Source organism: Saccharopolyspora hattusasensis (assembly GCF_050972075.1).
Taxonomy (GTDB): domain Bacteria; phylum Actinomycetota; class Actinomycetes; order Mycobacteriales; family Pseudonocardiaceae; genus Saccharopolyspora; species Saccharopolyspora hattusasensis.
In genome coordinates, this window is record NZ_JBPCDC010000001.1 from 5,988,776 (window position 1) to 6,045,063 (window position 56,288).

A 56,288-nucleotide genomic window follows, 5' to 3' on the forward strand; every position below is an offset into this window, starting at 1 on the left:
AACGCGTTGGACACGTCGGTCGTGTCCACGGAACAGCTCACCGCACTGACCGGACTTCCGAATCTCGGCGCCGTCATGTATGACGCGAAAGCTCCGTCCAAGCCTCTCATCGTCCACGATCATACGCACGCGCCCCGTGCGGAGGCGATTCGGCAGATCAGGACGAACCTGCAGTACCTCGATCCCGACAATCCTGCTTCCCTGATCGCCCTCACTAGTTCGTTGCCGGCGGAAGGCAAAACCACCACATTGTGCAATCTCGCGATCGCGAGCGCGCAGGCAGGCGCGAACGTCGCCGTGGTCGAAGCCGACCTGCGTCGGCCGCGCTGCTCGAACTATCTCGGTATTGAGCGTTCGGTGGGACTTACCAGCGTCCTGGTTGGTCGCGTCCCGCTGACCGAGGCGTTGCAGTCATGGGGCGGACTTTTGAGCGTGCTGTCGAGCGGCCCCACTCCACCTAACCCCAGTGAAATGCTGGCATCGCGGCATATGAAGGAACTCCTCGCGTCGTTGCGGGAGAAGTTCGACCTCGTGCTGATCGACACGCCACCGCTATTGCCGGTGGCCGATGCCGCCGTCGTGGCCGCGCACTGCGATGGTGCCCTCGTAGTCGTCCAGCATGGACGGACGAAGCAGGCGCAGGTGAAATCCGCCCTCGATTCATTGTCGGGCGTCGGCGTGCGCGTCTTCGGAACGGTTGTCAATATGGCTCCGGCGACACGGGCGAGCTACTACTATCGATACGCTGAGGACAGCCCGACACGCTCCGCCCATCGATTCTGGATTGGGAAGAATAAACAAAATCGCAAAGCTTCTGTGCCGTCTTCATGAGCCTCCAAACCCAGCGAATCGATGCAGGGTGCCGTTGACGTGAAGTAGTGTCACCAGGTTTGACGTGTGGACTCGGGACTTCGGAGGGCTGGCCAGATCTGAAAGGGGAAACGGTGGCAGCGAACCGAAGGCGCCGAGTGGCCATGGTGATTTCACTGCCGCCTGTGTGCCTCCACTTTTGTGTTGTCGGTCTCGGTTCTGTACGGAGGCGTCGGCTTGATACCGAACCTGTTCGGCGACCGTTCCCGGGGAAATTGGTCGCAATGTTCTTCTGGTCGGCACTTACGGTCGATGCCCGGTATTCGAGCTTTCGTTTATTCAGCTTCGGCCCAGGCGGGTTTGAGAAATCAAAGATACGATCACGCGGCATGGTTTGCAGAGCGAAACGCTAACCCGGTCGATGAAACAACGGGGGCGATAGTGGACAAACGGGGGAAGTTGCGAACACGGCGTCCGTGGGAGTTGACGAACGGAAACTCGAAGCACCAGCAGCCGCGATGCGGCGTGACTATAGCGAGGGTCGTGACGCTGCGGGACGGCCTCGTGGCCAGCGGCGGTCGCCGAGTGATGCGCGAATACGCTCAGTTCGGCGCAATGGTGAAAGCGGGATAGAAATGGAGATCACCGTCGTCCAGCCTCGGCAAAAATAGGATTGCAATTGGGTGCGTAGGTCGCCTGCAGTGGTCACGTTTATTTATGGCGGATTGCATAGGTTGCAGTTCTCGGATGGATGGAGCGAAATGCTCAGGTTAGGGCGAAGCAGATTCGGTACGGGAGTCGTCAAAATACTCGGTGGCAGTGTGGTAGGGCAGGGCCTCGTAGTGCTGTGCTCGCCCCTGCTGACGCGGATGTATGCTCCGGCCGACTTCGGTGTCCTTGTTGTTTTCACCAGCATCGCCGCGATCCTTGGTGCGGTGTGCACGCTTCGCCTCGAAGCGGCGATTCCGCTGCCGCGTAGGGACGTGCATGCGGGCTGGATAGCATGGACTGCAATTGACATCGCAATCGTCAGTACGACGATGCTCCTGGCGATCGGTGCACTCGCGGCTAGACCGATTTCAATCGCCCTCGGAGCGCCTGAGCTGTCGCGGTTCTGGTGGTTGGTGTCGCTGACGGTGCTGGCCATCGGTGTCGGCCAGGTGTTTGCGGCCTGGATGGTTCGTGGTCAGCACTATATGTCATTGGGGCGGCGCAACGTCGCTACCGGTGTCGGCCAGGTGTTCGTCCAACTCTCGCTAGGAGCGTTGGGCTGGACCCCGATCGGATTGTTGTTGGGCTTTCTAGCCGGCCGCGTTAGTTCGATAGGTGTGGGCATGGCGACCACTAACCTGATCCGGCAGCGCCGACCTAGGCGTAGAGAAGCCGTGAGCGTATTGGGGCGGTACCGGTGTTTCCCACTCATCGCGTCGTGGTCGGCACTTCTGAATACTGTCGGTTCGCAGGCGCCACTACTGCTGATCAGCGCCTGCTACGGCCAGGTTGCCGCTGGTCTCATCGGGCTGACCGCGCGTGTTCTGGCGGCGCCCGTCGCGATCGTTGGCCAGTCCGTTGCGCACGTCTATCTCGGAGAAGCCAGTGTCGTCAACCGGATGGGCACGCCCGAACTTCGCCCATTGGTGCAACGCATAGTATTCCGGTTGGGGCTTATGGGTCTGTTTCCGGCTCTAGTACTTGCTGGATTCGGTCCGCAACTGTTCGAGCTCGTCTTTGGCGGTGAATGGTCGGCTTCGGGTTACTACGCCCAGTGGCTGAGTATCGGGTACCTCGCCGAGTTCGCTGTCGCACCGATCTCGCATACCCTACCTTTGCTGGAACGACAGGGGGTTCAATTCGCATGGGATCTCCTACGCTTGTGTCTTACCCTGGGTTCTCCAATGGCGTGCTTCGCACTGCGTCTTCCCATCGATGCCGCGGTCGCCGCCCTGTCCGCGAGCTACGTCATCAGTTACGGAATCCTCTTCTTTTATTGCTCATTCGCGGCAGCCAAAGCTGATGGACGAACACTTGCGCAAAAAGAGGAAAAGTTCTGAATAAGAATTCTTGTCAACGGCACGCGAATTTGGCTCTGGCACGGTTTCCGGTGCGCCCTCACAGCGCACAGACGCCCGGTGGCGTACAACGGCAAGAGCCGATGACCGCCGCACAGATCATCCGTGGCAAAAGCGGTTCCTGCCTAAAAGGGCATTTTGATCTCGTTTGATGTTGATCTGTCCGTTTCAGATAGCACCTGATATCTTGATCGACTTGTGAGTGTCCGGCGTGCGTACCCCAGCGACCTGTCCGATGCCCGATGGGCGTTGATCGAGCCGACGTTGACGGCATGGCGTGCCGCACGGCGCGGGCCGGGCGTGCCGGCGAGGGTGCATGACCTTCGTGAGATCGTCAACGCGATCCTGTACGTATGCCGGACCGGGATCGCGTGGGCGTACCTGCCGCACGACTTCCCGCCGTACTAGACGGTCTATGACTACTATGCGAAGTGGGATGTCGACGGCACGACCGAGACCCTGCATAACCTGCTACGCCAACAAGTTCGTGTCGCGAAAGGCCGGGCGGCGACCCCGACTGCGGCGATCATTGACTCCCAGAGTGTCAAAACGTCGTGCAATGTCGGTGAGTCCAGTCAGGGAATTGATGCAGGAAATTATCTGGGGGTTGTCGGTTATGCCGGGCGGGCTGGATCGTGGCTGGTTGATGGTGGTGCAACTGGGTGATTTGTCGCCATAAGATCGGGTGAACCGTTGCCGTGACAGCGGACGTGTGCGGTCTCCTGCGTTTTGAAGGAGGCGAGCACATGGTCATGGATGGTCGGTATCCGGTGCGGATTTCGGGGCCGTTGGCTCCGCTGGTGCATGCGTTCCGGTTAGAGATTCCATGTCACTGACGTGACGCCCGCGGATGCGTGAAACTGGGCGGGTGCGCCGGGTCCGCGCGTTGCGTGACCGCACGAGGTACCGCAAGAAGCTGATCGAGCAACGCACCCGCGAGCAACAGCGGCTGGCGAAGGTCTTGGAGACCGCCGGGATCAAGATTGATTCGGTGGCGTCCACGCTGATGTCCAAGTCCGGTCGCCTCATGGTAGAGGCGCTCATCGCTGGGGAACGCGATCCCGAGCGGCTGGCGGACCTGGCGAAGGGGGTGATGCGCCGCAAGCTGGACGAGCTGGCGATGGCCTGTGACGGGCAGTTCACCAGCGAGCATGCCGAGATGTGCCGGCTACACCTGGCCGCCTACGATCACCTCACCACCTCGATCGCGGAGCTGGATGTGCTGGTCGAGCGGCACGCCGCCCCGTTGGCACCGTTGATCGCGCGGCTGATAACCATCCCTGGGATCGGCAAGCGCACCGCCGAAGTGATCATCGCCGAAACGGGTGGGGACATGTCCCGGTTCCCGACCCCAGCGCACCTGGCTGCCTGGTGCGGGCTGGCACCGGCCAACCGCGAATCCGCCGGAAAGCGAATGCGGGCGGGCAGCCGCAAGGGCAATGTGCATCTCTCGTCGGTCCTGGTCGAGGCGGCCTGGAGTACAGCTCGCACCAAGACCCGGCCCGGCGCCCGGCTACGCCGACTGATCCGCCGCTTCGGCGAAGACGGCAAGAAGAAAGCCGCCGTCGCGGTCGCCCACACCCTACTGCGCATCATCTGGGCCGTGCTCAAACACGACACCGACTACCGCGAAGACGGCGCCGACTACTACGACCGACCCGTCGACCCGGCACGGCAGACCAACAGCCACCTCACCGCCCTGCGCCGCCTGGGTTACGACGTCACCCTCACACCGATCAAACCGCCACCACAACAACCCGCGGCCTGACCAGCTACCTCAGCACCCCGACCGACGCGCTCATCGGCCGGGGCAACATCCATGCCGTGGCTAGGTCCAGTTTCGTTACAGCTGGTTCGGCGGGGTTTCACACCGGGGTCCGCGCAGGACAACTCCTACGTGCTGGCGCATTTGAGTCGTTGGCTGGAGCGCGAGGGCTTGGCCCCGTCGGAGTTCACTGCGGCCCAGCTGGATGATTTCGTTGCCGCGCGGCAGACCGCTGGTTATCGGCGCTGGGTGACCGGCCGGTCATTGCGGATGATGTTGGGCTATCTGCGGGAGGTCTGCGCGATCCCGCCCGAGGAACCTGGCGAGGTCGAGTGCCCGGTCGAGAAGTTGCTGGAGCGCTACCGCGTTTATCTGCGGCGCGAGCGGCGGTTGGCGGAGTGCACGGTTCGACTGCGTATTGACTTCGCCCGCGAGTTTCTCTCGGCGCAGCTCGTTGACGGACGTCTGCGGTTCGACCGACTGGACCCGGCGTCGGTGATCGGGTTCGTCATGAGAGTGTCGAGGCGGTATGCGACCGGGTCGATGAAAACGGTGACTTCGGCACTGCGATCGCTGCTGCGCTTCCTGTTCGCAACCGCGGCCGTTGACCGGGACTTGACGGAGGTGGTGCCGTCAGTGGCTGGGTGGCGGTTGAGTGGTCTTCCATCCGCAGTGAGTGCCGACGTGCTGCCGGCGTTGTTGGCCGATCCCGACACCCGCTCGATAACCAGGGCGGTGCGAGGAGAACCACCTCGAACGACGCAACCGCCGCGGTGTGGCCCCCGCCTGGCGAGATGGGCCACACCGTTGAGCAGCGTCAGGGCAGCAGTAGCGCTCCGACGAGCTGTTCGCCGCCATCGAGGACGCCGACGACGCCGCCATTCACGGTGCGGATAAAGTCCGCGCGATTCGGGCCCATGTTGGGCTTGTTCGTCGGCGAGGTGGCGCCGTGATGGGCATGGTGACCGAGTCGTCGGCGTGGTGGGGTTCGGCAGCATGTTCTGCGCAGACCGCGGCTGCGACGACCGTGCGGGTGGGCATGATAGGCCCCGAAACGGCCGGACTGGTTACGGTGACGGTGCCAGGAGCCGACCACGGGTGAGCGCGTTGAGACTCGCCCACAGGTTCTGGTTGGACAGAGCGAATCGGTCGGCGGCGGCCGCCATGGCGGCCGCGAGCGCCTCCAGCGCGTCGCCGAGCAGCGTGGGACGCGGTGTCCTCGGAAGCCGGTCCTGGTCAATCGCGACCACGGTGTCCACACCCAGCCGATACAACGCCGCAGCGTTATCGCGGGCGCGGCGCAGCCAGGACCGCACGGTCCCGGCGGGCACGCGAAGCCGGGCAGCGATCCTGCGGTGGCCGACACCGAGCCCGCCGGCTGCCAGCGCCGGGCCGATCACCCCGAGCGTGTAGGAGCGGCCCGCCAGCAGCTCGGCGGGCAGCACGGTATGGGTCCGGCCACATGTCTGACAGCGTGCGCGATCGGGGCGAACGGTGCGGGTGCCGTGATGGTCGACGACCGTGCGTTCCCGGGTGCGGCCCCAGGGCCGCAGCGTCCCCGCGCACTCGGGGCAGCGCAGCCTTCCAGCGGCCAGCGCGCGTCGGGCGGCCTCGGTGTCGACGACCTCGATCACGACTCATCCCTTGAGCATCCAAGAGCTGCCAGCTCTTGGGGAGGGGCAGTTGGTGTTGTGACTGGCCGCACCCTACAGCCACTGTCACGATCACCGCACGGCCCGACTGGTTCACCGGTGCCAACGTCACGTCGACGACGAGATGGTCCCCTCCCGGCTGCCTACGCCCTGCTCGCCCGATCAACGACCGTCTCATCAGCACGGTGACGGCGCCGAACAACTCGCACCCGCCCGAAATCCCATCCGCACCGTCGACGGCGACAACCGCTGATTACGTCGTCATCCACATCGGCGGCGGACAACGAGCACTCCAAGGACGAAGGGCGAGCACGATCGGCGGAGAGGCCAGGACGATGCGTCTGGCTTCTAGGATGTGGTGTGTGAGGGCGCGGGCGCGGCGTGAGCCCACACCGAGTCTCCTGCGCAGCGTGTCGGCTGAGATCGGACGCCGGTGGATGTTCCAGTACTCGGGGTCGAGCTGATCCGCCTTCGCATAGCGGATCATCGTTCTCGACAGGCAACTGCTCCGGGATCGGCGCGCCGCTGTCTGCCCTGTGAGCAGCCACGTTGTTCGCACCCGTGCGCGGCGCGTCTTGGACGCTCCTCGGCATCGGAGGCCGCTCCATATCGCCGGGCACGGGTGGGGGACTGCCTAGCTGTTTCGGCCGCGGCTGAGTTGTCCGTATCCCACCTAGCTGCTTCCGCGCCCCGACGTTTGAGCGCTCGGTTGACGGCCAGGACGCACTGACGCTGCCGTTGAGGGTGATGGTCTCGATTAGGCCAGAAGTGCTTCAGCTTGTGAGCGTAGGAGGTCGGCCCACGCGGTGGATGGCCGCTCGGGTGCCGGATCAAGATCTTCTTGCTTGAAGTGCTCGGGTGCAGAGGCCACGCGGTCATCCTCCTCCACGATCGCCACGATCAAATGGCGATTTCTTGGGGACGGGAAAGCGCGGCAACGCGCTAGAACCCGTCGGAACGAGGAGGAACAAGAGCCGCTGACCTGCGCGGATGTGCTGGCTGGCTGGTTGCTGGGAAGCGAACGCTACCTTGACACGGTAGCGCTCGCGAGGATTCCTACGCTTACATCACTGGCCGGTGCTGTCGAGACAGGCAGGCGCTGGCCAGCGTTGTCGCTCTGGCGGTGATCAAGCTTGTGCAGGCTCTTGGCGAACTGCACAAGATCTTGGGTTTCGCGTCAACAAGCAAGATCACGAACGAGGGTGCATTTATGGTGCAGAATCGTGGTCGAATGACGTCGAATCGTGCCGATTCAAGGCGTGAGCGATTGCAAACTTTCCAGCTAGATCGACCGACGGCGACTGACGGACAGACCGGCCAGTTAACCGAAGGGTTACTGGTTCGAGTCCAGTCGGGGGAGCAGAAGCCCAGACCACAGGTCTGGGCTTCTTCTTTTGGGGTCGGCTTCGACGTCGACGAAGGTCCCTAAATTGGTCCGTTTTCAACCCACGCTGTCGGTGCCGCGGAACGCCTGCCTAATGGTCGGTGTTCGTCCTAGTCGTTGTTGTGAACTGCGTGGCGGTGGACAGTGACCGCACCTCGGCCTGTTGATGCGTTTCGGGCGGCCGGCCGACTGCGAGTAACTCGTGGCACTGGTATTCGCTCACCGCCGATCCCTTGGATCGGCTCTGGCGAACGGTGCCGCGCGGAAACCCGAGTCGTCTCCCATGTGGATGAACAGGTGCCCTTCGAGCACGTCGTCATCGGCCAGGGTGGCCCAGCCGCGTCCGCTGACCTGATCGCCTTCGTCGTCGCCTTCCCAGCTGAACTCGACGTAGCGCCGGCCGTCGCGCTTGGTCGAGCGGCAGTCCATCCAGCCGTGGACTGCGATGAACCCGAACTGCCCGGTCCCGTCCTCGGCGAACTCGATGAAGCCAGGTCCTTCGAGGTCGATTGCATCTTGGTCCCACGCGTCCATGTCCACGATCCGCCATCGTCCAGTCAGACTCATCGCTGGGCCCCTCCCGTGTGCGCTGTCGCGGCCTCAGGGTAGTCACCGTGCGAGCCGTCGGGTCTGTCGGTGTTGAATGGTGGCGTGGTCAGCGCAGAAGTGGAGCGGGTTCGTCGGTTGATCGACGGACTGCGACGCAATCGTCGGACGCACCCACTGCACGGGCGACGGGAGTATTCGCAGCGGGTTCGGGAGGTCGCTGCCGCGTGTGAAGCGTTGATCGAAACCGAGCCGGCCCCCGTACCTTCCCTCGCCCGTCGTGCGGTCGACCTGATCACAACGACGCTGATGTATCTGGACGACTCGTCCGGCATCGTCGGTGACGATCTCCACGCGCTGATGGCGGTGCACGCGCGCGCCTGCGCGGCGGCACCGCCCGACCCGGTGCGGCTGGCGGCGTGGCTGGCCACGCTTCGTCTGGATGGGCCGGGCTGGCCGGACTTCGAGCTGCGCGATTACGCTGCCGCGCTCGGCCAGAAGGGCCGTGGCGAACTGGCCCGGATCGTCAACGAACGCGCCAAGACAGCACAGCCCGAATTCGGCAGGACACCGTTCGGGATCCGCATCTTGCGCGAGCAACTGGCCGAGCTGACCGGAGATATCGACCGTTACGTCGCTGTGCTGGCCGAAGATCTCTATGCCGCCTCCCAGTACCTCAAGATCGCCACCGTATTCCGAGACGCCGGGCGTGCATCCGACGCCGAGCAGTGGGCGCAGCGTGGGCTCGGGATCGGTAACCCGATCGACCAGGACAAGCTTCGCGATCTCTACGTGGACTTGCTGTTTGAGCGCGGCGCGGCCGATGAAGCACTCGCCCTGCGGTGGCAGCTGTTCGACCAGCACCCGACCGCATCCCACTACCGAGACCTACGCTGCACCGCAGAACGCACCGGTGACTGGAGCGGCCTGCGAGACGAAGCGCTCAAGCGCCTGCACCACGCCGCTGCGAAACAGCCCGCGTTCGCCGACCACCTCGTTGGAGTGCTGCTCGACGAAGACGAACAGGACGAGGCGTGGCGGGTGACGGTCGATCACCCCGACGACCTGCCCGAATCTCGCTGGCAGCAACTCATCGATCTGCGCCAACCCACGCACCCCAACGACGTGATCGAGCCGTGGCAGCGGCTGATCCAGCACCGACTGGAAGCCAGCACCGACAAGTATCGCTACAGCAAGGCAATCACGATGCTCCGACGGCTCCGCGACGCCTACCGAGCCATCGACTACGCGACCGGCTTCGACACATACCTCGATGACCTGCGGGAGCGCCACAAACGCAAAACGTCATTCATCGCCAAGCTCGACCGCTTCGCCGCGCCCTAGCTAGGAGGTTCACGCAGTCGATGATCCCGCTGAATTGGCGGGTCCGACTGGATGGTGCAGATCGCTCACCACACATCAGCCATGGTGGAGTTCGTGCCCTCCCCCACAGCGCTCCAGGGTGTTGGACGCCTCGCAAACCGTCGGGCGCTTCCGCAGCGAACCAAGCGGCGGGTAGCTGGTACTGCTCTGGGCGTTCGAACCGTGCCTCGGCTGCGATGGCGACAATCGCTTGGTTCGTGAGTTGCAGGAAGATGGCGAGGACGGTGCGTGCCCAGCCCGCTTGGATGGTGGGGCTGTCCGCATCGGAGTCGAAATACGGGTCGGTGATCTGCGGCATGCACCGATGGGCGACCTTGTTGCCGCCGTCGCGAGGGGAGCATCGCGGCCCGTCGGAGCGGGCGCCATAGCCGTAGTAGTGATGCTGTTCGGAGACCGGCCGCGCGGTGATCTTGTGACCTTGCCTGGTCGCCTCCGCCGCGAGTTCCCACAAAACGAGTCGTTCCAGAGCCGGTTTGCTGTCTTCTTCGCCGACGTAGGACCAGAGGTTGGTGTCCAAGATCAATCGCCTCTTGCGGGGGTGATCCCCTCGCTTCGGCACTTGCGTGACGTGTTCGGCTGAGCTTGTGCCTGGATCTTGCGGCCGCGTCGCTTCCGGCGGCACCCCGGCCTGGCGTGCATACGCAGGTGGGCGTAGGTGGAGATGCGTTCGCGGGCAGATGAGCGGGTGTGCGCGTTGGTAGAGCATTGAAGGGCGATCTGACTAGCGTTTTCAGGGAGGCCCGGCGATGTCCACGACGATCCGCAGGCTCAGCGGCCGCAGTCGCAAGACCCTGCTGGCCGCGCACATCCTCTCCAGCGCAGCTTGGTTCGGGATCGACCTCGCGCTCGGGATCCTCGTGGTCACCGCGATGTTGACCGACGTGCCGCAGACCGCGGGGATTGCGTTGCAGGCGGTCGAGATCTTCGCGATCTGGCCGATGTTCTTCGCCAGCATCGTGTGCCTGGCTACCGGCGCATTGCTCGGGTTGGGCAGCAAGTACGGATTGGTCCGGTACTGGTGGGTCGCGGTAAAGCTCGGCGTGAACGTGCTCATGTCGACGTTGATCGTCTTCGCTTTGCGGCCCGGCGTTGGTGCGGCGGCGGATGTCGGTGCGCGGCTGCTGGCCGGTGACCGCACCGCCGTGGTGCCCAGCGATCTGCTTTACCCGGTCGTGGTGGCTCCCACCCTGCTGCTGGTCGCCTACCTGCTGTCGGTTTTCAAGCCGTGGGGCCGGATTCGTCGGCAGGTGCGGCAGCGGCAGCCGCTCTCCGTGTCCGAGGAGCTGCCCGTCGCCTAATGGGAGCCGTCCACACCGGGCGCTCGGTTTACCCGGCCGCGCGGCGGGCGGCCGGGGAGGCCATCCCGGGCCACGTGTGCGGGTTGTCTGCCCAGCACCAGCCGAGTTTTGGCGCGTTCTGGCTGATCCAGATCGCCGCGACGCGGCGGTCGCCGCAGCGCGAGCCGCCGACCGAGAAGCACTTCCCGACTGCCGCAGCGCGGTCGCGCAGCGGGGCGACGACGGCGTCGAACTGCTCCGGCGGCAAGCCAGCCATCGCCGGCTAGCCGAGGTCGATCAGGTTCTGGACCTGCCGGTCGAACTCGACACCCGCGCCGATGGTCATCTGATCCGTCATGAAGTCCTTTCGCGGCTGGTTTCGCGGTGGGGCTTGCTCGTCTAGCGGTCGTTCTCGGGCGTGGGAACGGTGATCCGGGCGAAGGCGCCGAACTCCAGCGCCGTCCACAGCGCTCCGTCCGGGCCGAGGGCGATGCCGTGCGGTTCGGAGCCGGGGGTTGGCAGGTCGTGGACCTCGATGGCGCCTTCGGCGGTGATTGAGCCGACGCGGTTGGCGCCCCACTCGGTGAACCACATCGCGCCGTCCGGGCCGGTGGTGATGGCGTGCGGTCGGGCGGCGCGGTCGGGCAGGGGAATTCCTCGATCTTGCCGTCGGCGCTGATCCGGCCGATCTGGCCCGCGCCGATCTCGACGAAGCAGATCGCGCCGTCAGGGCCCGCCGCGATCCCCACCGGCCCGGGGTTGTGGACTTCCGACGCCTCCCGGCCCGCAGGGCACCAACACCTAGACGTCCGGCACGGGTTTGATCTTCCTTGTGCTCACGGCGGAAGTTGAGCGGGTTTTCGTGATCGAGCCACCTCGACAAAAGTGTCCACAATGGATTTTGAAAGTGCGAGTTCACCCGCTCGACAGGTTGCCGGAATACGTCCGATGTGCATCCCATGTGCCGATCGTTCGAGACGCGACGGGGCGTCACGACTTGTTCGCCCCGGGTCACCGTGACGGTCGAATGTGGGGCGTGCAGGGTCTCGAAGCCCGGTGGCGGTGGTAGCGAATCCGTTGGGTAAGATCGATGGTGGGTATTTCGGTGGAGAGTTGTCGGTAGCGACACCGTGGTCGCGGCGGTGCGTGTCACCTGCCTGAGTGGCCCGGTGTCGGGCTGGATAACGATCCAGGATCGTTGCGCGATTACATCCTTGCTCGGCTCGCGGTCGACGGTGTCGGCACGGATGATTTATGCAAGCCACGCGACCTGCGGGCTGGAATGGCTTGGCTGTGCTGTTTGATCCGCTCGATTGCTGACCGAAACGAACTCGTGATGCGTTGCGCGCAACGGAAACCCGTTGCGCTTCGCCTCTTTAGCAGTGGTGTTTCGTCCAAGGGGACTGACAGAGGACGGGGGAAGTCAGGATGTCCGCACCAGGGATCGGCAAGGAATCGCACATCTCGCTGCCCGACTTCGGCTCGGTGGCCAAGCTGCCGAAGCCGATCAAGGCGATCGTCTACTTGATCATGCTGTCGGTGATCACGGTGGCGGCGATCAGCGCGCTGCTGGCCACCATCGTGGTCATCGGCCAGCTCAGCGGAGCCTTCAACGTCTTCAGCTTCATCGGCTGAGTCGACGGTCTGGGGCCGGCGCACTGCACGGGTGCGCCGGCCCTCGTTTTCGTGCGGCAGGCACCCGAGTAGTCCACTCGGCGTAACGCCGTGCGCCGGCGGATTCGACCGGTCCGACCAACCGCCTTGTAGGCCAGTCGGCCGATCCACCCGCCAGTTCCGACCCCCCGCGACCTCGCTACGATCGTTGGTGTTGCGAAAGCCGCCGGGGGCAGTAGCTCAGCAGGTCAGAGCAGCGGACTCATAATCCGTCAGGTCGTGGGTTCAAGTCCCACCTGCCCCACCAACCCCAGGTGAAACGCGTGTGGGGAAAGCGCAGAGAGATCATCTCCACGCTTTCCCCACACTTTACTCAGCGAACCACTCAACCTTGCTCAGCGCCTCGGCCGCCTTGCGGCTCTTGACCCGGCGACCATGTAGACGTCTTGAGTCGTCGACACAGCCGAGAACATCGAGTACTCCCGGAGACTGTTGGCCGCAAAAGATATTGCAGTCGGCTCATCTTGCTGGTGTCACGGGCCCTACCAGCAACGTCGAGCGTTCGCCAGGCCAAGAAGATTTGGCCAGCGGTCGAGATCGTCTGTAGCTCGCAGCGTCTACCGCTGGACGAATACGTGCGCGCGCCATTGGAGACGCCGACCGCGTGATCAACATGCTCGTGGGGACATCCAGCGCATCACGGTCTATGCCGAACGCGGTTTCGCGTATTTCATCAAGGGCGGCCCCTGCCGGGCCCGCCTGCCTGCTGTATGCGAACCAGGACGAGGCCGCCGGCCTTCCTGTATGCGAGCCCGGTCAAGCCGCCGATGGCTGGCCGGGCGTGCGGCTCGCGCGCTCGCCGGTCCCGGTCGGCCATCGGCGGCGACCGGGACGCCAATTGCGCGTCATGAAATGGGAATGTGGGCGGGATACTCTTTCCGTCTATCCCATGTTTCCGGAGCCTTTCCTTCAATTCGCTGCGCGTCATGTATCGTCGGCATTCTTCAAAATGAAAAAGAAGCCAAATTTCAAAGCAAGGATTGCTTACTGCGACCTTGACGTTCATTTTTTTGGGCTAGTACTCCAGCCGTAGTTTGTGATCTTGGCTGGTGAGGGGCTTGGAGACTGGTGCGGCCACCAGTTGATCATGGTGGTTTGTGAGGACCAATCAAGATCGCGTGGTGGCCGCGGGTGCCATCGTAGACCTCGCTGGGGTGGATCCTGTGGGCTGGCGGGAGACCTTCGACGCTGTGATGGCTCGGGTGGCGAAGCGGTTCAAGCGGGTCGAGCCGCGGAGGCGGGTGCGGTTGTTCGTGGAGGGGTTGCTGTCGGACCTGCCGCGCAAGAACTGCTGGACGCTCTCCGAGCACGCCGGGGAGGCCAGGCCGGACGGGATGCAGCATCTGCTGACGCGAGCGGTATGGGATGCCGATGCGGTGCGCGACGATGTACGGGACGCCGCGGTGGAACATTTCGGTGACACCGACGCGATGCTGGTGGTCGACGAGACCGGCGACGTCAAAAAAGGAACGGAAACCGTTGGTGTGCAACGGCAATACACCGGAACCGCAGGGCGGGTTGAGAACGCCCAGCTCGGGGTGTTTCTGACCTATACCACCAAGATCGGGCACACGCTGATCGACCGGGAACTGTACCTGCCGCGTTCCTGGACCGCTGATCAGGACCGGTGCACGACGGCTGGGGTGCCCGAGGACACGACGTTTTCCACCAAGCCCCAGTTGGCCTCGCGCATGATCCTGCGTGCCCTCGATGGCGGTGCGCCGGCACGGTGGATCGCCGCCGACGAGGTCTATGGCGGAAACCCGGCTCTGCGTAGCGATCTGGAGAAGCGGCAGGTCGGATACGTACTTGCGGTGGCCTGCGACCACCGCGTCACCACGGCCACCGGCACGCACCGAGCCGACGAGTTGGTCGCGAGGCTGCCCAAACGTGCCTGGCAGCGCCTGTCAGCCGGTGAAGGCGCGAAAGGACACCGGTTCTACGACTGGGCCTGGATCGACCTGACCAGCGACACCGACGCCCCCGCCGGACACCGGTGGATGCTGGCACGGCGCAACCGCCGCACCGGCGAACTGGCCTACTACCGCTGCTACGCACCCGGACGGGTGCCTCTGGCCACGCTGGTGCGGGGCGCCGGACGCCGGTGGACGATCGAGGAGTCGTTTCAGACTTCGAAAGGCCAGACCGGGCTCGACGAACACCAGGTCCGCACCTGGACCTCCTGGTACCGCTGGACCACGCTGGTGCTGCTGGCGCATCTCTTCCTGGCCATCACCACCGCCACCGCCCGCGCCAGACCCACACCGACAGGACTGATTCCTTTGACTCAACGAAATCCGCCATCTCTACAACGTGCTCGTGCTCACCCCCCTCGCCGACATCCGGCACGTCCTACGCCGCTCCTACTGGCGACGACAACACCAATACCGCGCCCAACAAGCCCACTACCAGCGACAATCACTCCAAGAACCATGAACATCACGATCTACAGCTGGAGTACTAGGTCAAGGGCGTCAGGCAGGGTTGCGTCGTCATCAACATCGAACACGCACCACGCAGCGTCGAAACCGTCTCGCGAGCCCTATAATTTTCCGTTCTTGGTTTCTCGGCTGAAACCACAGCGAGCTCGTGCTCTGTCTTGCCCAGTCTGACGTCGCGCCGGGGTGTTCACAGCTTCGGCGGGTGACGGTGCGCCTCTGGCAGCCGTCCTGTCCGCCCGTAAGCGATCGCTGATGATCGCCCACGCCAGGCCGTCTCTGGGACGCCCGAGACTCGCAGTTCGGCGCCAGGCGTGGGCTGCTGTACGCCCCACCGGCTTCCGTTCCGCAGGTGCGGGCACCCTCGATGAACGGTGCTGGGCACTCTTGCCTGGTTGTGGTCCGGCTGCAAAGGCCCGGAGATGCCTCTCCAGTCCGGATGAATCTTCAGGACGTCGTCTCTAACCACGGGCGAATGTCCGCTCATGCCGAAGACATTGACAGTGATAGGTCACTCTCTGCCCGGGACTGCGCCGGATGTTTACCGTGCGGCTATGCCACCGTTAGTTCGACCGGTGGTACACAACGCCATCGGGCTCGCCGTCCGCGTACGCGGACGAATTGGTCAGGTGGCCGTCGTACGGCGGCGTAGGTTGAACGCACTCTCATGCCGCTGACCGCCCTATCCAGCCCGGCCGTACCTTCAAGATCAAGACGCGCCATTCTCTTGACTCAAGAGTGGCTTCGCGCGTTTGCGCCGGCAGGCTCCTCCGGGGACCGTACGTTCCGGGGTCGGATCCGATTGGCGGCTTATGCGACAGCCGTCCTCGGTGCGAGACAACGCGGGCTGGGCGGCCGAGGGGGAATGGTGGAGTTCCAGCAAGTCGTGGATCTGGTGGGTAAGGGCGTCGACGCCGCCGGTGTGGCCACGATTGTTGTGGGAGCGCTCGTCGCGATCTCCGTCGAGGGCGTCCGGCTCGCGCGTCGGCAGAAAGGCGTGTACCGCTCCTTCCGCCGCCGGCCAGTCGATCCTGCTCGGGCTTGAGTTTCTCGTCGCCGGCGACATCATCCGAACCGTCGCGGCCTCACCGACGTACGAGAGCCTCGGCATACTTGCCGTCATCGTGGCAATCCGCACGTTCCTCAGCTTCTCCCTCGAACTGGAGATCACCGGGCGGTGGCCCTGGCAGAAGACGGCCGAGGCGGCGACCGGACCTCGCGAATGACACAGCGACTGTCCCTGGCCGAACTGGCCCACCTGACCGGCTACAGCCAACGCACGGTGACCTGACTCTTCGGCCGGGCCACTGGGATGGGCCCCCTGCGGTACCGGCAAACGCCGCGCCTCGCCAAGCAGCTCATCGGACAGGGCGCGACAGCCCAGTCAGCCGCCCGAGCGGTTGGCTTAGCGCGGGGGTGAACGTGTCAGTGGGCGGACCCAAACGCACTCTTCTGCTGCATGGTGCGTGTTCGGTCCAATGCGCTGACATGGCGCCGAGCGTGCGAGGTGGGAGCAGGGGAGAGGATGCCAACTTATTGCCAACGATCATTTCAGAGGTCGGCAACCTGCGGCTCGACGAATGCACCGTCGGCCGGCTCGAAGACCTCATGGACACGTTGCAGGCCGAGGACATGTCCGCCGACGCGCGCCCGTCTGTCCGGACGCGGTGCTCTCCGGGATCTTCGGGCTAGCAGTCAGGCGCGAAACCTGATGCCGGCGAACCGGTCAGGCAGATGTCGCCGATCAAGGGCGGTGCATGGCGGAAGGCGCGCGCCATGACCGCCGATGAAATGCACGGCTCCTCGCCAAGCTCGGTGCACTGGTCATGTTTGGCTCTGCGCGGAGCTTCGACTGCGGGAGCCTTAGAGGCAGGGTGGCCCCCGCCATTTCGGGCTATACCGGATGGGGTGCACGAGGCGTTGACGGCGCCGGGATCAAGGATCTGCTCGTCCGGGCACTCGAATGCTGACCCAAAGGGCACCCTGATGGGTTCAACGAGTGACGAGCCGAGCTGGTGTCGTACTGTGACCGCCGTGAACTCACCTAGGGATTTGCAGCTCTCCGATGACGGCAAGTGGGAGCCATACGACGTGTCCGGCGGTGCCTCTGACGTGACTGATGTCGGGGACTATCTGGAGTCGCAAGGGTGGAGTCCATACCTCAGGCTCGGCGCTGGGGAGTGGGCGAGCCTGAATCTGCTCACCTGGCAACGCGACCAGGATGGCCGCAGCGAGTACCTCATTGCGGTCAGCAATCAGGACCAGACGTCGGAGTACTTGAGGGTCGGCAGCTTGCCGGCGCTGATGGATCTGCTTGCGCGTTGGGCTCCAGCGGTTCAGGCCGCCAGCATCGCCGACGTGGTTCAGGACCTCCATGAACCTCTGATCGAGCATGAGGGCATCGTGGAGACCATTGCCGCGCGCGCCGTGTGGGGTGTGCAAGATCGGTTGCCGAGGCTGCGTCGCTACCGGCAGACTTGGGACGCCGCCGAGGCTGAAGCCAGGGCAACGCGTCAGGAACCTCTTGCGTCTGATTGAGTTTCGGTCTTTGCGTAGCCGCTTCGCTGTAGCGTCATCTAGATCCATCTAGATCGCGCCGATCTCGTGTCAGACAATGGCCAAGCTCTTTGAATGTATGAAAAGAGCCGTCCCGGAAATACCGGCGGGGCGGCTCTTTGTGTCCCACTCAGCTGCGATCGACAGCGCGAGCGAACGAGCTCCACCACTAACCCCCTCGTGGGCCTTTCGGCAGCGCGCCGGTAGACCCTTGCAGGCTGTTGCCCGAGGGGCTGCGGGCTCAGCGCTTTTTCTCAGTAGGCGACGGTGAAGTGTTGCTCGTTGCGGGGTTCTCCAGAGCGTCGAGGACCGCTGCCGCGAGGTCTTCTGCCGAGATTCGGGACGCGCCCTCCTCATCGGTCAGGAGCGTGGTTTCGCCGCGTCGGTAGGTGCCGATGCGACGTCCGGGTTCGAGGACCGCGGGCGGGGACAGGTAGATCCAGTCGGCCGGGTATGAACGGCATGCTTCGAGTTGCGCGACGCTGGCCGCGGCGATGGTCCGCCATTCCTGGGGCACGTAGTCGGGGTTGTCGAATACGAGTTGGTCGGGGCGCCCCGGTGGCCGCAGTGGACCGGCCCCGCCGACGACGAGGATGCGTGTTCGGGTTCTTCGGCCGCGTCGAGCAGCGTCGTGATCGCCGTGGCGACCGTGTGTTCCTGGCCGGGGTGGGGTCGGGGTCGGGGTCGCCGCGACGATCGCGTCGGCGTCGGTGAACAGCTTGCTCATGCGGGCGCGGTCGGTGGCGTCGCCCTGGACAGCGCTCACACCTGCGGGCAGGAATGTGGGCTTCTCGCGACGGAAGACGGCGGTGACGTCATGCCCTTGGACAGCGGCTTCTCCGGTGACGCGCGAGCCGACCATGCCGGTGGCTCCGACTATGCGATCTTCATCGAGCAGTCCTTTGCGCGGTGAGGTTCGGAAGTGGGGAGCGGGTTCGCGGGGAGAACTGGCCTGCGGCGATTGCGGCGAGCGAGAGCGCGAAGCCGAGCAGTTGGATCGGGCCGAGCATCTGGCCGAGCAGGACGACTCCGAGTAGCGCCGCAGCCATCGGCGACAACAGGCCGAGGAGGGCGACCGAGGTGACCGGCAACGTGGTGATGCCGCGGAACCACAAGACGTAGGCGGCCAAACCGCCGACCAGGCCCAGCCAGAGGTAGCCGAGCGCGGCCGTCCCGTCGATCGCGGGCGGTGGCCCCTCGAACAGCAACGTGACGGGCAGGAGGAAAAGACCGCCGGCGGTGAGTTGCCAGCCGGCGAACGCGGTGGGGCTGGCTTCCGCAGGACGACCCCACCGCTTGGTTAGCGTTACCCCCAGCGCCATCGATGCCGCGCCCGCCAGGCCCGCCAGGATCCCGGGGACGCCGAACGCCGCATCCGGACCGATCACCACCAGGCCGACGCCCAGTACACCGACCACCCCCCAGGCGAAGCGCCAAGCCGAAGGATGCTCGCCGAGGACGGTCACTGCCAGGACTGCCACGATGAGCGGCTGGGCCGCAGCCAGCGTGGCGGCAACGCCTCCCGGCAGGCTTTCGGCCGCCACGAACAGCAGCGGGAAGAACATCCCTATGTTCAGCACGCCGAGCACCGCCGCCTTCGCCCACCACGTCCCGTTCGGCAGGGTCCGCGTGATCACCAACGCGATCAGCCCTGCGGGCAACGCGCGCAGAAGCCCCGCGGACATGGGATGTCCTGGGGGTAGGAGCTCGGTGGTGACCACGTAGGTCGTGCCCCACACCATGGGCGCGAGCGCCGTCAGCGCTGTGCGGGCTGCAGCGCTCCCGCTGCCGGAGGTCGTCTGATTCATCACGACCTAAGTCTCATTCGACCTGCATCAATGAGTCCAATGCATGTTTGTCAACTGATCCATCTCAATGCACGATGGATGGATGGAGCTCCAGCAGATGCGCTACGTCGTCGCGGTCGCGGAGACGAGCAGCTTCACCCGCGCCGCCGAGCGGTGTCTGGTCGTCCAGTCCGCGCTCAGCCACCAGATCGCGCGCCTGGAACGGGAACTCGGCGGCAAGCTCTTCGAGCGCAACAGTCGTCGGGTGCGGCTCACCCCTGCCGGTGCAGCATTTCTCCCCGCCGCCCGCCAATGCCTAGACGCTGCGGAGCGCGCGGCCGCCGAGGTCGCAGCGGCCCTCGGCGAGGTGCGCGGGCGGCTCACCGTTGGCGTGATCCCCACCGTCGCCGCAGTGGACATCCCGGCCGCGCTGCGCGAGTTCCGCAGCCGGTACCCGCACGTGCGCATCGGCCTGCGCGTTGGCGGCAGCGAGAAGCTCGTCGAGCAGGTCAGGCAAGGAGCTATCGATGTCGCCTGCCTCGGGCTGCCGACCACGGCCCGGCCCCGCGGTGTCCGCGGCCGGGAACTCGCCCGAGACCGGCTCGTCGCCGTGGTCGCGCCCGGGCATCCCCTCTCGGAGGAACCGGAGGTCGACCTCCGCCGGCTTTCATCCGAGGTGTTCGTGGACTTCACGGCCGGAACCGCCGGCCGTGCCCAATCCGACCAGGCATTCTCGGCGGCGGGCCTCGACCGCGATGTCGCCTTCGAAGTGCAGGCCCCCGATCTCATGGCGAAGCTCATCCGGCAGGGCCTGGGTATCTCCATGCTCCCGTCCACCTACGTGCCGCAGCTCGCCGGCGTGCGCGCCATCCCGGTGTCCGACGCACCGGCCCGCGTCGAGCACCTGGTCTGGAACGACGTCGGCTTGACACCCGCGGCGAAGGCCTTCCTGGCCGTCCTCGACACCTCGGCCGAGCACCTGGCGGAGCGAACCGAGGCGCGCCCGCATTGAAAACTCGGATTGTTCCCGGCATCGACGTGCCCAACCTCGACGCCGCGCTGGACTGGGCCGCGCGTTGCCCCGGCGCGCGGGGTGACGGGTCGGTCGTGGTGCGGCCGGTCGCCGACTTCGGGGCCTGACGTGCGGGACGAACGGGCCGCCAGCGCCGCAATGCCGGTGGTGGAGGCGGTGTTCCGCGAGGAACGCGGTCTGCTGCTGGCGGCCCTCGTCCGTCGCTTCGGCGATCTCGACCTGGCCGAGGAGGTCACGTCCGAGGCCATCGAGGCGGCGCTGGCCAACTGGCCGGTGCACGGCGTTCCGCCCAAGCCCGGTGCCTGGCTGATGACCACCGCGCGGCGCAAAGCGGTCGATCGGCTGCGGCGCGACCAGGCGTTCGCCGCGCGGTTGGCCATCCTGCAGGTGGAGGCGGAGCGGGCGGAACCCGTCGCCGCGGCGGACGTGCATGGTGATCTGCCGGACGAGCGGCTGCAGCTGTTCTTCACCTGTGCCCACCCCGCGCTTGCGGCCGAGGACTGCGGGGCGTTGACCCTGCGGTGCCTCGCGGGGTTGACGACGGCAGAGGTCGCGCGCGCCTTCCTTGTTCCCGCGGAGACGATGGCCAAGCGGATCGTGCGGGCGAAGAAGAAGATCCGCGAGGCGAGGATCCCGTTCCGGGTGCCCGGTGCCGACGAGTTGCCGGAGCGGCTGCCGGGCGTCCTCCAGGTGCTGTACTCGATCTTCACCGAGGGGTACGCGGCCAGCTCGGGCCCGCAGTGCTCGTCCTCGCCGCCGGATCGCCAGGCCGCGATTCCCAGCCACACCAGGTAAACCGCTCCCGCGATCTTCACCGTCGTGAACGCGGCCGCAGAAGTCGCCAGCACCGCGGACAATCCCGCCGCCGCGGCTGCCGCGTGCAGCAGTGTCCCGGTGTTCAGACCCAACGTGGTGACCACGCCTGCTCGCCGACCGCCGCCGGCGACCCTGGCCAGCACCAGCGCCTGACCAGGTCCGGGCAGCAGCACGATTGCCGCTGCTGCGGCGAGGAATCCGGTCAACGTCGCTACGTCGAACATGCCGCCAAGCTAGGGCGCACCACCGACAACTCGCGGTTCGCGCCACATGGGTTGCAGGTGGGGACCGTCCCCCGGGAGCGCGACCGGATCGCCCAGTGGCTTGAAGCCGTGGCGTTCGTAGAGGGCTTGGTTTCGCGGCGTGCTCGCTTCCAGGTACGCCGGTTGGCGCATCGGCGTCGGCGCGTGCGAGGCGGTGCCGACGCCGGTTGCGCATCGGCGTCGGCGCGTGCGAGGCGGTGCCGCAGGAGCGCGCTTCCCACGCCACGACCCCGGCTCTGGGCGACCACGCCCATGGATATGACAGGAAGACATGCGGGTCGTCCGGGTGTCGCTGCGCGACCAGCGTCATCACCGCGGCCATGCGCCGCAGCACCGGATCAGTAATGGTCGATTCGGTGAGTGACGCGGCTTCCCGCCGGACGCGCTCGGCCGACTGCAAGGTCAGCCACAACGACAGTCCTTCGATGGTTCCGTCTCGGCGTTGCGCGACGAGGACTTCGTCCTCGCGGAGCGCATCGCGGGGGAAGTCCGCTTGCGTCCCGGGTTGAGTCCTGAAGTCAGCGGAGCGCTTCGGCGAGTGCGCGGTAGGACGGCAGCGGGTCGTCGCCGAGGGCTTGGATGCTCACGTGGTTCGCGCCCGCATCCAGGTGCGCGTTGATGCCTTCGGCGATCTCGGCCGCGGTGCCGTGCAGGGCCACTGCGTCGATCAGGCGGTCGCTGCCGGGTGGCGCGAGGTCGTCGTCGGTGAAGTCGAAGCGGCGCAGGTTACGGGTGTAGTTGTTTAGGTTCAGGTACATGCCCACCGAGGCGCGACCGGTGGCGCGGGCCCGGTTCTGGTCGGTGTCGACCACGACCTTCTGCTCCGGGGCGAGCAGCGGTGCGGCGCCCAGGATCTCCCTGGCCCGCCTCGTGTGCGCGGGAACCGTCAGGTACGGGTGCGCTCCCGCGGCCCGGTCGCCGGCGAGCTCGAGCACCTTCGGGCCGAGCGCGGCGAGCACCCGGTCGGTCTTCGGCACCCCGGCGGCGTCCAGCTGGTCGAGGTAGTCGACCAGCGCCTGGTACGGCCTGGTGTAGGTGTCCGTAATCTCGCGGTGCCCGGCGCCGATGCCGAGGACAAACCTGTCCGGGTGCTTCGCGACGATCCGCTGGTACGACGCGGCGACGGCCTGCGGGGCGGAGTTCCAGATGTTCACGATCCCGGTGGCGACCGTGATCGAGTCGGTGGCGTCCAGCAGCCGTTCCGCCAGCGCCAGGTCCGCGGGCGGCGAGCCGCCGATCCAGATCGTGCCGTATCCGAGCTTCTCGACCTCGATCGCCAGTTCGGGGTCGAGTGCCGTGGAAATCCGCCAGATGCCGAGCTTGCCGAGGGTTGCGGTCATGTCACTGGCCAACGGAGGTGGTCGGCCAGGCATTCCCGGTGTCGCCCGACCGGGTCACTGCCGGCGGCGGGCCTTTATGACTGCGGCCAGACCGCCGTCGACGACCGTGAGGACGGCCATTCCGATCACGCCCGCCCGGGCAGCGCTGGTCCGGCCGCGGGGCGGGGCCCAGGGCCGGTGAGTGTTTTTCGGTGTCCTAGCGCCCAAAAGCACTCACAGGCCACGGAAGGATCAGCCGTCCTTGCGCCAGACGTAGGCGGCGGAGATCGGGTGGTTGCGGAAGCGTTCCCACTTCGGCTTCACCGCGACCCACGCGTCGTCGATCACGCCCTCGCGCAGCTCCGCCAGTCGCCAGCCCGCCGCCAGCGCCGCCGCGACGTGGTCGCTGACGAGGTGCACGTTGGTGGTGATGGCCACCGATTCGCTGGCGCTGTTGGTGTAGTGGGTGGGCATGCCCGAGGTCATGATGAAGTGCGGGTGGAACGTCACCAGGACGAACGCGGCCTTCGGCGCGGCCAGCCGCCACGCCTCCCGGTACAGCGGGTGCAGGTCGTCGAGGTGCTCGTCGATCAGCGAGGAGATCACCAGGTCGTAGGCCGAGTCCGCCAGGCCGGTGGCCGCGACGTCGGCCTCCACCAGCCGGTCGTGGGCGCCGCGGCGCTGCGCTACGGCGAGCATCTCGGGGGTGAGATCTACCCCGTCGATCGCCGGAACTCCCTTGCCCCGCAGCCACTGCCCGGTCCGGCCGGTCCCGCAGCCGAGGTCGGCGGCCCGGGTGACGGCCGCCCACGACGGCTCCTGGAGCTGTTCCAGCAGCGCGAGGTCCATGACGTCCTCGACGGTCTGCTCGTAGTTGGTGACCCACTCGCCGTACCCGGTGCGCACGTCAACGGTGCGATAACCCCGCGCGTCGAAGCCCCTGAACTCCATTGCACCGATTATTCCGCCGGTGCTCCCGCCGCGAAACACATTTCCACCGGCCGGTTCAGCGCAGGGGGAAGCCGGCGTAGTTCTCGGCGAAGGTGGTGGCTGCCGCGGTGAAGGTGCGGAGGTAGTCGGACTGGGAGCGTTGCAAGCGGCGGTCGAAGGCCGCGGCCGGGCCACCGAAGCGGTGTGCCATCGACGTCGTCCACCAGGAGAAGTGCTGGACCCGGGGCGCTGCCGGTCCGGTAGTGGTCGGCGACGGCGGTCATCCTGTCCACATCGGACACTGCGAGGTTTAGGCCCTTGGCGCCGGTCGGTGCGCTCGTAGGTGGTGCGCGCGTCAGTCGGGAGGCATTGCTGCAGACGCGCGAACAGCATCTGGCCGCTGTCGCGCTGGTGGCGCTCGCCGAGGTCCTTCACCACTTCTTTCCGACGGTACCCGGTGATCGCCCGGCCGGTGAGCTCCAGGAACGGGATGTGCAGGCGCTCCTCGTCGAACTGCAGGTGCACGCCGCCGTGCACGTCGCCCTTGCGCAGCATCCGGTCACCGCCGCCGGTCTCCCGGAGCAGGTCCACGGTGCCCTGGTCCAGCACCCCGGCGGGCACGCGGTGCTGGACATGCTCCTGGCTGCGCCGTTCCAGCACGACGGAGTCGATCCTCTGCAGGTGCATCGCAGACAGCCTGTTCACGGAAGTCCGCTTCGCCGCCGCAGCGAGCTTCGACAACGCCGACCTCGAAGACGCGGTTGGGGGCCTCGATGAACGAGACGACGCACGCCTTTCGGCGCTTGTGCGAGAACCTAAAGTACGCCCGGGGCCTGGTGGACGGTGGGCGTCGCTTGGAAGCGCAGGACGTCCACGACTTCGACGTGACGGACCTGTATCGCTCGGCCTGGGTGATGGCCGTTGCTGCCCTCGACCACTGGGTGTTCGAGGAGATCCGCCACCGGGCTTTGGCGCTGCTGCTGAAGCCGGATGGGCAGAAGCCCTCTGGGCTGCGCAAGCTGAGCGTTCCCGTCGACCTCTTCGACCGGATCCACTACGGTGGGGAATCGCGCGAAGCGGTCTTCGGGGAAATGCTGGACCGGGAGTTCGGGCACGAGTCGTACCAGAACCCGCGCTACATCCAGGAGGCCTTTAAGCACGTTTCCGACGTCAAGCTCTGGGCCGAGGTGGCCAAGCGGGCTCATGCGCATGGCGATCAGGTGGATGCCAAAGAAGTGCAGGCTCGGCTCAAACGGATCATGGAGCGACGGAACCAGATCGTGCATCAGGCGGATTTGGACCAGGCAGATCCAAATCGGCGGCAACCGGTATCCGCGGAGGAGGCCGCTGCGGTCATCTCCCGCCTGGAAGAGACCGCCGCGTACATCGTCATGGCGTTGGACGGTGGTTCACGCTGACTTCTTCTGCTGCCGTCGGTGCTCGATGAGTGCCCAGCGCAGAGTGACCATCCCGCTGTCGGTCTCCAGCTGCCAGAAGTCCTGCCCGTCCAGGGAGGACCCGGCGAAGACGGTCAGCGTGGCCAGGCTGGAGTAGACCTCGCCGTCGAACTCGAATGAGCCATCAGATCGGACGGTAACCACCTTGTACACCGACATCAGGGTGAGGATGAAGTCGGACTGGTTGAGCGGGGTGCCCTTGCTGTTGATCCGCACGAAGATGTCCGAAACCTCTTCCGGATCGGCCGAGCTGGACAGTTCGACAGCGTGGAAGGTGTAGTTCCGGATGGCGTGCAGCTGTCCGATGGCGTTGGCCAGCTTGTCCCGGTCGATGTTGTCGAGTTCGCGGTGTTCCTGGAGCCGGGTGAGGAAGTCGTCGATAACCCGATAGGTGCCGTCAGCCCAACCCGCCGCGATGTCGGGGATGAACTCGGGATTCTTCTCCACCGTCGCGTCGTGCACCCTGAAGGCCCCGTCGGCGGGCCGGAAGGCGATCCGGATGTGCACATCCTCGAAGTCGTCGGACAGCACGGGTACGCCGGTCAGGGCCGCGAACAGGGATGTGATGCGCTGTTGGCCGTCGACCACGAACAAGCGTGGTCCGGACTGCTTCGCATCCGTGCCGATCTGACGGGATTCCTGCTCGGCTCGGGCTTCCCACAGGTGCAGGCTGCCGACCGGGAAGCCTCGGTACAGCGAGTCGAAGAGGTCGCGAACCTTACTGGTATCCCAGACGAACGGGCGTTGCAGGTCTGGCAGCGCGATCTCGCCCTTACCGACCCGCCCGACAAGGTCGTCGTCCGAGTACGTGGTGTTCTTGAACAGCGTCATGCCGTGGTGCCCCCAAGCGCTTCGACGAACGACGCCGGATAGTACCGATCCCATGACGTACAGCGACAGGAGCCCGTCGATCCGCCATGCGGAACTCAACCCGGATGCCCGATTTTCCCTAACATTGCGAACTTCCGCGGTCGGGGAGGAGGTCGGGGAGGCGTCGGTCTTGGGGTGGGGCTGGAGCGCACGTCCGGAGTGCGTGGCAACCGTAGGTTTCGACGTGGTGGTGGCGTTGTCGCTCGAAGTCGATTCGCGCGCAAAGCTTGGAGACGCTCAGCGCAACGTTGCATGCCGCGGAGTGCTGGTCGCGGGCACGGCCGACCCGAAGGAGGACGGCAGCGAATGCGAGCGCGAAAGCGGAGCGCAGGTGGCCATGATCCCCACGGTCACTCATCATCACATTCGCGGTCTGGATAGCTCCCCGCTTATTGGCTGCGAGTGGGCATCAGAACTGGCCGCCGACACTCCCAGTGCACAGTCAGCTGGCCTGACCGAACTTGTTGTTCTTGAGGCCTTGAGGATTATTCAGGCGCATCAAAATTCAGTCGCCGACCGGCGTGTTGACATAAGCGGCGGTCCGTTTAATGCGAGAATTGGGTTACCACACTCAAAATCGCAAGAAAACGGACCACCTGTATGTATCATACCACCGGCCTCACCGTGCCACAGATCGCCGACTTGTGCGAGCTGATCAGGATGGAAACCGGGCAAGAGAATCAGCCGTGGCCACCGATTCTAGGATTGTGGAACTCTGTGGTCGTTGCGCTGACCTATATGAGGCGCAATCGGGTCCAAGCGGAAATCGCAGAAACCTACGGAGTTTCCCAGCCGTCCATCAGTCGTGCGGTTACCACAGTGACGCCACTGATCAACCAGGTGCTCGCGAGGTTCGTGCCCACCGCCGACGAGTTGGACGACCGGCAGCAGTACATCGTCGACGGCACGCTGCTGCCCTGCTGGTCCTGGTCCTCGCACCCGGAGTTGTACTCGGGCAAGCACAAGACCACCGGTATGAACGTGCAGATCGCCTGTACGGTCGACGGCCAGCTCAGGTGGATCTCCGATCCGATTGATGGCAGCCGGCACGACTCGTACTGCCTCGGTGAATCTGGCGTGCTGTTGACACTGACGCCCGCCAACTGGATAGGCGACAAAGGATACGTTGGCAACGACATGCTCACGCCGATCAAGAAACCTGAATGCCGCGAATTGCTGGACTGGGAGAAAGAATTCAACACGCAGATCAACAGGATTCGCTACGTCATCGAGCAGGTGATCGCTAACTTCAAGACCTGGCGCATCCTGCACACCGACTACCGGCGCCCCATCGAGACCTTCCGTAAAACCATCTCCACCGTTGTCGCCCTGCATTTCTTCGCCTCAGCGTGAATAACCCTCCTTGCATCAAGGAGTCGGCCTGGGTGCGAGTGAAGAGCAGAACACCGACTTTGGGGGCCTTGCTGTCGCGGATAGCGAGCCGGCCGTCCGTTGTCCACGCAACCTCGACGCAGTTGCCGCCGCCGACGCCGCCACCACCGGAGTAGCTGCTCTTGCGCCAGTTTCCAGGACGTAACGCACCCTGCTCGATCATCTTCGTCCTGGGCAAGACCTGAACCGTGATGTTGGGTTCTTCTGCCGCCTCGGCGAGGAAGCGAAGTTGATTGCGCATCACCCGTGGCACGCCGACGGGCCGATGTAGCAGCGCTTCGTCGAGAATCACGTGCAGCTTCGGCGGTTCGGCTCTGCGAAGGATCTGTTGCCGGGCGAGGCGAGCCGCGACTCGTCGTTCGACGTCGTCCTCGGAGATGTCCTGGTTGACTCCACGGATCAAGGCGTGCGCGTAGTCGGCGGTTTGGAGAAGCCCCGGCACGAGGAGGGTTTCGAAGCTCCGCGATGCGACAAGGGCGACTTCCAGGTTGAGGAAGGCGTGGAAGTCCGCGGGCAGGTTTTCCGGAGATCGACTATCCAGCCCCGCTCGTGCCCGGTGCTGGCCAGATCGGCGAGCCACGCTCGCAGATCGCGGTCGGCCACTTGGTAAACGTCCAACAACTGCTCTACCTCGGCGATCTTGACGCCCTGTTCGCGGTTCTCGATGCGCGACAGTTTGGGGCGGGACCATTTCCCTTGTCCCTTGCGAAGTTCGGCGATGACTTGATCATGTGTCAGTCCCGCTTCCTCGCGAAGCCGACGAAGCGTTTCTGTGAGCTGCCACCTTCGCACGGTCGCGTTAGCGAGGCCGTTGTCCTGGGCCACCGTCAACCTCCACAGTCCCGGGCACGCTGTTCGAGGTCATCAGCACCGACCGCAGTCTCTGCATGAGCCTGACATCTGCGAAGGAAGCCCAGCGTGCCTTCAGCTGGGGTAGCCATATCTCAGGCCATTTGGTGTGGGCTCGGTCATCAGCGCCCGCGAAATGAGTGAGGGGCACCTGTGACCGGATGACCAGGTCACGGGTGCCCCTCACCGTGGTTGCCGCTGGTTCAGCAGCAGCGGGAGCCTGGGGTGGCGTCTTGGCGGTCCACATGGCGGCGCCAGAACTCCCGCTCCGTCAGCGGTTCTTCGTCCGAGTGGTTTCGGCGGTGGTGGTCGAGGTAGCGCTCGTAGGCGTTCTCACCCACCACGCCGCGCACGATCTGCCAGGCCGTGCGGGCGGACCCGCGCAGCCTGGCCAGGATCGGCGTGCCGGTCATGTGCTGGCCTCGGCCTTCCCGGCCGCCGCCAGCTCCTTCTGGGTCTGCTTCTCCTCAACCGTCGGGATCAGCCCGGATGGGGCCCAGATCTTCGACTCCACGTGCGGCGCCTCGGTGCTCGGCAGCGGCGCGCTCGTGCGCAGCACCTTGATCCAGATCCGAACCGCGTCCACCAGCACGATCACGATCAGCAGCGCGAACAGGATGCTGAGCACACCGTCCACGGTGGAGTTGACTACGACCTTCTGCATCTCCTCGACGGTGTGCGCCGAGCCCTTGCTGGTCTGCCCGGCGTCCAGCGCCGCCTGGTAGGCCGTGCGCTGCGCGAAGAAGCCGATCTTCGGGTCGGCGGAGAAGATCTTCTGCCAGCTCGCGACCAGCGTCACCGCCGCATCCCAGGCCAGCGGCACCAGCGTCACCCACGCGTACTTCGCGCGGCCAGACTTGATCAGGATCGTCGTGGCCACCGCCAGGGCCACCGCCGCCAGCAACTGGTTGGCGATGCCGAACAGCGGGAACAGCTGGTTGATGCCGCCCAGCGGGTCGTTGACCCCGGCCCACAGGAAGTAGCCCCAGGCGCCGACGATCACCGCGCTGGCGATCCAGTTGCCCGGCTTCCAGCTGACGTCGCCGAAGCGCTTCCAGACGTTGCCCACGGTGTCCTGCAGCATGAACCGGCCCACCCGGGTACCGGCGTCCACAGTGGTCAGGATGAACAGCGCCTCGAACATCACCGCGAAGTGGTACCAGAACGCCTTCATCTCGTCCCCGCCGATGACCTGCGAGAACACCTCGGAAAGCCCGACGGCCAGGGTCGGTGCGCCGCCGCTGCGGCCGACCAGCGTGTGCTCGTCCACGGCTGCGGCGGCCGCCGCCAGCTGGTCCGGTGTGATCTGGAAGCCGATCCCGGCGACCGCTTGCGACGCCGACTGCAGCGTGTCGCCGAGCACCGCGGATGGCATGTTCATCGCGAAGTACAGGCCGGGATCGATGATGCACGCCGCGGCCAGCGCCATGATCGCCACGAATGACTCGGTCAGCATCGCGCCGTAGCCGACGACCCGGACCTGCGATTCCTTCTCCAGCATCTTCGGCGTGGTGCCCGAAGACACCAGCGCGTGGAAGCCGGACAGCGCACCGCAGGCGATGGTGATGAACACGAACGGGAACAGCGAGCCGGGGAACACCGGGCCCTGACCGTTGAGCGCGAAGTCGGTGATCGCCTCGGTCTTCATCATCGGCATCGCGATCAGGATCGAAACCGCGAGCAGCACGATGACGCCGACCTTCATGAAGGTGCTCAGGTAGTCGCGTGGCGCCAGCAGCATCCACACCGGCAGCACCGAGGCGATGAAGCCGTAGGCGACCAGCGCGAAGGTCAGCTCGTTGCCGGAGAGCGTGAACAACCCGGCCAGCGACGAGTCCGCGACCCAGCTGCCGGCGACGATGCTCAGCAGCAGCAGCGCCACGCCGATCACCGAGGTCTCGACGATCTTGCCTGGACGCAGGTAGCGCAGGTAGAAGCCCATGAACAGGGCGATCGGGATCGTCATGCCGATGGAGAAGGTGCCCCACGGGGAGCCCTTCAGCGCGCCGACCACGACCAGCGCCAGCACCGCCAGCAGGATGATCATGATCGCTAGCACCGCGATCAGCGCCGCGATGCCGCCCACCGGGCCAATCTCCTCGCGGGCCATCTGTCCGAGGCTGCGGCCGTTGCGGCGGGTGGAGAGGAACAGCACCACCATGTCCTGCACCGCGCCGGCGAAGATGACGCCGATGATGATCCAGATGGTGCCCGGCAGATAACCCATCTGCGCGGCCAGCACCGGGCCCACCAGCGGGCCGGCCCCGGCGATCGCCGCGAAGTGGTGGCCGAAGAGGACCCGGCGGTCGGTCGGCTGGAAGTCGGTGCCGTTGTTCAGCCGCTCCGCCGGCGTCGCGCGCGTGTCGTCGACCTTCAGGACCTTGTAGGTGATGAACCGCGCGTAGAAGCGGTAGGCGATGGCGTACGAGGCGAGCGCCGCGAACACCAGCCAGGCCGCGGAGATCTCCTCGCCGCGGACCAGTGCGATGACGCCCCACGAAATTGCGCCGACGACCGCCACCAGCACCCAGATGGCGATTTCCTTGGGACTCATCTTGCGCTTCCGAGCCGCCCCTGTGCTCGGTGCCGTTATCTCAGCCACCGTCCCAAGACCCCATTTCTCCGTTGTGCTGTGTGGATACGACTGGCAAAGCAGACACGAGGATCGACTTGCATGTCCCCGCATGTCCAGCCCGTTGCCCGGAAGTAACCAGGATGTAAGACACGGCTGACTTCCGGTCACCGGCGTCCGGCGAGGTTCGCGACCGCCCGTTCAGCCGAGGCTTTCGGCGAGTTCGGCCAGTTCGTCCAGCCTGCGCGAGGATTCATCGCGCGGGCGGGTCGGCAGGTAGAACAGCGTGCGGTCCACCCCGGCCGCCGCGTAGGACTCCAGGACCGCCGGATCGCGCGGCGCCGCGTAGACCGCGACCGGCACCCGCCAGCCCGCCCGGTCGCGCACCTTCGCCACCAGTTCTCCGAGGTTTTCGGTGCCGCCGCGCGGAAGCCAGCCGCCGCCGTACTCGGCGACCCGTGCGAACGACCGCTCGCTCTCCCCGCCGACGTAGATCGGCGGGTGCGGCCGCTGCACCGGCTTCGGCCAGGAGTAGATCGGGTCGAAGTCGACGTGCTCGCCGTGGAACTCGGCCGCGTCCTTGGTCCAGATCTCCCGCATCGCCCGGATCCGCTCGTCCATCAGCGCGCCGCGGGCCGCCGGGTCGGTGCCGTGGTTGCGCATCTCCTCGCGGTTCCAGCCAGCCCCGACGCCGAAGATCATCCGGCCGCCGGAGATCAGGTCCAGGCTGGCGACCTCCTTGGCAGTGGTAATCGGATCGCGCTCGACGACCAGCGCGATCCCGGTGGCCACCAACAGCCCCTCCGTGACCGCGGCGACCGCCGCTAGCGCGACGAACGGGTCCAGCGTGCGGTAGTAGATCCGGGGCAGCTCGCCGCCGGCCGGGTAGGGCGACTCCCGGCTGGCCGGGATGTGCGTGTGCTCGGCGATGAACAGCGAGTCGAACCCGCGTTCCTCGACGGCCCGGCCCAGATCCGCCGCGCCGATCCCCTCGTCGGTGATGAACGTGGAAATCCCGAACTTCATCGCATCCTCCTGAAGGCTGTCGCCGAACTCGTTTGCGTGGCGGTGCGGGTGGCGGGACCTTGGGCTCCGGAATCCCCGCGTTGTGCGTGTCCGATGCGCGGCGCTGGGGACTGGCCTCGCCAAGAGCCCCGATAGGTTGGGCCGAGCCCCTTCGGCGCTTCGAAGGCGAGGTTCGAAGCTATTTCCAATGCAGTCTCCCGCCGCGTCAGCACCACAGACCTACCGCCGCGGACGGCCGGCGGCAAGATTTCCCACCGGAGGCGGTCCCATATACCAGTCGCGCGGGGCGGAAGTGCATGGGGCTGACCGGGCCTGATCCATCTGGGTCGGGGTACGCAGAAGCCGCCAGGAGATCATCATCGATCGGTGCGCCGGTAAACTTCGCCGCCGTTGGGCGCAGCCAAATTGATAACGAGTGAAACCCAGCCACAACCAAGGAGGGGGTCTTGGGCGTCGTGCAGATATGTGACGGTGTCGATCGCATTGCCCGTGACCGCCTGGCCGGGCGACGGGCTGGCGGCAATGGATGAACTGACTAGCAAGCTGACCGACCTGTACCAGGAGCACTACCGGCAACTGCTGCGCATCGCGATCCTGCTGGTGGACGACCGCGCCTCTGCGGAGGACATAGTGCAGGACGCCTACGTGCGGGTCTTCGACTCCCGCTCGCGGCTGCGCGATCCGGACAAGGCACTCGCCTTCCTGCGCCAGGCGGTGCTCAACCGGGCCCGGTCCATGCTGCGGCGCCGGTTGATCGCCAAGAAGTACCAGCCGAAGCTCGCCATCGAGGACAGCCAGCCGGACGACACGGAACGCGGGGTGGACCGTGCGGTGCTGGCCGCAGCGCTGGCGAAGCTGCCGCGCCGGCAGCGGGAGGCCGTGGTGCTGCGCTACTACGCGGATCTCAGCGAGGCCCGCACCGCAGAGATCATGGGCTGCAGCCAGGGCGCGGTGAAGTCGTACTGCTCGCGTGGGGTTTCGCGACTGTCGGATCTGCTGGGGGAGAGGGTGTGAACGACGGGAACAGCACACGGGACGTGGACCTGCTGCGAGCGCAGCTGCACCGGCTGGTCGAGGACGTGGAACCCAAGCCGGACGCGTTGCCTCGGTTGCTGGCGGCCACGCGCGGGCGGAGGTCGCCGCGCCGCCCGCTGCTCGCCCTGGTCGGCGCGGTGGCCGTTGCGGCGGCCGCGTTCGTCGTGGTCTCGCTGGGCATTCCCCGCCAGCAGGAACCCGAGCCGGTCAGCGTCCAGCCGGACAGCTACCTCGCCGCGCCCGCTCCCGGTGTGATCGCCTCCTTCGACTTGCGGTCCGGTCGGGAGAACCATGAGGTCGCCCGCGTCGACGGGGCCGACGCAGGTGTCCTGGCCACCGACCACGACCGGGTCTACACCACGGTGTCCACATCGGACGGTCGCCGGATCGTCGAGGTGCTGCTGCGCGGCGGGCAGCGGGTGCTGCCCGGCGACATCGGCGACGGGCGGTTGCTGACCGCGGGCGGCGGGCGCGTCGCCTACCTCGACGGGAACGCCGTGGTGGTCGTGCACGGCGGCGGCCAGCAGCAGCGGATCGCGATCCCGCCGGAACTGCGGGTGGACGACCTGGCGTTGGCCGATGACGGCCGCCTCGCGGTGCTGGCCGGGCTTCAGGGCAGCCAGGCCCTGGTGCTGCTGCTCGCGCCGGACGCGACCTCGCTGGCCGGGCACGTCGATGCGGTGCCGGACGCCACCTGCGGCCCGGTGGCGATTGCCTGGTCCGGACGCGACGTCGCGGCGCTGCAACCGGTGGACTGCGGCGGCGAGCAGGCTCGGGTGGCCACGTTCGCGGCGGACAGCGGGCGCAAGATCGGCGCCGGGGTCCCGTTCCGGACCCCGCCGCTGGCCGCGGGCCAGGCACGGCTGTCCACGGACCCGCTCGGCCGCTTCCTGGTGTCCACCAAGGGGAAGGGGCAGTGGCTCGTGGACGGCTCGGTGATCCGCCCAATCCCACCGGCCTGCACCGACGAGGGTGCTTGCGCGGAAGGGCCCGGGATCTTCTGAAGCCGATCACGCTCCGCAGCGCGGACACGCCCTCGATTTGATCAATGCCGGACCTGATCGCCGCCGGGCCCGGACGATCGGCAGCGGCTTTCCGAACCCGAGGACAGGGGTGGACGTGCAGGCGCTACAACGGGAACTGGCGCGGCTCTACCAGGCCGCGCTGGACCGGCCGAGGTGGCAGCAGGTCCTCGCGTTCGGGGTGTCGCTGTGGACGCTGGCCTGGATCGCCGGCCAGTTCCTGGTGCCGGAGGACGGGCCGACCGCGCTGGACGTGCTGGGTCGGCTCGCCGCCCGCTTCGGGCTCACCGGAGGCGAGTGGGCCGAGCGCCTCACCGAGACCTGGCAGAGCAGCGGCGGCGGTTTCGCGCTGCTGGGCGGACTGCTTTGGGCGGCCACCACCGAGCGCGGCCAGCTGCCGGCGCTGCTCGGCTGGGTCTCGGTGATGCTCGGCGCGGAACGGCTCGGCTACCAACCGGCGATACTGCTGGCGGTGGCGACCATGGCGGGGTTCGTGCTCGTGCTGTGGCTGGCGGCGCTGACCAGCGACCGCTTCGTCGACCGCCGGACCACGTTGCTGCCGCGCGACGTGTTGCGCGCGGGCGTGACGGCGGCAGCGCTGTCGGCCGTCGTCCCGCTGTTCGCACCGGCGTTGTTCCTCGCCCGGCTGGGAAATCCCTATCTGACCAAGGCCCCGAAGATCCTCTCCGCGGACCGCGCGCCGGCCCGGGGCGGCTCGTCCCGGATCCCCGAACAGCCAAAACCGAACGAAGTTCGCGAACCCAGGCAGTCATGACCGCGCAACCCGCCGCAATTTCCATTGAAATCGAAGGTCCTGAGGTTTCGCGGTTATGCGGCGGTGGGGGTGCTGGTCGGGGGACTGGTCGGGTTTTGATCAGGTGTGTTGTGACCTGCGCTGATCGTTGTTATTCGGGCTCGGCGGAAGGCGATGAGCATGTCGTCGATGCTGATGTGGGTCTTGCGGCGGTACCAGGGTCGGCCGGCGTGGGCGATGGCCAGGTCGGTCACGGCGTTGCCGTGCTGGGCGTACCAGAGGATAAGGATGGTCAGGCCCAGCATGGTGAAGGGCACGCTGCGCTGCACGGCGGCGGGTACCCGGTTGGCGGTCTCACCGGTGCCGAGGAGGGTTTTACAGTCCTTGATCGTTTGCTCGATCGACCAGCGGTCGGCGTAGCGGGCGATGAGGGCTTCGCCGGTGGCGGTGGTGTCGGTGGAGACCACAGCGATGTCGTAGGGCTTGGTGGAGTCGGGGGTTTTGACCAGCACCACGACCACCGGGGTGGTGTACAGCGATCCCCACCACAGACACGGGATCACCGCGATCAGCACGGTGTCGGTACTGCCGTAGCGGCGCACCCGGGTGCGCCGCCAGGTGGCGGTAGCGGCCAGGTCCGCGGGGGTACCCAGCCGGTCGCCTTTGAGCCGGGGGCGCCCGCGCCGGCCGGTGCGCGGCGGGCGCGGGCCGTACAGCACGGCGTTGGAGGCCAGGCGGGTGGTGAAGGTGACCTTGGCCGGGAACGGGGTGCGCCAGGCCGGGCCACGGTAGGCGGCATCGACGACGACGTCGATCTGGCGTCCGGGAAACGCTGCCGCCACAAGCCCTACCAGTTCCCGCGCGAGATCGGGTTTGGAGATCCCGGACTTGTTCTTGGGGATGTACAAGCGAAACAGCACCGGCAGGCACACCTGGCGTGCCATGAACGGCAGTGTCACGATCAGCCCGGCGACCACGAAACAGTTACCGCGGCCGATACCGTCACGGCCTTTGGCCGAGCCGTCGTGCTGCCAGAACACCCCGTGGGTCTTGGAACCGTAGCGGTGGAACAGTGTGTCGTCGATGCCGACCCGCAACGGCCGGCCGTCATCGACGAGACGGGCCACCACCAGCCGGGCCAGCGCCAGCCCCAGGGCGTCCGGACTCCAGCGGGCATCGGAGAAAAACCGGTGCGCCCGCGCGTGATGCGACACCCCCGCCAGCCCCGCCGCGCCCCACATCCCGGTCACCGTCCGCGGGCCCGTGGCCGCCAAAAGCCCCGTCACCAGCTGCGTGAACGTGATGAACGTCGGCGCGGTGAACACCAACCGCACCCCCTCCAGCACAGACAGTAAGGACGCGAGTACGGTTCCAGCAGGAAGCATCGGCGAATCTCCCCATCAGCGGGCGGTTAGTAGCACGCCGATGCTTCCGCTATCTCCGGCCCCGCCACCCCACCCGACACCAAGATCAACCGATCGTGTCACCACCAAAACTGCGAAACCTCAGAAGGTCCGATTTCCATTGAAATTGCAACCCACCCGGAGCGGGGAGAGCGGTGCGTCAGGGCTGGGGCGTCAGGCGGAGGCCGCGTTCGGCCAGCGCGCGGAGTCCCACGTCGTCCGGGCTGGAGGATCGGTGCCGCCACACGGTTTGCACGATCCGCACCTGGTTCCCGTTCTGCTGCACGGCCTGCGCCGCGTTGTCGAACCCGTCGGGGCCGTCCGGCCAGCCGGAGCCCTCGGCGATCAGATCCGTGACGCCACCGGTGCCCGCGGCATCGGCGAGTTCCCGCAGCTCGCTGGCCGCCCCTTGGTCGGGCAGTTCGACGATGACCACCGATACGGCGGCCGGCCGACTCGAAACCTGGGTGTCGAACACCGCGCGGGTCAGGCTCCGGCACGGCCGCTGCTCGAACCAGCGCTGCACATCGCCGAACGAGTGCTGGGCGCACGAGGCGTCGCGAGCGGTCACCATCTGCGCGAACTCGACGCCGTCGGCCCGCTGGATAGGCGGGGTCCGCGGCGGCGGGCTAGCGGTGGGTTTGCCGAGCGAGAACCACATCCCGATGACGACGCAGAGCGGCACCAGCGCCGCCGCCGCTACCGCGATCAGCCTGTCGCGCGGGGCGAATCGCCGTGCCGCCGCTGCCGCTGGCTGGCCGGTGTACTTCGGGATCAGCATGGTGTCCGCTGTGGCCAGATCCACGGCCCCGGATTCCGGGAAGCCCTCGCCAGCCAGCTCGGCGAGGCCGAGCTCGCAGTTCTCGTCGAGCACTCGCAACAGCCGCTGGGCGGGTTCAACGGGGCAGGGGTGTTCGTAGGTGGCCAGCTCGCGGGCGGCGGCGAGGATGCTGGTCGTGTTCGGCGAAACCACCCGCACCCCGCGGTGCAGGTCGGTGGTGGGCTGCGTGACCTGACCGGCGTACGGGCCGACCACCACGATCGCGGCCACCGGCAACGGTTCCAGCCCGCGCGACTGCAGGCTGCGCGCCAGCGCGGCCGCCGATTCGAGCCCCTCCAGCCCGGGGTTGACCGCGCCCTCGGTGCGCACCAGCGGCCAGCCGTCGACCCTCCACGGGGTTTGCAGCGGCGCGTCGACCTTCAGTGCGGGCTCGGGGAGATCGAGCCCGAGCACCACGACCACCCCGCGGGGCAGCACGATCACCGCGTCTAGCGGGCGCGGGCTACCGGGCGGGCGGCAGCCGAAGGCGGCGACCCCGCCGAGCACCGAGCAACCGGTGCCCCATGCGGAGATGGCCGCCCGGATGTCGGCGCCGACCTGGGACGGTTCCGCACCGAGCCGCACCAGTCGCATGACGACCTCCAAGATCCGGCGGACATCGCGGGCCCGACGATCACCCGCTGTTCGAGCTGAGACGTTAGTCGGGGGGACCAAGTATTGTCGCGAGTTCCGACTTTCGTCCGATCGAGTGGTGTCCACCACTCTCCGGCCTGTCGTGCACTGGTGCTTTCGAGCGACCCGGAAAGCCCGTGGCAACGCCTCGGATCTGCGATTACCGCTATTCGGCGCAGTCGGTGCCGGGCCGGGCCGAGCGGTGCAGGTCGCTCGCGGACGCGAGACGGATGACGACGTTCTGGTGGCGGACCGCTCCATCCGCAATGCAGAATGGCGCCGCACCTGTTGATCGCCAAGTACGCGAGGTCGTAGGGGAAGACGTCCCTCGTCGAACAGCGGAGGTCAGCAGTGAGCACCCGTGGCAGCGACCGTGGCCGCACATCTGGTGTGGTCTACGTCCACTCGTCGCCGTCTGCGGTCTGCCCGCACGTCGAGTGGGCGATCTCTGGCGCACTCGGCATTCGGACAGAACTCCGCTGGACGGCACAACCGGCAGCCCCAGGGCAACTCCGCGCGGAGTGCAACTGGACGGGCGAACCGGGTACCGGAGCGCGCTTGGTCACCGCGCTGCGCGCGTGGCCGATGCTGCGCTTCGAAGTCACCGAAGACCCCAGTCCCGGGGTCGACGGGCAGCGGTTCTGCCATGCGCCCGGGCTGGGCCTGTGGCGGGCCTGCACCAGCGCCAACGGCGACATCATGGTCAGCGAGGACCAGCTGCGGACGCTCGCGGCCAACGCCAAGGGTCCCGAGGCCTTCGGCCACCGCGTGGACCAGCTGCTCGGTGCCGCCTGGGACGACGCCCTCGAACCGTTCCGCCGCGCCGGCGACGGCGCTCCGGTGACCTGGCTGCACCGGGTGGGCTGACGCGCGGTTCGCGAGGATGATTTCCGGTTCTTGCCGGAACCACCGCTCGCGAGCGATCTCGGTGTGAAAGGCTGAGACCGTGCGTTCCTGGTTCAAATGGGGTCTTCCGCTGGCGGTCGTCGTGCTGCTCGGTGCGGCGGGCGGTGGGGTGCTGCTGGCCGAAAACGTCTACCCGCGCACCCTCGCTCAGCAGAACTCCCAGGCCTCGCAGTTGACCGGGTGGGTCAAGTCCCCGATCGGCATTGTCTACACCCCAGATGCCGCGGCGAGCCCCGATCTGCCGGGCGTGCGGTCCCTGCTGGACAGCCACTTCAGCTCCATCAACGAGCGGAACTACGACCGGTGGAAGTCCACAGTGGTCCCGGAGAAGTGGCAGGAGCTGCCCAAGGACAAGTGGTTCGACAACTACGGGACCACTCGCGACTTCGGCTGGACGGTGCACCGGATCGACCAGGGAGCGGACGGCTCGCTGCTGGTGATGCTGACCTTCATGAGCGAGCAGGCCCTGGAAGACGCGCCACCGCAGCTCCAGGCGACGTGCGTGGCCTGGAACGTGGTGTACCCGCTGGTGTTGGACGATGCGGGCAGGAGCTTCCGGCTGGACACCAGCAAACTGCCCAACAGCGCCCTGCTCGACTACTGCAACCATTGACTGTTACGTACCAACGACCGTCCGCGTCACGGGAGACCACGACCATCGTGGGATCCAGCGCGGCGAACGTGCCGGCGTCCCAGGAGCACACGAACCGCAGTGGCGTGGCCTGTTCGGCGAGGAACAGTTGTCCCTCGCGCATCCGGAACGCCGAGCGAGTGTAATGCGCTGACTGGCGCCCGTTGCGGGACTTGAACCGGGGATACCGCGCACGCCCGGCGAAGAAGTTCTCAAAGGCGCGGTGTGCTGGTGCCGAAGCGTCTGCTGCAACGGCACGCTCGACACCTCACCGAGGAACGCCAGTTCCTCGGTCTTCTTCCACCGCGTCAAGGCCGCGTCGGTTTCCTTTGTACGAGATCCGGCGGCCTTCGTCATGGTAGGTACGGTGGCGTTCTTCGAGGGTCTTGTTCCACTCCAGGCGCACACACCCGAACGTGGCCCCAACCGGGCCCGCTGTTCGTTGGCAATTGGCGCGCCCCGCGCGCGGCTAGCGACGCGACGAACTTGGTTTCGGCTGTCGCATTCGCCGGAGCGTAAGCAACGCCCATGCCGGACCAAACCAACAACCCGGTCCTTCAGGAGTGCCGCCTCTCGGTGCGGGGCGGCCTTACCGGTCAGGGGTCGTGAGTGTTCGTTCCGGTAAGAACCGGATTTGTCACTCACGAGCCGCAGCCGGTCACAGCGGGATGTTGCCGTGCCAACCGCGGCCTGCGGGGGCAGCGGCCAGTGCTTCGGCGACCCGGCGGCGGGTGGTCTTCGGGTCGATTACCTCGTCGACCACGCCGATCGACATCGCCCGGACCACCCCGCCGGCGACCCGCTCGTGCTCCTCGGTGAGCTTGGCCTGCAACGCCTCGCGCTCCCCCTCGGGCGCGGCGGCCAGCGTCTTGCGGTGCAGGATGCCGACCGCGGCCTTGGCCCCCATCACCGCGACCTCGGCCTCCGGCCAGGCGAACACGGTGGTCGCGCCCAGCGAGCGGGCGTTCATCGCGATGTACGCGCCACCGTAAGACTTGCGGGTCACCAGCGTCACCCGCGGCACCACGGCTTCACCGAAGGCGTGCAACAGCTTCGCGCCGCGCCGCACCACTCCGCCCCATTCCTGGCCGACCCCGGGCAGATAACCGGGCACGTCGACGAGCACCAGCAGCGGCACGCCGAACGAGTCGCACATCCGCACGAACCGGGCGGCCTTCTCCGCCGACAGCGAGTCCAGGCAACCACCCTTGCGCAGCGGATTGTTCGCGATCACACCGATGGCGCGGCCGCCGAGCCGACCGAGGCCGACCACGATGTTCGCAGCCCACTTGGCCTGCAACTCCTCGAAGTCCGCACCGCCGTCGGCGCGGGCGTCGAGGATGCCGCGGATCACCGGCTTGACGTCATAGGCACGCTGCGGGCGGTCCGGCAGCAGCGCACGCAGATCGTCGGCGCCCTGCACGGAATGCAGGTCGAACATGCCCGGCCTCGCGAACAACCCCGTCAGCCGCCGTGCCCGCACGTACGCGTCGGTCTCGTCGTCGGCGACCACGTGCACCACGCCGGACTTCGCGCCATGCGCGGAGATACCGCCCAGACCCTCCTGGTCGATCTGCTCGCCGGTCACGCTGCGGACGACATCCGGTCCGGTGACGAACACGCGCCCGGCCGGGGACATGATGACCACATCCGTCAGCGCCGGGCCGTACGCGGCGCCACCGGCGGCCGGGCCCACCACCACCGAGATCTGCGGCACCCGACCGGACGCGCGGATCATCGCCGCGAACATCCGGCCCATGCCATCCAGCGACTCCACCCCCTCGGGGATGCGGGCGCCGCCGGAATGCCACACGCCGATCACCGGGCAGCGCTCCCGCACCGCCACGTCGATGGCGTCCACGATGTGCCCGCAGCCCTCGGCACCCAGCGCGCCACCCATCTTGGTGGCATCGCTGCAGTAGACGACCACCTTCGTGCCATCGACACGGCCGCGCACCGCGAACATCCCGCTGCTGTCACGCGGGTGCAGCGGCTCGATCGACTCCGGATCGAGCAGCTGATCCAGCCGCACCTCGGGATCACGCGGATCCCGCTGCTGCTGCACGCTCTCCGGCCGGCTGGCCACTGCGGTCATCGGATCCTCCGGGAAGTCGGTGTTGGTACGGCCGCCGGGCGACGAGATTCGGCTTCGCCGACGGGCGACCGACTGCCTGCGGTTTCGTCGTACCGCAGAGCGCGAAAGGACGGGCTGAGCAACGGCTCAGCCCGTCCTTTACGGGGAACGGTCATGCCCTGGCGAAGGCGAGCGCGACGTTGTGCCCACCGAAGCCGAAGGCGTTGTTGATCGCTGCGGTCTGCTCGACGTGCCGCGGCTTGTCGGCCACCACGTCGAGCTCGACCTTCGGGTCGATCGTTTCCAGGTTCCGGGTGGCCGGGATGATGCCGTGCTGCAGCGAGAGGATCGTGATGATGCTCTCCACCGCACCGGCCCCGCCGACCAGGTGGCCCAGCGATCCCTTCGGCGCGGTGACCACCGCGCGGTCGCCGATCGCCTTGCGCACCGAGTTCGCCTCGCCCACGTCGCCGACCGCAGTGGACGTCGCGTGCGCGTTGACGTGCCCGATGTCCGAAGGCTGCAGGCCCGCGGTCTGCATCGCCTTGCGCATCGCGGCGACCTGGCCCCGACCGTCCGGCGGACTACCGGTGATGTGGTAGGCGTCGGAGGTGATGCCCACGCCTGCCAGCCGGCCGTAGATCCGAGCGCCGCGCGCCTTGGCGTGCTCCGCGCTCTCCAGGATGACCACGCCGGCGCCCTCGCCCATCACGAACCCGTCGCGGTCGACGTCGAACGGGCGCGAGGCGCGCTCCGGGTCGTCGTTGCGGGTGCTCAGGGTCCGGGCCTGGGCGAAACCGGCGATGGTGATCGGGTGGATGCAGGCCTCCGCGCCACCGGCCACCACCACGTCCGCATGCCCCTGCTGGATCATGTCGAAGCCCTTGGCCAGGCCCTCGGCGCCCGAGGCGCAGGCCGACGCGGGGGAGTGCACTCCGGCGCGGGCCCGCACGTCCAGGCTGACCATCGCGGCCGGGCCGTTGGGCATCAGCATCGGCACGGTCAGCGGCGAAACCTTGCGCAGCCCGCTCTGCTGCAGCAGGTCGTTCTGCTGCAGCAGCGTGATCGGTCCGCCGATGCCGGTGCCCAGCGACACGCCCAGCCGGTCCGGGTCGACCGGCTCGTTGTCGTCGGTGGGCAGCTCGAAACCGGCGTCGGCCCATGCCTCGCGGGCGGCGATCACGGCCATCGCCTCGCAGCGGTCCATCCGCCGCAGCTGAACGCGGGGCAGCACCTCGCTCGGGTCCACCGCCACCGGGGCGCCGATCTTGGCCGGGAGTTCGAGCCGGTCCACCCACTCGGCTTCCAGTCGGCGAACGCCGGAGGCTCCGTTGACGATTCCGTCCCAGGTGGACGCGACGTCACCGCCCAGCGGTGTCGTCGCGCCCAGCCCGGTGATCACGACATCCGCTGTCATGCGTTCTTGGTGATGTAGTCAACCGCATCACCGACGGTCTTGAGGTTGGCCAGCTCGTCGTCCGGGATCTTGACCCCGAACTTGTCCTCCGCCTGCACGGCGATCTCCACCATGGACAGCGAGTCGATGTCCAGGTCGTCGACGAAGGACTTGTCGATGGTCACGTCGGCGGCGTCGACACCGGCGACCTCTTCGACGATGGCGGCGAGACCGGTGCTGATTTCCTCGTTCGACACGGGTAGTTCCTTCCTGGTTCTTGCGTTCCGCACCGCGGCTCGGTGACCCGCGGCAGCTTTCGGGTGGCTCAGGGGCAGATTGCGACCTGGGCCGAGTAGGACAGCCCGGCGCCGAAGCCCACGAGCAGCATCACGGCACCGCTGGGGATCTCCCCCGCGGCCCGCATGTGGTCGATGGCCAGCGGGATGGACGCCGACGACGTGTTGCCGGAGTAGACGATGTCACGCGCGAGCACGAGGTCGTCACGGGCACCCTGGGACTGCAGCTTCTTGGCGATGGCCTCGATGATCCGCAGGTTCGCCTGGTGCGGCACCAGCACGTCCACATCGGACATCTGCAGGCCGGCCGCCTCGACCGCGCGAACGGCCACCGGGGCGATCTGCGTGGTCGCCCACCGGAAGACCGCCTGGCCCTCCTGGTAGATGTACTTGCCGTCGCGCAGGTAGATGGTGTCCGCCAGGTCGCCGGCGCTGCCTAGCACGCCCGGGCCGAGCTCCGGCTCCTCGGCCGGACCGACCACCGTGGCACCGGCGCCGTCGGCGAAGATGATGCAGTTCCCGCGGTCCTCCCAGTCCAGCCATTCCTGGAACCGCTCGGAGCCGATCACCAGCACGTTGCGGGCCGAACCGGCGCGCACCGCGTCCGAGGCGGTGGACAGCGCGTAGACGAACCCGGCGCAGGCGGCGTTGAGGTCGTAGGCGCTCTTGGCCTTGATGCCGATCTGGTCGGCGACCTGGGCCGCGGCGTTCGGGATCCCGCCCTGCATGGTGCAGGTGGCGACGATCACCTGGTCCACATCGGACGGTGTCAGGCCCGCGTCGGCGACCGCCTTCGCGCCGGCCTCGACGGCCATGCCGACCACCGTCTGGTCGTCGTCGCCGAGCCGCCGGTGGATGATGCCGACGCGCTGCCGGATCCACTCGTCGTTGGTGTCGACGATCTTGGCCAGGTCGTCGTTGGTGACGATCCGGTTGCCCTGCGTGCTGCCGAAGCCGAGCAGCTTGGTGCCGGCCGGGATGGGGTTCTGGGCAATGCGGGGTCGCGTCACGCGTCGCTCCCGAGCAGGTCGGCGACCTTATCCAGGTCGGCAGGGGTCTTCAGGGCGACGGTCTTGACGCCCTTGAGCTCGCGGCGCACCAGGCCGCTGAGAGCGCCGGCGGGCGGGAATTCCACGACCGCCTCGACACCGTGTTCGGCCAGCGCCGCCATGCAGGTGTCCCAGCGCACCGGGCTGATGACTTGGGAGACGAGCCGCTGCACGATCTCGGCGGCGTCCGTGACGACCGCGCCGTCGGCGTTGGACAGCAGCGGCAGGGCGGCGTCGGTCGCGGTCACCTTCTCCGCGTGCTGGGCCAGGGTCTCCCGAGCGGGAGCCATGAAGCGGGTGTGGAAGGCACCGGCCACCGGCAGCGGGCGCACTCGGGCACCGACCGGCGGTTCGGCGGCGAGCTGTTCGAGCGCGGGCACCCGCCCGGCGGCCACGATCTGGCCGGCGCCGTTGCGGTTGGCCGGGTCCAGGCCGAGCTGTTCGAGGTGGGCGATCACGTCGTCCGCCTCGCCGCCGAGCACGGCGGCCATGCCGGTCGGCTCCAGCGCGCAGGCGGCAGCCATCTCGCGGCCGCGCACGGCGGCCAGCGAAACGGCGTCGTCGAAGGCCAGGGCGCCCGCGATGGCGGCGGCGGCCAGCTCACCGACGGAGTGTCCGGCGACCGGGGTGCCGTCCGGGATCGTCACCCGGCGGCGCAGTTCGTCGGCGGCGATCAGCGACAGCGCCACCACCAGCGGCTGGGTGACCGCGGTGTCCTTGATCTCGTCCGCGTCGGCGGTGGTGCCGAGGCGGTGCAGGTCGAGGCCGGTCAGCTCGGACCAGGCGCCGACGCGTTCGGCGGCACCATCCAGCTCGAGCCACGGGTTGAGCATCCCTGGGGTCTGCGACCCCTGTCCGGGGGCTAGAAGCGCGATCACTCTTGCTACTGAACACGTCCGGGGGTGATCGACGTGATGACGGGAGTGACGAAGTCCGGACCGCAAAATTGTGGAGTGTCTACAAGCGAGCGGGTGACCAGGCGCTGCCCGGCCCCGAATCGTTGTCGGCCGTGCCCGGTTGGTGACTGAACCGTGAACATCGGTAAATGCCTGCTGCGGCGGGTGATCGGTGCGGTCACCACAGGCCGCGGGACTTGGCGAGCCGACCCACCGCGAGGCCGACCCGGAGGACGTGGGCGTCGCGGGCGTTGGACGGCGTGTGGCCGGTGAGTTCCGCCACTCTGCGCAGCCGGTACCGCACGGTGTTCGGGTGCACGTAGAGCTGCCGCGCGCAGTTCTCCAGCACACCGCCGACCTCCAGGTAGGTGTCGACGGTCTCCATCAGCGCGCCGCCGGCGTCCACCAGCGGCAGCACGATCCGCTCGACCAGCTGCCGTTCAGCCTCCGGGTCGCCGGCCAGCGCACGTTCCGGCAGCAGGTCGCCGGACGGCACCGGGCGCGGCGCGGTCGGCCACGCCACCACGGCCCGCAGCGCGGACATCGCATCGCCGGCTGACCGGTGCGCCTCGGCGAGGCTCGGCACGGTCGGCCCGGCCACGACGGGGCCTTCGTCGAAAGCTTCGGACAGCCGCTTGGCCGCCTCATCGTTGGTGCGCGCGTCGCCCGGCCCGCCGAAGACCACCACGAGCCGGGTGCCCTGCACGCCGAGCAGCACCGGGCAGCCGAGCCGCGCCGCCCGGCTGCGCACCTGGTAGATGATGGTCGGCGGGTCGTCCGACGGTGCGTTGCCGACTAGCACGGTCGCCTCCGACGACGGCTCCCAGCCGAGCGCGGCGGCGCGGGAGAGCAGCGACTCCTCGGCGTCGCCGCGAACGATGCCGTCGACGACGAGCGCTTCCAGCCGCGCGTCCCACGCACCGCGGGCCTCCGCCGCAGCGGCGTATGAGGTGGCTGCCGCGAACGAGATCTCCCGCGTGTAGCGCAGGATCGATTCGGTCAGGAGGGTGCGGTCGGGCACCTCGGCCGCCAGTTCGGGCAGTTGCCGCTCGAACACGTCGATGGCGACCCGGACCAGCTCCAGGGTCTGCCGCAGGCTGACCCACCTGGACAGGTCCCGGGGCGCGGTGCGGAACGCTTCGGCGGTCAGCCGGATCGCCTCGGTCGGGTCCTGCAGCCACGCAACGAAGTTATTGGCCCCGGTCTGGGTGACCAGCAGCACGCTCGCCCGCTGGTCGGCGGGCAGCCGCCGGAACCACGGGAGGCGTTGTTCCATCTCGCTGACGCTGGCGCTGGCCAGTCCGCCGGTGCCCCGTTCCAGTCGGCGAAGGGTGGCCGCGGAGACCTGCCGCTGCGTACCGGTATCCCGCTCACCTGCGCGTTCGGTACTCATGCCCTCAGAATCGCACGCCGCCGATCAGTCCCGGCGGGCAGCGGCCGTCCTGTGCGGGCAGGCTCACAGCGCACCGGAGCTCCAGCGGATCGGCAGTTCGACACGGGCTGCCGCAAGCGGCGTAGCCGACTTGGCCCACCCTCTCGGTTTGCACCGCCGCTGGGTTTCAGCTATCCGCACCGCAATGCAAGAAGTTGGAAACGCTCAATGCGTACCCTGCCGAAATCGCGGCACCGTGGTGGCTGACCTTGACCTTATCGGCCTCGGGAAGCGACGCGTTCGCGAGGAAAGCGGTGGCGGTGGCCATGTCCTCGCTCAGATACCCAAACGAGGGAAAAAATCACTCTTTCGGCGAGCCTGTCGCGGTTGCCGTTAATCCATTCGCCCGAAACGATCTCCGGCGCACGCGAATTCGCTTCTGTTTTGTCGAGGAGGAAAAGTGAGAGCCCTCCAACAGGGACTGGCCGGGGCCCGGGCCGCGGTCGAGACGTTCGTCCCGAAACTGGCCATATTCCTCGTCGCCGGGGTCGGTGGCGGTCTGATCCGGCCGATGCGGCAGCGCTGGAGCCGGCGGCTGAACAGCGCCGAGGCCCCGTTCGCCGCCGACTCGAAGGGCAAGCAAGAACGGCGCGAGGCCCGAGACGGGTGACGCCGGTGTGGGCGGTCACGCGTGATCGCGTGTCGTACCGACTGGTGGTTGGGACTCACCCGTTGGGTGGGTCCCGCCCTTTTTTCACGCACTTGGCCGTGGTCGCGCGCGTGCGATCACGACACCATGAGTGAACGGATCAAGCCGGGAGAGTGATCAGAAGTGGCTTTGCCTCTCGTCTGGCTAGCGGACGTGTTGCGCGCGGCCGGGTTGACCGTGGTCGAGACCGACGGTTGGCGGGACCGGACCGCGACGTCGGGACCGCAGCCCGCACCGGTAGGCGTGCTGGAGCACCACACCGCGACCCCAGCGTCCTACGAGAACCCCGCGCCGAGCGTGCAGTTGTGCATCGACGGCCGACCCGACCTGGGGGGACCGCTGTGCCACGCGGTGATCGGCTTCGACGGCGTCGTGCACCTGATCGCCGCCGGGCGGGCCAACCACGCAGGGAAGGCGAAGGCCTCCGGGCCGAACCCGGAGGGCGACGGAAACACCCTTTACGTCGGGTTCGAATGGGACTACCAGGGCGTGAACCAGGGGCCCAGCCCGGAGCAGTACCGGGCGGCGCTGAAGGCGACCACCGCGGTGCTCAACCACCTCGGGCGCCCGACGGACGCCGCGCGCGGCCACAAGGAGACCAGCGTCACCGGCAAGATCGACCCCGGTCACGTGGACATGGACCGGTTCCGTGCCGAACTCGGGAAAAAGAACCAGGAGGACGTGATGACTCCGGAGCAGGACGCGATTCTGCGGCGCCTGGAACACGAACTGCTCGGCCCCTGCGGGCCGAAGGGCGAGATCCAGGGCTGGCAGACCGAGGTCGGCCCGCGCACGATCGTCGCGATGCTCGTCGACCTGGTCAACCAGGTGGTGGCGAAGCAGCAGCCGGCTGTTCCCGCGCAGGGGCCGGGCCCCAACGTGGACGCGATCAAGGCGGCGTTCCAGGCCCTGCCGCCGGACCAGGCAGCGCCGCTGCTGGCGGAACTGGTCCGCATTCAGCTAGCCCGCCAGCTCACCCCCGAGCAGTACGCCCAACGCTCCCAGTCGTAGGAGCCAGCGCTGCTTCAGAAGACCCGTGAATGGGTTTGGGTGTTATGGAGCCTGTTTTGGAAGTGGTCGTCCGGGATGTGGGAGGGCGGGCTTCATACCCAAGTCGGGGATCCCGGAGTCCAGGCGGCCTCTGAGGCTCCGTTGCCCGCATCGCCACGCAGAACGAGTTTGGAAACAGCCTCTATAGCGCTCATAACCACTCGCGGGTCTTGAGCAGCTGAAACGGTTCTTTACCAAGAGGTTCCGGGCCTCGGCATCGCCAATTCGGCCGAGGTTCCGGGCGTCAGCGATCCCTGGCGGTGCGGCGCTGGGCCCGTTGGTCGCGCCGGTTCTGGAGGCGTTTGACCAGGGCCGGTTGGTGCTGCAACGCTTCGGGTTCGTCCAGCAGGCGGTTCAGCCGCTGGTAGTAGCGGTTCGGGGAGAAACCGAAGCGCTCCTGGATGACCCGTTCCTTGTTGCCCTGGTAATGCCAGTGCTCCAGCTCGAAAGCGAGGATGGCGCGGTCGGTGTCGTTCATCCGGCGTGCCCTCCCTCTGGCGGTGCTGCCGAGTGAGTCTACCGACGGGGGCACGCGTGTTCGATCGGCCATCCCGGTCTGTTGCGCGGAAATTCCGATGTCACTCGCGGCGAACGGGCTGCGACGGCGCGTCGCAGGTGGATCAGGTGGCGAGCCAGCGCAAGCCCCGCCAGCGGCGTCAAGAGCACCGAGGCGCCCAGCCACCCGAATTACGCGGGCAACGATCATCGGTGCGTGGGCCCGGGTACAACCGGATTTCCGGGCGAGTCTGGACGGATCGATGCTGTGATCCAAACCACGTCCCGGCCCCGGAACAGATCCACGGGCGCACGATGTTGAATAGATCAAACGAAGTCGTGCGCTCCGGGGCTCGGTGAAAATCCGAACCGGCGGTGAAAGTCCGCGAACCAGCGCCTCCCCGCGGAGGTGTCGGCCGATCCGGTGGAATTCCGGAACCGACGGTGAAAGTCCGGATGAGAGGCAGCGCACGGGCGGCCGCGGTCGGCCGTCGGCGTGCCACGCCGGCGGTCGTCGACGTCGGCTACCCGCGTGTACCCCCGGTGCGTTCGCAGCCGGTGGGAGGAGCGGGCGTGCAGGCAATCGCGGAATGGGTGCTCGGCAACGGATTCACCGTGCTGGGCCAGAAGATCTCCTGGGCCGAACTGGTCGGGCAGCTGTGCGCGCTCGCCGTGGTCTTCCTCGCGCAACGCAGAACCCTGGCGACCTGGCCGGTGCAGGTGGCCGCGACGGTGCTGCTCTTCGCCGTCTACGCCTCCGCCCACCTGGGCGGGCTGGCCATCCGGCAGGTGGTGATCTTGCTTATCTCCGTCTACGGCTGGTGGGCCTGGAACCGCCGCAGCGATCCGGTCTACGGCGTGGTGGTGCGCAAGGCCCGCGGCGTGGAACGGCTCGCGTTGATCGCCGCGCTGGCGATGGGCACCGCCGCGTTCGCGCTGCTGCTGTCCGCCCTGGACGCCTCGTGGGCCCCGTGGCCGGACGCCTACATCTTCATCGGCACCCTGGTCGCGTTCTGGGCGCAGGGCCGGGGACTGGTCGAGTTCTGGCTGGTCTGGCTGGCCGTCGACGCGGTCGGCGTGCCGCTGCAGATCGCTTCGGGGCTGTACTTCAGCGCCGCGATCTACGTGGTCTTCGCGGCACTGGTCATCCACGGCTGGTGGAGCTGGAACCGCGCGGCGCGCGCGCAGCGCACCCGAGAAAGCGTCCCGGTCGGCAGCTGACCCCGCGCGGCAGGGCGGGTCTCCGCAATTTCAATGGAAATCGGACCTTCGATTTCCATTGAAATTGCGGACCCCCGAGCGGCAGGGCGAGGTGAAGGGCGCCTCGGACCGGCTGGGGAGTCCGAGGTGCCCTTCGTGCACCGCCTGATCAGGCCACGCCGGGGTCCGAGGTCTGCGGGCCGGCGGCCTGGACGTCGTCCAGGCGGTAGCGGCGGGTCGCCTCGACCACCTTGGACTTGTCCACCTGGCCGGTGCGGGCCAGCGCGGCCAGCGTCGCGACCACTGTGGACTCCGCGTCGACCAGGAACACCCGCCGCGCGGCCGGTCGGGTGTCGGAGAACCCGAACCCGTCGGCGCCGAGGCTGATCATGTCGCCTGGCACCCACGGCCGGATCAGGTCCGGTACCGCGCGCATCCAGTCGCTAACGGCGACCACCGGGCCGTCGGCCTGCGACAGCACCCGAGTCACGTGCGGCACCTGCGGCTCGGCCTCCGGGTGCAGCAGGTTGTGCCGATCGGCGACCTCCGCTTCGCGCCGCAGCTGCGACCAGGACGTCGCCGACCACACGTCGGCCTGCACGCCCCACTCCTCGGCCAGCATCCGCTGAGCCTTCAAGGCCAGCGGCATGATCACGCCCGAGGAGAGGATCTGCGCTCGCGGCCCGGAACCGCCCGGCGCGGTCTGGTACCGGTACAGGCCGCGCAGCAGCCCGTCGACGTCCAGGTCCTCCGGTTCGGCCGGCTGCTGGTACGGCTCGTTGTAGACGGTCAGGTAGTAGAAGACGTTCTCGGCGTCCTCGCCGAACATCCGCCGCAGGCCGTCCTTGACGATGTGCGCCACCTCGAACGCCCACGCCGGGTCGTAGGCGACCACCGCCGGGTTCGTCGCGGCGAGCAGCTGCGAGTGGCCGTCGGCGTGCTGCAGGCCCTCACCGGTCAGCGTGGTCCGCCCGGCGGTCGCGCCGAGCACGAACCCGCGGGCCATCTGGTCCGCCGCGGCCCAGAAGCTGTCGCCGGTGCGCTGGAAGCCGAACATCGAGTAGAAGATGTAGACCGGGATCATCGGCTCGCCATGCGTGGCGTAGCTGGTGCCCGCCGCGGTGAACGACGAGGCCGACCCGGCCTCGTCGATGCCCTCGTGCAGGATCTGGCCCTGCTCGCTCTCCCGGTAGGCCAGCATCAGCTGGTAGTCCACCGGCGTGTAGAGCTGGCCGAGCGGGTTGTAGATCTTCTGCGACGGGAACATCGAGTCCATGCCGAACGTGCGGGCCTCGTCCGGGATGATCGGCACGATCCGCGGCCCGATCTCGCGGTCCTTGGCGAGGTCTTTGATCAGTCGGACGAACGCCATCGTGGTGGCGACCTCCTGCTTGCCGGAGCCGCGCCGGATCACCTCGTAGACCTTGTCGCCGGGCAGCACCAGCGGCTTCGCCTTCGTCCGCCGCTCCGGCAGGTAGCCGCCGAGCTGGCGGCGCCGTTCGTGCAGGTACTGGATCTCCGGCGACTCCTGACCGGGGTGGTAGTACGGCGGCAGGTAGGGGTCGAGCTCCTGGTCGCTGATCGGGATCCGCAGGCTGTCCCGGAACAGCTTCAGGTCGTCCAGGGTCAGCTTCTTCATCTGGTGGGTGGCGTTGCGGCCCTCGAAGTGCGGCCCGAGACCGTAGCCCTTGATCGTCTTGGCGAGGATAACGGTCGGCTGGCCGTGGTGTTCGGTGGCCGCTTTGTAGGCCGCGTAGACCTTGCGGTAGTCGTGGCCGCCGCGGCGCAGACCCCAGATCTGGTCGTCGGTGAGGTGCTTGACCATCTCCGTGGTGCGCGGGTCGCGGCCGAAGAAGTGCTCCCGGACGAAGGCGCCGTCGTTGGCCTTGTAGGTCTGGTAGTCGCCGTCCGGGGTGGTGTTCATCAGGTTCACCAGGGCGCCGTCGCGGTCGGCGTGCAGCAGCGCGTCCCACTCGCGGCCCCAGATCACCTTGATCACGTTCCAGCCGGCGCCGCGGAAGAACGACTCCAGCTCCTGGATGATCTTGCCGTTGCCGCGGACCGGTCCATCGAGCTGCTGCAGGTTGCAGTTGATCACGAAGGTGAGGTTGTCCAGCCCATCGTTGGCCGCGACCTGCAGCAGCCCGCGCGATTCGGGTTCGTTCATCTCACCGTCGCCGAGGAACGCCCACACGCGCTGCTGGCTGGTGTCCTTGATGCCGCGATCGTGCAGGTAGCGGTTGAATCGCGCCTGGAAGATCGCGTTCATCGGCCCCAGCCCCATGGAGACCGTGGGGAACTCCCAGAAGGCCGGCATCAGCCGTGGGTGCGGGTAAGACGGCAGGCCGCCGCCCGGACCGGCGTGCGAGTACTCCTGGCGGAACCCGTCGAGCTGGTCGGCGGACAGCCGGCCCTCCAGGAACGCGCGGGCGTAGATGCCGGGGGAAGCGTGGCCCTGGATGTAGAGGTGGTCCCCGCCGCCCGGGTGGTCCTTGCCGCGGAAGAACCAGTTGAAGCCGACCTCGTAGAGGCTGGCGGAAGACGCGAAGGACGAGATGTGGCCGCCGACGCCGATGCCTGGTCGCTGCGCGCGGTGCACCATCATCGCCGCATTCCACCGCATCCAGGCGCGGTAGCGGCGTTCGGTCTCCTCGTCGCCGGGGAACCACGGCTCCTTCTCGGTGGGGATGGAGTTGACGTAGTCCGTGCTGGTCAGCGACGGCACACCGACGCCGCTCTCGCGGGCGCGCTGGAGGAGCCGCAGCATGAGGTACCGGGCACGCTGCTGCCCGTTGGCCGACAGCACCGAGTCGAAGGACTGCAGCCACTCCTCGGTCTCCTGCGGATCGATGTCCGGCAAGTGGGAGGCGAGACCGTCCCGGATGACCCGCACCCGTTGGGCGGGGACGGCGGCGTCGTCGTGGTTGAGCGGGGACAAGGGATCTCCTCGACTACGTCGTGGACGTGGCAGGGTGTCTGACAGCGATGTCAGGCAGGTGCCTGGCAGTGATGTCCGACACTCTCATGTTCCCCCATTCTGGCCACTGGTGCGTACACCAGCGGCGGGGGATTCCGCACCAGGCTGTTGGTGCGTTGCTCGTCGGTCTACAGTCGAATCTCAACGCATTTGCTACGGCGTGTCGTGCCGTCAGCAGTTGCGCGGGTGGCGGTCGGCAGTGTTCGCTATCCGCCAGATCTGGAAGTTGTGCGGCGTCGGACGGTCGCCGCACCTGTGCATTGGAGGAGTGAGCAAACCGTGGTCGCCGCGGGAGACGCCGGTAAAGGCGAAGCCGACGTCGCCGAGAGGCTCGACATCGAGCCCGAGATGGTTATCCAGGAGCTCGGCTGGGACGAGGACGTCGATGATGACGCCCGTGCCGCGATCGAGGAGCGCTGCGGAAGCGAGCTGCTCGACGAAGATGCCGACGAAGTGGTCGATGTCGTGCTGCTTTGGTGGCGCGAAGATGATGGCGACCTGACAGACACGCTTCTCGATGCCATGACGCCACTGTCCGACGATGGGGTCATCTGGGTGCTGACCCCGAAGACCGGCCGGGAAGGCTACGTCGAGCCGGCCGACATCGCAGAGGCGGCATCGACGGCGAACCTCGCCCAAACGGCGAACGTCAGCCTCGGCGAGGGCTGGATGGGCACCAGGTTGGCCTACCGCAGGGCGAAAGCCCGGCGCTGATCGGCCGCCGCCAGTCGCTGCGCGCAGCGTTCCGCCCCGTGGGCGCCGATGTTCGCCATCGGTGCCCACGGCGGTCGGTTCGGTGTAGGTTCGGCGATGACAAGGTCACGTCGATCAGGAGGATGCACTCATGACGGTCGAGGTCGGTGCGCAGGCGCCGGGCTTCACGCTGCCGGACTTCAACAACGAGAAGGTCTCGCTGGCCGACTTCGGCGGTGAGAAGAACGTGCTGCTGGTCTTTTACCCGTTCGCGTTCAGCGGCATCTGCCAGGGCGAGCTGTGCCAGGTCCGGGACGACCTCGGCGAGTTCCAGAACGACAAGGTTCAGGTCCTCGGCGTCTCGGTTGACTCCCCGTTCGCGCTCAAGGCCTGGGCGGAGAAGGAGGGCTACACCTTCCCGCTGCTGTCGGACTTCTGGCCGCACGGCGAGATCGCGAAGGCCTACGGCGTGTTCAACGAGGCGGCCGGGATGGCCAACCGCGGCACGTTCCTGATCGACACCGAGGGCAAGGTCCGCTTCGCCGAGGTGAACCAGCCGGGCGAGGCCCGCGACCAGGACGTCTGGAAGAAGGCGCTGGCCGAGCTCGTGGCGTGACGAACGCCTGCAAGCGGCGTGGTGGCCGACCGGGTGCCGGGAGCGGCGCTAAACACCGGTAGGGTGTCCAAGGTGATCCGATCGGATGAAGCGGACGGCCACCAACGGGGCGCATAGCTCAGCGGAAGAGCACTTGCCTTACAAGCAAGGGGTCGCAGGTTCGAACCCTGCTGCGCCCACCAAGGTCATAGCCCGTTGGTCTGGGATGAAATCCCAGGTCAGCGGGCATTTTCATGTGAGGATGAGGATCTTCCTTTGATCGTTTACTGCGGTTGGTGGTCCGAGTAGTGGGAGGATTCTGGGAGCGTCGCGGTCTCCTTTGGCTGTGTGAGGTCGTTTCACGACAGTCGGTGAGGGGCGGAGCGTGTATCTGTTCGCCGATCATGAAACTGACGTTTTGGCTGGTCGGGATGGGTTAATGGGGCCAGTAAATGTGTGATGTTCGTATGGGCTTAGGTGATTAAGCTGGGCACGCATGACCGTCGAGTCGCCCCGCTGGCGGTACAGCACCGACTCGTCCAGCACGGTCCACAACCGCACTGGCTCGTCCTGGCGGTCGAGAATCGCTGCCTGCCCATGCGCAGCTCAACGCGTTGCTGCACCTCGGCGTCGGTGAGGTCGTTATCCGCACGGATCACGGCCTCAGCGTACTCAGGGGTCTGGAGCAGTCCCGTGACCACCAGAGCGTCGAACGAGGACAGCTCCGCTGCGCCGGCTTCGAGCCCGAGGAACAGGTCAAACCACGGGGGAACCGCGCTGCTGAGATTCGCCCACCAGTTCTTGCCTTTCTTGGCGGCCGTCAGCAGTTCGCGCATGAACTCGGTTCGCTCCTGCATCCCGTACAGGCCGAGCAGGATTTCCATGTTGCCAGCTGACGGCAGGTTCCGGGCGCTCTCCACGTAGCCGACGTGCTGCTGCGAACGGCCGATGCGTGCCGCAGCGTCCTTCTGCTTGAGCCCGGCCTTCTTGCGCAGCCGCTTCAACTCCAGTTTGTGACCTGCACCCTCGCCGACCTGGTCGCCCTGCTCACCGGCCAGCGTCCCGACTCGTTAGCCAACAACCCGACAGGAGCACCGTAAAAATCCGCATCTCCGGCAACCGCGCTGAAACTGCCGCTGCCCCCAGCGCGTCTCACATCGCCAACGCGCGCCGCTAGCGCTGACCACCAATAACATTGTTTAGAGATATCGCCCTAACGGGTGGTCTGTAGTGCTATATGTCATATGCACAATTTTGGCGTTTCGTCCATATCGTACGGAAATCACTGATAGAAAATGATCGTCACAGTCTGCGCCCTCAAAATGGGCCAATCTGGAGGGTGGATACTCGTGATACGAGTGGTACGACACGTCTTCGCGCTAGCAATCTGCGCTGTCCTCTTTGGAGTTCTGACACCTGGGACATCCGCGGCCGAAACGGCCAACATTGCCCCGAGGTCCATCAAGGGCGACTGCGAATTTTTGCTCGACAGGCCACACGGTTCGCACCACAACCCTGGGCACGTAAATTCCGCCGCGCGAATCAAATGCAATACCGCCAAGAAGTATCTTGGCGTAGAAGTTCGCATGACTGCCTGGCAAGGAGCTTTTAATCCTTTCTTCGAAGGAAAGTACAAAAATGACTCGGGAACCGCGCGTACCGTGTCCGCCGCTGCAACCTCAGATCACTGCAACTACGACAGTTACAGTGTCGAGGCATGGTTCCTTGTCGTAGATCACAACGGGGTTCGTACCGAGGAATACCTGAGTTGGCCCAAGACTCCGGTAACCTGCTAGTTTGATTTGCTGGGCGCTTCGGCGCTCAGCGCATACTTCCCATGCTTGCAACGCCGCCCGGAGGGCATATGTGGACGTTCACGGCCAAGAATCCTCCGCGAGTCGCCGAGATCGCGACGTCCATCGCCGACGATACAGACCTACTCGTCAACCAGGACGACACCTACCTGTACGAAGAAATCGACTTCGCCGTGGCGGTACAACTCCCCAGTCAGCGCCCCAAGCCTCGCGAGTCTCACCTGCTCCGAGTCAGGTCCCTCCTCGAAATTCGTTTTAATTCAGGCTGGTTTTCAAAGACTGCAAAACTCACCTTTCCTCAAGCTTGCTATACTATAGGCCCCAACTTGCCTGAAATACATGTTCGCAATATCCAAGCCCGGTCGGTAGCAGAAGAGAAGCCGCAAGGAGCACTGTGGACCTCTTCTTTCCTGCCAAATGGCGCCCCTGCGTGGCAGGCTCGCGAAAGGGAAGAGTTCGCCGAACTCGGCCGCTCCCTTTACCGGCTTCAATGCGATGCGCAGACAATTTCGGTCTACACGATCGATAGCTTCGTCGATTTCCAGCGTCTCCTCCTGAAATTTCCTCAGAGCAATCCCAGTGGTCGCGCAACTGTACGGT

Annotated in this window: 51 protein-coding genes, 2 tRNA genes, 8 pseudogenes and 1 riboswitch (2 of these 62 running past the window's edge); of the genes and pseudogenes, 30 read left to right on the forward strand and 31 right to left on the reverse strand. The window is 66.8% G+C overall.

Annotated features, from left to right (window positions below):
• From ACRXBZ_RS28675 to ACRXBZ_RS28690, 4 genes and pseudogenes are all read left to right on the forward strand, one after another.
• Positions 1–831, forward strand: partial view of a tyrosine-protein kinase domain-containing protein gene (locus ACRXBZ_RS28675; protein WP_433881722.1) — the 3' portion only. It extends 582 nt beyond the left edge of the window; 831 of the gene's 1,413 nt are visible here — the last part of the coding sequence; its start codon lies beyond the left edge, outside the window; it ends in the stop codon at positions 829–831.
• 680 nt (positions 832–1,511) lie between these two features.
• Complete coding sequence (locus tag ACRXBZ_RS28680; RefSeq protein ID WP_433881723.1) at positions 1,512–2,861, forward strand: lipopolysaccharide biosynthesis protein; 1,350 nt, start codon at positions 1,512–1,514, stop codon at positions 2,859–2,861.
• Positions 2,862–3,077: 216 nt separating this feature from the next.
• Positions 3,078–3,470, forward strand: a pseudogene (locus ACRXBZ_RS28685) (transposase); the annotation flags it as partial.
• A gap of 259 nt (positions 3,471–3,729) precedes the next feature.
• Positions 3,730–4,647 (forward strand): IS110 family RNA-guided transposase, encoded by a 918-nt coding sequence (locus tag ACRXBZ_RS28690; protein WP_433881724.1) that lies wholly within the window; start codon positions 3,730–3,732, stop codon positions 4,645–4,647.
• Positions 4,648–5,711: 1,064 nt separating this feature from the next.
• On the opposite strand, the gene ACRXBZ_RS28695 is transcribed toward ACRXBZ_RS28690, so the two are convergent.
• Complete coding sequence (locus tag ACRXBZ_RS28695; RefSeq protein WP_433881725.1) at positions 5,712–6,278, reverse strand: DUF6431 domain-containing protein; 567 nt, start codon at positions 6,276–6,278, stop codon at positions 5,712–5,714.
• A gap of 1,621 nt (positions 6,279–7,899) precedes the next feature.
• Positions 7,900–8,247, reverse strand: coding sequence for a hypothetical protein (locus tag ACRXBZ_RS28700; protein ID WP_433881726.1), 348 nt, complete (start codon positions 8,245–8,247; stop codon positions 7,900–7,902).
• Positions 8,248–8,346: 99 nt separating this feature from the next.
• On the opposite strand from ACRXBZ_RS28700, the gene ACRXBZ_RS28705 reads away from it, so the two are divergent.
• A complete protein-coding gene (locus ACRXBZ_RS28705) occupies positions 8,347–9,570 on the forward strand; it encodes a DUF6880 family protein (RefSeq protein ID WP_433883996.1) in 1,224 nt (407 codons plus the stop codon).
• Here the strand turns inward: ACRXBZ_RS28705 and ACRXBZ_RS28710 are convergent.
• Positions 9,536–10,126 (reverse strand): hypothetical protein, encoded by a 591-nt coding sequence (locus tag ACRXBZ_RS28710; protein WP_433881727.1) that lies wholly within the window; start codon positions 10,124–10,126, stop codon positions 9,536–9,538. The genes ACRXBZ_RS28705 and ACRXBZ_RS28710 overlap by 35 nt on opposite strands.
• A 229-nt stretch (positions 10,127–10,355) precedes the next feature.
• On the opposite strand from ACRXBZ_RS28710, the gene ACRXBZ_RS28715 reads away from it, so the two are divergent.
• A complete protein-coding gene (locus tag ACRXBZ_RS28715) occupies positions 10,356–10,907 on the forward strand; it encodes a hypothetical protein (protein WP_433881728.1) in 552 nt (183 codons plus the stop codon).
• Between the two features lie 28 nt (positions 10,908–10,935).
• On the opposite strand, the gene ACRXBZ_RS28720 is transcribed toward ACRXBZ_RS28715, so the two are convergent.
• Entirely contained in the window at positions 10,936–11,163 is a 228-nt protein-coding gene (locus tag ACRXBZ_RS28720; RefSeq protein ID WP_433881729.1) for a DUF5701 family protein, read from the reverse strand.
• A gap of 122 nt (positions 11,164–11,285) precedes the next feature.
• Positions 11,286–11,638 (reverse strand): annotated as a pseudogene (locus ACRXBZ_RS28725) (Vgb family protein); the annotation flags it as partial.
• 676 nt (positions 11,639–12,314) lie between these two features.
• Between ACRXBZ_RS28725 and ACRXBZ_RS28730 the strand changes: the two are divergent.
• The 7 genes and pseudogenes from ACRXBZ_RS28730 to ACRXBZ_RS28760 all read left to right on the forward strand — a co-directional run bounded on the left by ACRXBZ_RS28730 (position 12,315) and on the right by ACRXBZ_RS28760 (position 17,536).
• Positions 12,315–12,521: a hypothetical protein gene (locus ACRXBZ_RS28730; RefSeq protein WP_433881730.1), complete on the forward strand. Its 207-nt coding sequence runs from the start codon at positions 12,315–12,317 to the stop codon at positions 12,519–12,521.
• A gap of 208 nt (positions 12,522–12,729) precedes the next feature.
• A tRNA-Ile gene (locus ACRXBZ_RS28735) sits at positions 12,730–12,807 on the forward strand.
• A 357-nt stretch (positions 12,808–13,164) separates the two neighbouring features.
• Positions 13,165–13,593 carry a hypothetical protein gene (locus ACRXBZ_RS28740; protein ID WP_433881731.1) on the forward strand — a complete coding sequence of 143 codons (429 nt, stop codon included), beginning with the start codon at positions 13,165–13,167 and terminating at the stop codon, positions 13,591–13,593.
• A gap of 160 nt (positions 13,594–13,753) precedes the next feature.
• Positions 13,754–14,996 (forward strand): annotated as a pseudogene (locus ACRXBZ_RS28745) (IS701 family transposase).
• 870 nt (positions 14,997–15,866) lie between these two features.
• Positions 15,867–16,043, forward strand: coding sequence for a hypothetical protein (locus tag ACRXBZ_RS28750; RefSeq protein ID WP_433884161.1), 177 nt, complete (start codon positions 15,867–15,869; stop codon positions 16,041–16,043).
• A 22-nt stretch (positions 16,044–16,065) separates the two neighbouring features.
• On the forward strand, positions 16,066–16,224 hold the full coding sequence (locus ACRXBZ_RS28755; protein ID WP_433883997.1) for a DUF1622 domain-containing protein: 159 nt from the start codon (positions 16,066–16,068) through the stop codon (positions 16,222–16,224).
• A 799-nt stretch (positions 16,225–17,023) separates the two neighbouring features.
• On the forward strand, positions 17,024–17,536 hold the full coding sequence (locus ACRXBZ_RS28760) for a hypothetical protein (protein ID WP_433881732.1): 513 nt from the start codon (positions 17,024–17,026) through the stop codon (positions 17,534–17,536).
• A 259-nt stretch (positions 17,537–17,795) separates the two neighbouring features.
• On the opposite strand, the gene ACRXBZ_RS28765 is transcribed toward ACRXBZ_RS28760, so the two are convergent.
• Both ACRXBZ_RS28765 and ACRXBZ_RS28770 read right to left on the reverse strand, forming a co-directional pair.
• Positions 17,796–18,416, reverse strand: coding sequence for an NAD(P)-dependent oxidoreductase (locus ACRXBZ_RS28765; protein ID WP_433881733.1), 621 nt, complete (start codon positions 18,414–18,416; stop codon positions 17,796–17,798).
• Between the two features lie 25 nt (positions 18,417–18,441).
• Entirely contained in the window at positions 18,442–19,362 is a 921-nt protein-coding gene (locus ACRXBZ_RS28770) for an EamA family transporter (protein ID WP_433881734.1), read from the reverse strand.
• Positions 19,363–19,444: 82 nt separating this feature from the next.
• Between ACRXBZ_RS28770 and ACRXBZ_RS28775 the strand changes: the two genes are divergently transcribed.
• The 3 genes and pseudogenes from ACRXBZ_RS28775 to ACRXBZ_RS28785 form a co-directional block, all read left to right on the forward strand.
• Positions 19,445–20,353 (forward strand): LysR substrate-binding domain-containing protein, encoded by a 909-nt coding sequence (locus ACRXBZ_RS28775; RefSeq protein WP_168587109.1) that lies wholly within the window; start codon positions 19,445–19,447, stop codon positions 20,351–20,353.
• Positions 20,344–20,481: pseudogene (locus tag ACRXBZ_RS28780) on the forward strand (YciI family protein); the annotation flags it as partial. The gene ACRXBZ_RS28775 and the pseudogene ACRXBZ_RS28780, both read left to right, overlap by 10 nt.
• 31 nt (positions 20,482–20,512) lie before the next feature.
• Positions 20,513–21,112 (forward strand): annotated as a pseudogene (locus ACRXBZ_RS28785) (RNA polymerase sigma factor); the annotation flags it as partial.
• Positions 21,113–21,183: 71 nt separating this feature from the next.
• Here the strand turns inward: ACRXBZ_RS28785 and ACRXBZ_RS28790 are convergent.
• From ACRXBZ_RS28790 to ACRXBZ_RS28810, 5 genes and pseudogenes are all read right to left on the reverse strand, one after another.
• Positions 21,184–21,414 (reverse strand): annotated as a pseudogene (locus tag ACRXBZ_RS28790) (LysE family transporter); the annotation flags it as partial.
• Positions 21,415–21,971: 557 nt separating this feature from the next.
• Positions 21,972–22,793 (reverse strand): LLM class F420-dependent oxidoreductase, encoded by an 822-nt coding sequence (locus ACRXBZ_RS28795; RefSeq protein WP_433881735.1) that lies wholly within the window; start codon positions 22,791–22,793, stop codon positions 21,972–21,974.
• 231 nt (positions 22,794–23,024) lie between these two features.
• Positions 23,025–23,723 carry a class I SAM-dependent DNA methyltransferase gene (locus ACRXBZ_RS28800; protein WP_433883998.1) on the reverse strand — a complete coding sequence of 233 codons (699 nt, stop codon included), beginning with the start codon at positions 23,721–23,723 and terminating at the stop codon, positions 23,025–23,027.
• Between the two features lie 55 nt (positions 23,724–23,778).
• Positions 23,779–23,913: a hypothetical protein gene (locus ACRXBZ_RS28805; protein ID WP_433884162.1), complete on the reverse strand. Its 135-nt coding sequence runs from the start codon at positions 23,911–23,913 to the stop codon at positions 23,779–23,781.
• 140 nt (positions 23,914–24,053) lie between these two features.
• Positions 24,054–24,389: pseudogene (locus ACRXBZ_RS28810) on the reverse strand (FAD-dependent monooxygenase); the annotation flags it as partial.
• An 86-nt stretch (positions 24,390–24,475) separates the two neighbouring features.
• Between ACRXBZ_RS28810 and ACRXBZ_RS28815 the strand changes: the two are divergent.
• On the forward strand, positions 24,476–25,120 hold the full coding sequence (locus ACRXBZ_RS28815; RefSeq protein WP_433881736.1) for a hypothetical protein: 645 nt from the start codon (positions 24,476–24,478) through the stop codon (positions 25,118–25,120).
• Here ACRXBZ_RS28815 and ACRXBZ_RS28820 read toward each other — a convergent pair.
• Positions 25,112–26,089 carry a DUF262 domain-containing protein gene (locus ACRXBZ_RS28820; RefSeq protein WP_433881737.1) on the reverse strand — a complete coding sequence of 326 codons (978 nt, stop codon included), beginning with the start codon at positions 26,087–26,089 and terminating at the stop codon, positions 25,112–25,114. The two genes, ACRXBZ_RS28815 and ACRXBZ_RS28820, sit on opposite strands and share 9 nt — an antisense overlap.
• Positions 26,090–26,746: 657 nt before the next feature.
• Between ACRXBZ_RS28820 and ACRXBZ_RS28825 the strand changes: the two genes are divergently transcribed.
• A complete protein-coding gene (locus ACRXBZ_RS28825) occupies positions 26,747–27,382 on the forward strand; it encodes a transposase family protein (protein WP_433881673.1) in 636 nt (211 codons plus the stop codon).
• On the opposite strand, the gene ACRXBZ_RS28830 is transcribed toward ACRXBZ_RS28825, so the two are convergent.
• The 5 genes from ACRXBZ_RS28830 to ACRXBZ_RS28850 all read right to left on the reverse strand — a co-directional run bounded on the left by ACRXBZ_RS28830 (position 27,279) and on the right by ACRXBZ_RS28850 (position 31,868).
• Positions 27,279–27,863, reverse strand: coding sequence for a DUF397 domain-containing protein (locus ACRXBZ_RS28830; RefSeq protein ID WP_433881738.1), 585 nt, complete (start codon positions 27,861–27,863; stop codon positions 27,279–27,281). The two genes, ACRXBZ_RS28825 and ACRXBZ_RS28830, sit on opposite strands and share 104 nt — an antisense overlap.
• Entirely contained in the window at positions 27,821–28,246 is a 426-nt protein-coding gene (locus ACRXBZ_RS28835) for a helix-turn-helix domain-containing protein (protein ID WP_433881739.1), read from the reverse strand. Before ACRXBZ_RS28835 ends, ACRXBZ_RS28830 begins: the two co-directional genes overlap by 43 nt.
• A 227-nt stretch (positions 28,247–28,473) precedes the next feature.
• Positions 28,474–28,683, reverse strand: a complete 210-nt coding sequence (locus ACRXBZ_RS28840; protein WP_190817709.1) for a YbdD/YjiX family protein — start codon at positions 28,681–28,683, stop codon at positions 28,474–28,476.
• The gene (locus ACRXBZ_RS28845) at positions 28,680–30,824 is read right to left on the reverse strand and encodes a carbon starvation CstA family protein (protein WP_433881740.1); all 2,145 of its coding nucleotides are present in this window, start codon (positions 30,822–30,824) and stop codon (positions 28,680–28,682) included. The genes ACRXBZ_RS28840 and ACRXBZ_RS28845 overlap by 4 nt, the downstream gene beginning before the upstream one ends.
• A gap of 219 nt (positions 30,825–31,043) precedes the next feature.
• A complete protein-coding gene (locus ACRXBZ_RS28850; RefSeq protein WP_433881741.1) occupies positions 31,044–31,868 on the reverse strand; it encodes an LLM class F420-dependent oxidoreductase in 825 nt (274 codons plus the stop codon).
• Positions 31,869–32,339: 471 nt separating this feature from the next.
• Between ACRXBZ_RS28850 and ACRXBZ_RS28855 the strand changes: the two genes are divergently transcribed.
• From ACRXBZ_RS28855 to ACRXBZ_RS28865, 3 genes are all read left to right on the forward strand, one after another.
• Positions 32,340–32,882: a SigE family RNA polymerase sigma factor gene (locus tag ACRXBZ_RS28855; protein ID WP_433881742.1), complete on the forward strand. Its 543-nt coding sequence runs from the start codon at positions 32,340–32,342 to the stop codon at positions 32,880–32,882.
• Entirely contained in the window at positions 32,879–33,907 is a 1,029-nt protein-coding gene (locus tag ACRXBZ_RS28860; RefSeq protein WP_433881743.1) for a hypothetical protein, read from the forward strand. The genes ACRXBZ_RS28855 and ACRXBZ_RS28860 overlap by 4 nt, the downstream gene beginning before the upstream one ends.
• 109 nt (positions 33,908–34,016) lie before the next feature.
• On the forward strand, positions 34,017–34,700 hold the full coding sequence (locus tag ACRXBZ_RS28865; protein WP_433881744.1) for a hypothetical protein: 684 nt from the start codon (positions 34,017–34,019) through the stop codon (positions 34,698–34,700).
• A 53-nt stretch (positions 34,701–34,753) separates the two neighbouring features.
• On the opposite strand, the gene ACRXBZ_RS28870 is transcribed toward ACRXBZ_RS28865, so the two are convergent.
• The gene (locus tag ACRXBZ_RS28870; protein ID WP_433877961.1) at positions 34,754–36,064 is read right to left on the reverse strand and encodes an IS701 family transposase; all 1,311 of its coding nucleotides are present in this window, start codon (positions 36,062–36,064) and stop codon (positions 34,754–34,756) included.
• A 178-nt stretch (positions 36,065–36,242) separates the two neighbouring features.
• Positions 36,243–37,496, reverse strand: a complete 1,254-nt coding sequence (locus ACRXBZ_RS28875) for a hypothetical protein (RefSeq protein WP_433881745.1) — start codon at positions 37,494–37,496, stop codon at positions 36,243–36,245.
• A gap of 429 nt (positions 37,497–37,925) precedes the next feature.
• Here ACRXBZ_RS28875 and ACRXBZ_RS28880 point away from each other — a divergent pair, with 429 nt between their 5' ends.
• Positions 37,926–38,402, forward strand: coding sequence for a DUF3145 domain-containing protein (locus ACRXBZ_RS28880; protein ID WP_433883999.1), 477 nt, complete (start codon positions 37,926–37,928; stop codon positions 38,400–38,402).
• Positions 38,403–38,481: 79 nt separating this feature from the next.
• Positions 38,482–39,054, forward strand: a complete 573-nt coding sequence (locus tag ACRXBZ_RS28885) for a hypothetical protein (protein WP_433881746.1) — start codon at positions 38,482–38,484, stop codon at positions 39,052–39,054.
• A 286-nt stretch (positions 39,055–39,340) separates the two neighbouring features.
• On the opposite strand, the gene ACRXBZ_RS28890 is transcribed toward ACRXBZ_RS28885, so the two are convergent.
• The 8 genes from ACRXBZ_RS28890 to ACRXBZ_RS28925 all read right to left on the reverse strand — a co-directional run bounded on the left by ACRXBZ_RS28890 (position 39,341) and on the right by ACRXBZ_RS28925 (position 46,483).
• Entirely contained in the window at positions 39,341–39,478 is a 138-nt protein-coding gene (locus ACRXBZ_RS28890) for a hypothetical protein (RefSeq protein ID WP_433881747.1), read from the reverse strand.
• Positions 39,479–39,730: 252 nt separating this feature from the next.
• Positions 39,731–41,167, reverse strand: a complete 1,437-nt coding sequence (locus ACRXBZ_RS28895) for an acyl-CoA carboxylase subunit beta (protein ID WP_433881748.1) — start codon at positions 41,165–41,167, stop codon at positions 39,731–39,733.
• A 151-nt stretch (positions 41,168–41,318) separates the two neighbouring features.
• Positions 41,319–42,563, reverse strand: coding sequence for a beta-ketoacyl-[acyl-carrier-protein] synthase family protein (locus ACRXBZ_RS28900; protein ID WP_433881749.1), 1,245 nt, complete (start codon positions 42,561–42,563; stop codon positions 41,319–41,321).
• The gene (locus tag ACRXBZ_RS28905; protein WP_168587123.1) at positions 42,560–42,799 is read right to left on the reverse strand and encodes an acyl carrier protein; all 240 of its coding nucleotides are present in this window, start codon (positions 42,797–42,799) and stop codon (positions 42,560–42,562) included. The genes ACRXBZ_RS28900 and ACRXBZ_RS28905 overlap by 4 nt, the downstream gene beginning before the upstream one ends.
• A gap of 68 nt (positions 42,800–42,867) precedes the next feature.
• Positions 42,868–43,848 (reverse strand): beta-ketoacyl-ACP synthase III, encoded by a 981-nt coding sequence (locus tag ACRXBZ_RS28910; RefSeq protein WP_433881750.1) that lies wholly within the window; start codon positions 43,846–43,848, stop codon positions 42,868–42,870.
• Positions 43,845–44,765, reverse strand: coding sequence for an ACP S-malonyltransferase (locus ACRXBZ_RS28915; protein ID WP_433881751.1), 921 nt, complete (start codon positions 44,763–44,765; stop codon positions 43,845–43,847). The genes ACRXBZ_RS28910 and ACRXBZ_RS28915 overlap by 4 nt, the downstream gene beginning before the upstream one ends.
• Positions 44,766–44,961: 196 nt before the next feature.
• Positions 44,962–46,176: a PucR family transcriptional regulator gene (locus tag ACRXBZ_RS28920; protein WP_210435004.1), complete on the reverse strand. Its 1,215-nt coding sequence runs from the start codon at positions 46,174–46,176 to the stop codon at positions 44,962–44,964.
• Between the two features lie 166 nt (positions 46,177–46,342).
• Positions 46,343–46,483: a hypothetical protein gene (locus tag ACRXBZ_RS28925; protein WP_433881752.1), complete on the reverse strand. Its 141-nt coding sequence runs from the start codon at positions 46,481–46,483 to the stop codon at positions 46,343–46,345.
• Positions 46,484–46,615: 132 nt separating this feature from the next.
• Here ACRXBZ_RS28925 and ACRXBZ_RS28930 point away from each other — a divergent pair, with 132 nt between their 5' ends.
• Positions 46,616–46,825, forward strand: a complete 210-nt coding sequence (locus ACRXBZ_RS28930; RefSeq protein WP_433881753.1) for a hypothetical protein — start codon at positions 46,616–46,618, stop codon at positions 46,823–46,825.
• A gap of 162 nt (positions 46,826–46,987) precedes the next feature.
• Entirely contained in the window at positions 46,988–47,875 is an 888-nt protein-coding gene (locus ACRXBZ_RS28935) for a peptidoglycan recognition protein family protein (RefSeq protein ID WP_433881754.1), read from the forward strand.
• A 283-nt stretch (positions 47,876–48,158) separates the two neighbouring features.
• On the opposite strand, the gene ACRXBZ_RS28940 is transcribed toward ACRXBZ_RS28935, so the two are convergent.
• Positions 48,159–48,392, reverse strand: a complete 234-nt coding sequence (locus tag ACRXBZ_RS28940; protein WP_433881755.1) for a DUF3263 domain-containing protein — start codon at positions 48,390–48,392, stop codon at positions 48,159–48,161.
• 356 nt (positions 48,393–48,748) lie between these two features.
• A riboswitch (FMN riboswitch) is annotated at positions 48,749–48,881 on the forward strand.
• Positions 48,882–48,982: 101 nt separating this feature from the next.
• On the opposite strand from ACRXBZ_RS28940, the gene pnuC reads away from it, so the two are divergent.
• On the forward strand, positions 48,983–49,630 hold the full coding sequence (gene pnuC, locus ACRXBZ_RS28945; protein ID WP_433884000.1) for a nicotinamide riboside transporter PnuC: 648 nt from the start codon (positions 48,983–48,985) through the stop codon (positions 49,628–49,630).
• Between the two features lie 148 nt (positions 49,631–49,778).
• Here the strand turns inward: pnuC and aceE are convergent, their stop codons facing one another.
• On the reverse strand, positions 49,779–52,547 hold the full coding sequence (gene aceE / locus ACRXBZ_RS28950) for a pyruvate dehydrogenase (acetyl-transferring), homodimeric type (protein ID WP_433881756.1): 2,769 nt from the start codon (positions 52,545–52,547) through the stop codon (positions 49,779–49,781).
• Between the two features lie 318 nt (positions 52,548–52,865).
• Here aceE and ACRXBZ_RS28955 point away from each other — a divergent pair, with 318 nt between their 5' ends.
• From ACRXBZ_RS28955 to ACRXBZ_RS28965, 3 genes are all read left to right on the forward strand, one after another.
• Complete coding sequence (locus ACRXBZ_RS28955; protein WP_168590195.1) at positions 52,866–53,300, forward strand: DUF3052 domain-containing protein; 435 nt, start codon at positions 52,866–52,868, stop codon at positions 53,298–53,300.
• Between the two features lie 130 nt (positions 53,301–53,430).
• Positions 53,431–53,895 carry a peroxiredoxin gene (locus ACRXBZ_RS28960; RefSeq protein WP_168587129.1) on the forward strand — a complete coding sequence of 155 codons (465 nt, stop codon included), beginning with the start codon at positions 53,431–53,433 and terminating at the stop codon, positions 53,893–53,895.
• A gap of 107 nt (positions 53,896–54,002) precedes the next feature.
• Positions 54,003–54,077 (forward strand) — tRNA-Val (locus tag ACRXBZ_RS28965).
• 199 nt (positions 54,078–54,276) lie between these two features.
• Here the strand turns inward: ACRXBZ_RS28965 and ACRXBZ_RS28970 are convergent.
• Positions 54,277–54,878 (reverse strand): annotated as a pseudogene (locus tag ACRXBZ_RS28970) (helix-turn-helix domain-containing protein).
• Positions 54,879–55,738: 860 nt separating this feature from the next.
• On the opposite strand from ACRXBZ_RS28970, the gene ACRXBZ_RS28975 reads away from it, so the two are divergent.
• Positions 55,739–56,288, forward strand: partial view of a hypothetical protein gene (locus ACRXBZ_RS28975; RefSeq protein ID WP_433881757.1) — the 5' portion only. Its footprint extends 182 nt past the window's final position; the window shows 550 of its 732 coding nt (coding positions 1–550); its start codon is at positions 55,739–55,741; its stop codon lies beyond the right edge, outside the window.

Bases quoted from the DNA above. Each gene is read 5' to 3' on its own strand.
- ACRXBZ_RS28690 (WP_433881724.1), top strand. From the start codon at position 3,730: ATGCGTGAAACTGGGCGGGTGCGCCGGGTCCGCGCGTTGCGTGACCGC.
- ACRXBZ_RS28700 (WP_433881726.1), bottom strand. From the start codon at position 8,247: ATGAGTCTGACTGGACGATGGCGGATCGTGGACATGGACGCGTGGGAC.
- ACRXBZ_RS28715 (WP_433881728.1), top strand. From the start codon at position 10,356: ATGTCCACGACGATCCGCAGGCTCAGCGGCCGCAGTCGCAAGACCCTG.
- ACRXBZ_RS28720 (WP_433881729.1), bottom strand. From the start codon at position 11,163: ATGGCTGGCTTGCCGCCGGAGCAGTTCGACGCCGTCGTCGCCCCGCTG.
- ACRXBZ_RS28730 (WP_433881730.1), top strand. From the start codon at position 12,315: ATGTCCGCACCAGGGATCGGCAAGGAATCGCACATCTCGCTGCCCGAC.
- ACRXBZ_RS28765 (WP_433881733.1), bottom strand. From the start codon at position 18,416: ATGGTCGGCTCGCGCGTCACCGGAGAAGCCGCTGTCCAAGGGCATGAC.
- ACRXBZ_RS28770 (WP_433881734.1), bottom strand. From the start codon at position 19,362: ATGAATCAGACGACCTCCGGCAGCGGGAGCGCTGCAGCCCGCACAGCG.
- ACRXBZ_RS28775 (WP_168587109.1), top strand. From the start codon at position 19,445: ATGGAGCTCCAGCAGATGCGCTACGTCGTCGCGGTCGCGGAGACGAGC.
- ACRXBZ_RS28795 (WP_433881735.1), bottom strand. From the start codon at position 22,793: ATGACCGCAACCCTCGGCAAGCTCGGCATCTGGCGGATTTCCACGGCA.
- ACRXBZ_RS28800 (WP_433883998.1), bottom strand. From the start codon at position 23,723: ATGGAGTTCAGGGGCTTCGACGCGCGGGGTTATCGCACCGTTGACGTG.
- ACRXBZ_RS28805 (WP_433884162.1), bottom strand. From the start codon at position 23,913: ATGGCACACCGCTTCGGTGGCCCGGCCGCGGCCTTCGACCGCCGCTTG.
- ACRXBZ_RS28815 (WP_433881736.1), top strand. From the start codon at position 24,476: ATGAACGAGACGACGCACGCCTTTCGGCGCTTGTGCGAGAACCTAAAG.
- ACRXBZ_RS28840 (WP_190817709.1), bottom strand. From the start codon at position 28,683: ATGACCGGCACGCCGATCCTGGCCAGGCTGCGCGGGTCCGCCCGCACG.
- ACRXBZ_RS28845 (WP_433881740.1), bottom strand. From the start codon at position 30,824: ATGAGTCCCAAGGAAATCGCCATCTGGGTGCTGGTGGCGGTCGTCGGC.
- ACRXBZ_RS28850 (WP_433881741.1), bottom strand. From the start codon at position 31,868: ATGAAGTTCGGGATTTCCACGTTCATCACCGACGAGGGGATCGGCGCG.
- ACRXBZ_RS28870 (WP_433877961.1), bottom strand. From the start codon at position 36,064: ATGCTTCCTGCTGGAACCGTACTCGCGTCCTTACTGTCTGTGCTGGAG.
- ACRXBZ_RS28875 (WP_433881745.1), bottom strand. From the start codon at position 37,496: ATGCGACTGGTGCGGCTCGGTGCGGAACCGTCCCAGGTCGGCGCCGAC.
- ACRXBZ_RS28895 (WP_433881748.1), bottom strand. From the start codon at position 41,167: ATGACCGCAGTGGCCAGCCGGCCGGAGAGCGTGCAGCAGCAGCGGGAT.
- ACRXBZ_RS28900 (WP_433881749.1), bottom strand. From the start codon at position 42,563: ATGACAGCGGATGTCGTGATCACCGGGCTGGGCGCGACGACACCGCTG.
- ACRXBZ_RS28920 (WP_210435004.1), bottom strand. From the start codon at position 46,176: ATGAGTACCGAACGCGCAGGTGAGCGGGATACCGGTACGCAGCGGCAG.
- ACRXBZ_RS28925 (WP_433881752.1), bottom strand. From the start codon at position 46,483: ATGGCCACCGCCACCGCTTTCCTCGCGAACGCGTCGCTTCCCGAGGCC.
- ACRXBZ_RS28940 (WP_433881755.1), bottom strand. From the start codon at position 48,392: ATGAACGACACCGACCGCGCCATCCTCGCTTTCGAGCTGGAGCACTGG.
- ACRXBZ_RS28960 (WP_168587129.1), top strand. From the start codon at position 53,431: ATGACGGTCGAGGTCGGTGCGCAGGCGCCGGGCTTCACGCTGCCGGAC.